Raw genomic sequence first — 57,671 nt, forward strand, 5'->3', positions numbered from 1 at the left:
CTTATTTTTATGTCGGAAGTTTGGTTGAACATGGGAAAACAAATGATATTTTCACCAATCCTGAAAACGAGTTGACTCAAGAATACATCATGGGTCGCTTTGGATAAGCTGTGCAGTTTGGCGACTTGTTATATATATGAAACATAAAAAAACATCTTACTAATCTAGTATTGGTAAGATGTTTTTTTATGTTAGTTTAGTAAACTCTTACATTTGTATATAATAAAATATATTGATTATTTGGCTATATTTTCATATAATACATGTGTTTAATAGTTCTCGTAATACCACAATCCAATTAAAGGAGAGGTTTGCAATGAGGTTTAACGTTAAAAAATCTGTCAAATGGATTGCTTTTTCTGGAATGGCTATTACCCTAACAACTGGACTTGTTAGCCCTTCATGGGCAGCAGCTGAGCAGAATTTGACTGATGCAGGTGCGAGTGTTACCCAGGCCGTGTACAATGATGCAAACGTTTACAAAAATGCTGTTGTTCCATTGGCTAGTGTGAATGTGAGTAGTTTGCTGGACAAGTATCGTGATTTTAGTAAATTTTCTACAGGGAATACATCCAAGGACACTACGCTTGCCTTGAATATTGTATCGTGGCAATTGCCGCATGGCGGATTCTTCAAAGCGATGGAAAAAAATTATAAATCCAAATGGGATGGCAAGGCAGCTCGCTCTACATGGAAGAGCAAGGATGGTGTTGAACTCGGAACGTTTGATAACGAGGCCACGACAACCGAGATCCGCTTTTTAGCGGATGTATACAAAAAAAACAAAAACAAAGACATTAAGAACAGTGTACAAAAAGCAATTGATTTTGTATTAACCTCTCAATATTCCTCCGGTGCTTGGCCGCAGGTATATCCTAAACGTGGTAATTATTCTGATGCCGCAACCTACAACGATGATGCAATGGTTAGAGTGATGGTACTGGCAGATGACATTGTAAACAAAAGGCAGCCGTTTGATAGCGATATTCTTGACAATACATATCGCTCCAGACTTCAGCAGGCTCTGAATAAAGGCGTACAGTACACAATTAAAGCTCAAATTGTAAACAATGGCACACCGACAATCTGGGGAGCACAGCATGATCCGGTTACTTATGAATCTGTACCTGCGCGAGCATTCGAGCTTGCTTCCAAAACAACTACGGAATCGGTAGGCATTACGGCCTTCTTGATGTCTCAACCGCAGACGGCTGAGGTGAAAAAGGCTGCTCAGAGTGCCTTGAAATGGTTTGACACGAATCGGATCGACGGTATGAAATACAACCGTCAAGGTCCGGAGTTTTTCCAAAAGGATGCATCAAGCGTGATGTGGTATCGTTTCTACAATGTGGAGGACAATAAGTATTTCTTCTCAGACCGAGATGGCAAAAAGTATACGGACATCATGAAAATTAGTGAAGAAAGACGACTCGGTTACGCCTGGGCGGGAAGTCAAGCGAAGAGCTTACTGAAACTGGCTTCGGAAAGTGGATATTATAAACTGTCCAAGCCGTTGCCACAATAATAAAGCCATCATTGTAAATGCTTTGAGAGGGGGGGCCGTATGGTTCGGCCCTCTTTTTGTTCCCAGGCGGTAAATATGGTTTAATGGAGAGAGGGCAAAATAGAGATAAAGATGCACAAAGATAGGAGAGCTTGTATGACTCAAGAGGAGAAACAAACGCAACTACGATGGTATGGCGCACCTCTACGTGTCCGTTATCAGGAAAGCGACCAGATGGGGGTCGTGTATCATGCGAATTATTTAAACTGGTTTGAGATCGGGCGTACGGAAATGATCCGGCAGGCAGGCTTTAACTACCGGAGTATGGAAGATCGGGGAGTTTTGCTGCCAGTTATTGAAATCAATGCGAAATATGCGAGTCCTGCTCGATATGATGATTTAGTTACTATTTATACCGCTATTACGGACTTCTCCAGACTACGTTTGAACTATACTTATGAGGTTCGACGGGTAACGGAGGAGGAGCACCAAAAGAATGTGGGAAAGGTATGGACAGAGGCTGACACGCTGCCGGGAGAACTGCTGGTCACGGGAACGACACGACATGTGTGGCTGAATACCGACTGGAAGCCCGTTCGGCTTGATCAGGCACTACCTGAGTTGTACACTGCGTTAAGGTCTGCTATTGCAGGCGGGGAGGGACAGAAGTCATGATGATGCGTAAACGTCTGTGGCTGTTGCTGCTGCTCATTCCTTTGGCGGAGCTGTACGGGTTTATATGGGTAAGTCACTGGATTGGAGCGGGGAAAACTATTCTGCTCATTATTCTGACGACCTTGATTGGCGCTGCCATGATGCAATTTGAAGGCCGAAAGGTGATTGCCGATGCCAAAAATGAAATGAATCGGGGCCAAATGCCCGGCCGTAAAATGCTAGATGGATTATGTGTGTTTTTCGGTGGGAGCTTGCTGCTCATCCCTGGATTTATAACGGATATTATTGGTTTTACGTTGGTATTTCCTTTAACACGAGTATTGTACCGACGTTTTTTATTAAAGTGGCTGGAGAAAAAAATGAAAAACGGCAGTATTACATTTCGGCGCTTTTGACTGAGCTGCCGTTATCCCCTATCCATGACTAACGGACTCTTCCAGCAAGAATATAGTTGCGCAAGTCCTGAATGACATTCGCGCGATTTAGTGCATCAAGGACGATAAGTGATACAGGTCCGATAATGAGTCCTAAAACGCCAAACAGCTTGAGCCCGATGAACATACCGATGAGGGTGGGAAGCGGGTTCAATCCCACGCTGCTGGCCAGCACCTTAGGTTCCACGATCTGCCGTCCAATCAACAGGATGGCATATAGGATCGACAATCCAACCCCTAGTGCCAAATTCCCTGACATATACGCATACAGTATCCACGGAATCATCACAATGCCAACCCCTAAATAAGGTAACAAATCCACCAGCCCGATCATCAAACCGATGGTAAAGGCCGATTCTACACGTAAGATGAACAGCCCAATGATAACCGTTAATGCCGTAATGGAAATGATAATAAACTGTGCACGCAAATATCCGTACAATGCTTTACGCAGATCGTGCCAAATATCTGACAATGGTTTGCGGATCGTGTCTGGAACCGTATTCGAAAGTATCCGATAATGTCGATCCCAATCCTTACTAATAAAAAAGGCGGATAATACAATAACCATAAGCACAGCTCCCATATTAGGCAGAGAGGTTAGCAAATTCAAAACCCCATTAAAAAATTGACCAACTAGCGTAGTAACAGCCGAACTGACGGTTTGAGTCGTTTTATCAATATTGCTGTTGATGGTGTGTTGGTAATCGGGATTATCCCGAATAAAATGGTTGATTTCAATAATTATATTTTGGATCAAATCGCTTTGAGTCCAATCAATAAACAGGCTTTTAAAACGCTCGATATGCCCGTCAAAAGTCATGGCCAGCTTAATCACTTCTCGAACCATGCGGGTGATTGCAGCAGACAGGATGATTGCGATTCCGCCTAAATATACAAATAATGAGACCGTGACAGCTGCCCAACGCGGCATACGAGCCTTGTTATGCAAAAAAACGACCAGTGGGTTCATAGCATAGGCCACAAGCCAGGCGAATAGGAAAGGATAAACGAGAGGGAACAGCACATATATGCCCAGCAACAGAGCTACAATCACGATTACGACCCATAGAGCACGTAATATGCGATTCAGGATTAACCGACTCAAGCGCTCACGACTCCTTTCTTTTCGATGGTGTCCCTTAAAATCAGTGCTCTACTATACTTATGCGGGGAGAGGGTAAGACAAGACCTATGTAAAAAAGTGCAAATGAGCTCATATTTTTTGTAAGGGGTTTCAAAAATTTCTTTATAGAAGCGATAAAACATTTGAATGTGTTGGAATAGCCCTCAATGTTCACATAAACGACAAAATCCAGTATAGTAAAAGAAGGTTTAAATATTGACATATGGCGTTAACATTACTCAGCTATTTAAAAGACATATCTTACTTTTGAAAATGTTTACATTGCAAGTCCGTTCACAATGTTTTTACAAAGGAGAGATGTAACGATGACGGCGACCAAAGGTCTGGAAGGGATCGTAGCGACCACTTCCTCCATAAGCTCTATCGTAGATGGCGTTCTCACGTACCGGGGTTATAACATTGATGATTTGGCTGTTAACGCCGATTTTGAAGAGGTAGCTTATTTGTTGTGGTTTGGAAAATTACCTGACCAAGAACAATTGCAAGAGCTTCGCAGCCAGTTAAGCGACTATGCTGCTATTCCGGATGAAATTATTACTCAATTAAAGTTATACCCGAAAGAATTGAGCACGATGGCTGCCTTGAGGTCAGCTGTATCGTCTCTTGCTTTGTATGACCCAGAGGCGGATGATATGTCAAGAGAGTCCAATGTGACTAAAACCGTCAAGCTTCAGGCGCAATTGCCCACAATTGTGGCAGCCATAGCACGTATACGCGAAGGCTTGGAACCAATTGCGCCTAAAAAAGGTGTTTCTATTGCTGAAAACTTTTTGTATCAGCTGACTGGCAGGGATCCGGAGGAGACGGCTATTAAAGCGTTCAATCAGGCTCTCGTGCTGCATGCCGATCATGAATTGAATGCTTCGACCTTTGCTGCGCGTGTAACGGTAGCCACTTTATCAGATATTTATTCCGGGATCACGTCTGCCATCGGGGCCTTAAAAGGACCGTTGCATGGTGGAGCCAATGAGGCTGTTGCCAAAACGTTGGAGGAGATTGGCGGTCTGGATCAGGTGGACTCCTATATTCAGGCCAAACTGGATAACCGCGAAAAAATTATGGGCTTCGGACATCGTGTCTATAAAAACGGTGATCCGCGTGCCAAGCATTTGCACAAAATGTCCCGCGAACTGGGAGAAATGAACGGCGACACTACGTTGTTTGATATGTCAGTTCGAATTGAAAGTATTGTAACAGGGCAAAAAGGCTTGAAACCGAATGTGGATTTTTATTCTGCTTCCGTATATACCCAGCTGGGTATTAAGAGGGATTTGTTTACTCCTATCTTTGCTATGAGCCGTGTATCGGGGTGGACTGCACATATTTTAGAGCAGTATGAAAATAACCGTTTGATTCGTCCTCGTGCCGAATACACAGGCCCAATGGATCAAAAATATGTGTCACCAGAGTTGCGCTAACCTTTGGAGGAAGATTGAGGTTGTATACCCTGAATTTAAAAAATAAGGTACAATAGAAGGGTCGGCGAGAGATGTAATTTTTTGTCTATGATAAAGATCATGTCTTTCGTCCTGTACCCATTCATATCTGAGGAGGAAAAGGAACTTATGGCGAAATTTGAAAAGTTTGAGCTCCCAACTGAAGGCGAAAAAATTACGATTGATAACGGTCAACTGCAGGTTCCAAACCATCCGGTCATTCCGTTTATCGAAGGTGACGGCACAGGTCGCGACATCTGGAAAGCTTCCAAGCGCGTACTGGACGCAGCTGTAGAAAAGGCATATAACGGCACGAAAAAGATTGCCTGGTATGAAGTATTCGCTGGTGAGAAAGCTTTCAATACATACGGTGAGTGGCTCCCTAACGATACGTTGGAAGCCATCCGTGAGTATATTGTAGCCATTAAAGGTCCACTTACGACACCTATTGGCGGTGGTATCCGTTCATTGAATGTGGCATTGCGCCAAGAACTGGATTTATACGTATGTCTGCGTCCTGTTCGTTACTTTAACGGTGTGCCGTCTCCAGTAAAACGTCCTGAGTTGGTGGACATGGTCATTTTCCGTGAGAACACAGAAGATATCTACGCAGGGATCGAATATGCCGAAGGGTCCGAAGACGTGAAAAAGGTGATTCAGTTCCTTCAGCAAGAGCTGGGCGTGAATAAAATCCGTTTCCCTGAAACTTCAGGAATTGGGATCAAGCCAGTGTCTTCCGAGGGGTCAAAGCGTCTGGTACGGGCAGCTATTCAGTATGCTGTTGACCACGGACGCAAGAGTGTAACGCTCGTACACAAAGGTAACATTATGAAATTTACCGAAGGTGCCTTCAAGAACTGGGGCTATGAAGTAGCCGAGCAAGAATTTGCAGATAAAGTATTTACTTGGGCCCAGTATGATGTCATCAAGGAAAAAGAAGGTGAGGATGCGGCAAATGCAGCTCAAAAAGCAGCTGAAGATGCAGGCAAAATCATTATCAAGGATGCGATTGCTGATATTGCACTTCAGCAGGTGCTGACTCGTCCTTCTGAATTTGATGTCATTGCTACGCTGAACCTGAACGGGGACTATCTGTCCGATGCTCTTGCTGCTCAAGTTGGTGGAATTGGTATCGCGCCAGGTGCAAACATTAACTATGTAACCGGGCATGCTATCTTTGAAGCTACACATGGTACAGCTCCAAAATATGCTGACAAAGACGTAGTGAACCCTGGTTCCGTAATTCTGTCCGGCGTCATGCTGCTTGAACACTTGGGTTGGAAAGAAGCAGCTGACCTGATTTACAAAGGACTGGAGACGTCCATTAATAAGAAGATTGTAACTTATGATTTTGCCCGTCTGATGGATGGTGCTACACAGGTGAAATGCTCCGAGTTCGCGGATACCATTATCAGTAACCTGTAAGGAAGGGGAATACTACTTGACCATTCAACGCAAAAAAATATCCATTGTTGGCGCCGGTTTTACCGGTGCCACTACCGCATTGCTGCTGGCTCAAAAGGAGTTAGGTGATATCGTACTCATCGATATTCCGCAACTAGAGAATCCGACTAAAGGCAAAGCGCTTGATATTTTGGAAGCTGGTCCAGTGCAGGGATTTGACACCCAGATCATGGGCACTTCTAATTACGAGGATGCAGCTAACTCGGATATCGTCATTATTACAGCCGGGATCGCGCGCAAGCCGGGTATGAGCCGTGATGATTTGGTCAACACGAACGCAGGAATTGTAAAATCCGTATGTGAGAATGTGAAGAAGTATGCGCCCGATTCTATCGTCATTATTCTGAGTAATCCGGTCGATGCTATGACCTATACTGCATACCAAACGCTTGATTTCCCGAAAAATCGGGTTATTGGTCAATCAGGTGTGCTGGATACAGCCCGGTATTGTACCTTTATTGCACAGGAACTGAACGTTTCGGTTGAAGACGTGCGCGGCTTCGTTATGGGTGGTCACGGTGATGATATGGTGCCGCTCGTACGCTATTCCAGCGTGGGAGGTATACCTATCGAAAACCTGATTTCTCAGGAACGTATCAAGGCGATCGTACAACGTACACGAGTGGGCGGCGGAGAGATCGTTAACCTATTGGGTAATGGCAGCGCATATTATGCTCCGGCAGCTTCGCTTGCGCAAATGACAGAAGCGATTGTAAAAGATAAAAAACGGATTATTCCAGTCATTGCTTACCTGGAAGGAGAGTATGGCTATCAGGACTTGTTCCTCGGTGTGCCTACACTTCTTGGCGGTAATGGCATCGAAAAAGTGTTCGAGTTGGAATTGACAGCCGAAGAAAAAGCAGCGCTCGATGAATCCGCTGAAGCGGTTCGCAATGTGACTAAAATAGTCAACGTATAGATCCGATTTTCTACTAAAACAGTATACTTTTACTTGAAGAGGTGTCCCCTAGCCATCGTTATGGCTGCTGGCCACCTCTTTTATTTTTTAATAGTCTATTCGTTTTCTTCCTTTTTATTTAATATTGAAAATTTCAGTTTGGATTTGTACCCTCCCCCCAAGCTGAAACTTTCCCCGTCCTATTCCTTTGCTTTGATCCACTTCCCCGGTATAATAGAGTTCATATGCACTAATAGTTACATAGAAAAGCATGTCCCAAAACATTGTAAAGATGCTAGTCATTCGTTGGAATATGATCGTTCTATGGAAAAAAAGTTTGTAAGAAAACAAAGAACTGGGAGGTTGTAAAGAATGTCTTTTATTCACATTATTGGATCACTGGCAATGGGCTTTTATTTATTGCTCCCCTTCGTCGTGGGCAAAATCGACAAATTGGCTCCAAGCGCGCAGGAAGGGACGATATCGGCTGTGCAGCTATTGAATCGTTTGGCTCAATTCGCACTGATTCTCGTGCTTATTAGCGGTATCTATATGATTTTTGCCTGGGGTCCATATTCCGTAGCTTGGATCGTGGTCGTGTTGGTATTGTTTCTTGCTATTTCCGGTATCGCTGGGGCTATGGGTAAGCCGTTACGGTTGTCGCTGGAAGCGATTCGCAACCAACAGCCGATTACGCAATACGCTAGCAAAATTCGGATGTTCAGTACGCTGCTGGCTGTCTTCATGATCTTAATTACGTTTTTAATGATATATAGCGATATTATTTAATGAACCATTTTAATCGGCCAATTAAATAATGACGAAGGCTAACGTTGAATAAAGCGGTCTGTGCAGAATAAGCACAGGCCGTTTTTTTGTGTGCTCATATAGCTAGTTTTTTCTTTTTTCGTTTAACCGATAAGTTTGTGTGGTAAATCAGGAGTAGAGTGGATGCAAATGTTGCATCCTAAAAAATATCTGATTTTGAAGGGAGAATGTATAATGGCTAAAAGCAACCAACCTCAGCAAACCTTGCCCCCACAGCATCAGGACCAGCAACCGGGGATTGAATCCAAAATGACGCCTGCACCTCAATTCGAAAAACCAACTTACAAAGCGGCTGGCAAGCTCACAGGCAAAGTTGCACTGATTACTGGTGGAGACAGTGGAATTGGGCGGGCTGTAGCTGTCACGTATGCCAAAGAAGGTGCGGACGTAGCTATCGTCTACTTGAATGAGCATAAGGATGCGGAAGAAACCAAGCGTCAAGTCGAACAGGAAGGACGCAAATGCGTGTTGATTCCTGGCGATATCGGAGATGACCAATTTGCCAAAAAAGCGGTGCAACAGACGGTGAACGAACTGGGCAAGCTCGACATTGTCGTGAACAATGCGGCCGAGCAGCATCCACAGCAAAAGCTGGAGGATATCACCAAAGAACAGTTGGAGCGCACGTTCCGTACGAATATCTTCGGTATGTTCTTCCTGACACAAGCGGCATTGCCGCATTTGAAGAAAGGGAGCGCGATCGTCAACACAACGTCGATTACCGCGTATGCTGGGAATAAGACACTCATTGATTATTCCTCCACCAAAGGGGCAATCACATCATTCACTCGTTCCCTTTCGCTCAATTTGGCGGATCAAGGTATTCGGGTGAACGCTGTAGCCCCAGGACCGATCTGGACACCGTTAATCCCGTCTACCTTTGATGCAAAAACAGTGAGCGAATTTGGAGGAGCACAGCCTATGAAGCGCCCAGGTCAGCCGGAAGAATTAGCGCCAGCTTATGTGTACCTTGCCTCAGACGATTCGTCTTATGTAAGCGGGCAGGTTATTCATATCAATGGCGGTGAAGTTGTAAACGGATAAGAGGATAAAGAAAAGGTTGGGGCAGTCTTTTGCTCCGGCCTTTTTTTCTTTTCACAGTGGAACATAATGCAGGTAGCCTGTAGAATGAGATTAACTTACATAAAAGGATGGGCAAATTTCTATGAAATCGTTTCGTTTCAGGCTTACCCTGATCATGCTGATTTTGATTGGCGTATCTGTCCTTGCTGCTGGGATCACTATGGGGCAAATTTTCAAAAATTCGAATATGAAGGTGCTAGAGGAGAACATGGGTCGCGAGATCGATCTGCTTCGCGCTACTTTCCCATTTGTTAATGCTGATGCCCTATCCAGCACAGATTACGTCTCCTATTATTCTCAGAAGGCGAAGGAAATTGCCCATCTGACCGATTCGCGAGTGACCTTCATTCGTAAGGATGGAACGGTGGTGGGTGATTCGTTAAGCGATCCACGCAAGATGGAAAACCATGCATCGCGTGAAGAAATACGGCAAGCTACGTCGGAGGGAATCGGACGGACGATACGCTACAGTGAAACTTTGCAACGAAACATGCTATACGTCGCTGAGCCTGTTGTATCGGACAAGGGCTTTGACGGATATATCCGTTTGTCCATGAGTCTGAAAGCGGTGGAAGAGGGAATGCAGCGAGGCTGGACGGCCATCGGGATCGGTCTTGTGTTGCTGTTTATTGCTGCTGGACTGATGAGCTATCGTATTGCTCGCAGCCTCACCTCGCCCATTGAACATATTACAGGGGTAGCCAACCGCATTTCAGGACTAGATTATGACGCTAGGGTCGGTGTACAGCGCCGGGATGAGGTAGGACAACTGGGTGAAGCTATTAATCGTATGGCCGACAGTCTCCAAAACCAAATGAAAACGATACGTGACAATGAGGATCTCCTCCAGAGTGTCATGAGTAATATGACAGGCGGGATTCTGATGATTGATGCTCGTGAATGCATAGCGCTTGTCAACCGTGAGTCTGAGCGTATGCTCGGTGTCGTGGGTAAGCGGGTGACAGACAAGCCGTATCATGAGCTTAAGAAGCACTATGAGCTCACAAAGCTAATTGAGGGCAGTATACAAAGCCGAGAAAGGCTGCATGGTGAGGTGCATTTGTACAATCCTGAAGAACGACTCGTTTTGCTGGATGGTGTCCCTATGTATGAGGATGAAGGGGGATACCGGGGGATGCTGTTCTTGTTGCAGGATATTACAGCTATTCGACGGTTGGAAAATATGCGAAGCGAATTTGTGGCAAACGTATCCCATGAGCTAAAAACACCGATTGCCGCAGTCAAGGGTTTTGCCGAGACATTGCTTGGTGGCGGGGTTAAAGATGAGGAAACGGCCCGTTCCTTTTTGCAAATTATATATGACGAAAGTGAACGACTGAATCGACTGATCGGCGATATTCTGGAGCTTTCCAAAATCGAGTCCAAACGGTCCCCTCTGGATTGCTCTCCGATTCATATCTCATCATTCATAGAATCATTGCTGGAGAAACTGAATAATGTAGCTGCCAAAAAAAGAATTACGCTGCACATGGATATCCCGGATGAACTGTTTATGGAGGCAGATGAAGATAAGCTTCAGCAGATTTTCCTGAACCTTTTGTCTAATGGCATTAACTATACCCTTGATGGCGGCAAGGTAAAGATCAAGGTTATAACGTTACAACGGGACAATGACACGGAAAAGGTCGTATTTACAGTCAGTGATACGGGTATTGGGATACCGAAGAAGGACCTGCCACGTATCTTTGAGCGCTTTTACCGGGTGGACAAAGGACGCTCGCGCAACTCGGGCGGAACGGGACTGGGATTGTCCATCGTCAAGCACTTGGTCGATCTACATCATGGTACACTCTCAGTGGAAAGCGAGCTTGGTTTGGGTACCACGTTTACCGTTGAATTACCGTTATTGCAACAGGAAGAATGAACTATAATATTTTTTACATTGTGTTAACAATGCCGTGATAAAATAAACGGGTGTCGCATGAGTATGGAAAAGATTTCAGGATTTTGACCAATGCGCCTTTAACAGGTAAACAGGAGATGAAGTTATTAATGGGACAACGTTTGCTGGTTATTGAGGATGAACCAACGCTTGCCAGATTGCTATCCTACAATTTGATACAAGAAGGTTTCGAAGTGGACACGGAGGATCATGGCAGTGCTGGGTTTGAAAGAGCCTCCAGAGAATCCTACGATTTGATCCTGCTGGATTTGATGCTGCCGGGGATGAATGGACTGGATATTCTCAGCAGACTTCGCCATCAGGGGCTAACGACACCTATCATTATTCTAACCGCTAAAAACGGGGAGGCTGAGGTGGTCCAAGGACTGAAGTCGGGTGCTGATGACTACATCACAAAGCCTTTTGGCGTTTCTGAGCTACTGGCCCGCGTAACGGCTGTACTGCGAAGAACATCCGGAGGGGATGAAGGAGTGTTGTCTGAACAGAAGGATGGCTCCAAAATTCAACTGGGCGAGCTGGAGATCTACCCTGAGAAATATGAAGTCATTCTTGGAGGTCAGTCCATCAGCTTAAGACCGAAGGAATTTGAGGTGCTCCTCTATTTGTCCCGCAAGCCGGGTGTGGTCCTGACTCGGGATGATCTAATGAATGCCGTGTGGGGCTTTGACTACATCGGCGGTCAACGGACAGTGGATGTACACGTCAGTTCCTTACGTAAAAAGCTGGAGCTTGATCCCGACTCGGTTCATATTGATTCAATCCGTGGAGTGGGGTACAAGCTGGTTGTAAATAAAAAAAGAAGCGCTTCTCATTTGTTATAAATGAGGAGCGTTTTTCTCTTTCCAGGCAGTAGCAGTGACTTTTATGTCCATTTTGTGATTTTACATTTAGTTAACAAAAATAGCCGTTAAAATCAACAAATGACCGATATGATGTTCCCGTCACTTCAAGTAGTTAAAAAAAGGGGACTTCAGAACGATGATAACGGAACCAAAGACCCAGACGAGTTCCACTGCCGTGATTGAACGTGAAACGTTCAAGCCGATTACTACCTATGTGCCATGCCGGGAGGTTCCGATCATTGGCACGGATATGTCTTGCAAAGAACTGTTAGCACTCATGAAAACACAGGAAGATATTCCCTGTGTCATCGTCGTGGATAAAAATGATCTTCCTTTGGGCATCATCATGAGAGATGCGTACAATCGTCATTTTACGGGCAGGTTTGCTGCGGCATTGTTCTATGACAAACCGGCTTCTATATTTGCCGATCCCAATACATTAATTGTGGATCTGAAAAGTCCAGCAGCAGAAATTGTAGAACAGGCGATGATGCGTGAAGATCAGTGTTTTTACGATTGTTTACTAATAAAGGAAGGGACAAGATTACTCGGTGTACTCACAATTCGTGATATCCTGTCTGTCGTTCAGCGAATGCAAAGAGAAGCAGACGAAGACCGGGGCGATGTGATTCGACATAGCTATGACGGAGTCCAGCGTATTCGGATGACTGTTCTGGATGCAGCGAAAGAGGCCGATGACAGTGTGCAGCTAACCCGCTCAATGAGTGAATTATCCCGCCGTGGCAAAGTGGAACTGGAGGATGTTCTGCTTTCTTATCATGCAGTGACGGAGCAAATGAAGCGCCAGCATGAGCAGATGACGGCGTTAACCCAATCGCTCAATGATATTGCGGGCATGGCTTCATCCATTCGTGCACTGGCAGATCACAGCGGATTACTGGCGATCAATGCGTCCATTGAAGCGGCTCATGCTGGTGAACACGGGCGTGGTTTTCAGATTGTGTCTCAAGAGGTTCGAAATATGTCACTCCAGACCAAAGCTTTTTCTGTACAGATTACAGGCTTACTCACTCATATCGAGCAAATGCTGCGTGATACCGCTGAACTGACGGATACGAGTATGCAGCAGATTCATACAGGGTCTAAATTTATATCTGCCGGAACCCAAACGTTTGCCAAATTATTGCAGGCAGTCGATGAAATAGAGGCTAAAAACAGCGAAATGTCCCGTTCCGCAGAAGAAGCGGCCTTGAATGCAGCCGGAATTGCACAGGAGCTTGAACTCATGCTGAGTTCTTGATCATTTTACATACCGTTAACAAATCCACCACACTGAATTTACACACAGCTTATATAATCTTCATATTGTGCAAATCAGGTGCAATGCTTGAGGACCATAACTGCAACACGAAGGAGATCATAAATCCATGAATGATTCCGTAATCCGGATTGATAAGCTGAATTTGTATTATGAAAAATTCCACGCGTTGAAACATATAAACCTGGATATTCCTGAAAAAACGGTAACAGCCTTCATCGGCCCATCCGGCTGCGGCAAATCAACCTTGCTACGTACGCTGAACCGGATGAATGACATGATACCGGGAACACGTATTGAAGGCACCGTGAGCATCGCAGGTCAGGATATATACGGCGATACCATGGAAGTAGAAATGCTGCGTAAACAGGTGGGAATGGTTTTTCAACAGCCTAACCCGTTTCCCAAATCCATTTATGATAACGTGGCCTATGGCCCGCGTTTGCATGGAATTCGGCAAAAGGACAAGTTAGATGAACTGGTGGAGCAAAGTCTGCGGCAGGCAGCACTTTGGGAAGAGGTTAAAAATTTTCTGAAGCGTTCTGCTCTGAGCTTGTCCGGTGGACAACAACAACGGCTATGCATTGCCCGGGCGCTTGCTGTACAGCCAGATATTTTACTCATGGACGAGGCTACATCTGCGCTGGATCCGATCTCGACAATGAAAATTGAAGAACTGGTTCAAGAATTAAGAGACACGTATACTATCGTCATGGTGACGCATAACATGCATCAGGCAGCGCGTGTGTCTGGTCGAACTGCGTTCTTTTTGAATGGGGTTGTAGTGGAGGCAGCGGATACTGAGACGATGTTTTCCACGCCACAGGATTCACGTACGGAAGATTATATTTCCGGGCGTTTTGGCTAAAGCCAAATTGATGATTATGCGAGAAGGGGTGACTTCGAAATGATACGTAGAAAAGGTTTTGATGAAGGATTAGAAGAACTGAGAGCCGTACTGCGCGAAATGGGTGCACACGTTTCGAAGGCGCTCGATCAGGCTATTGAATGTTTGCAGACCAAAAATACAGAAATGGCCCAGCAGGTAGTCAAAAATGATGCATCCCTCAATACAATGGAAGAAAATATTCTGGATATGGGCTCCAAGCTCATAATTACCCAGCAGCCGGTAGCGAAGGATTTACGCCGGATCATTGTTGCATTTAAAATTTCCAGTGATTTGGAACGTATGGGCGATTTGGCACTTGATATTGCTAAGGTCACACTTCGCTTGGAAGGGCAACAGGCGATGAAGCCGTTGGTAGATATCCCACACATGGCTTCCATTGTTAAAGAAATGATCGACAATGCGATCAAATCCTATTTGGATGAAAATACAGATCTGGCCTACAAAATGGCTAAAGAGGATGATCGGGTAGATTCCTTGTACAGCCACATGATCAGCGATCTATACGCTTTTATGGTAGAAAAGCCAGCAGAGGCTTCACAAGCCATGTTGCAATTGCTTGTAGGACGGTACATTGAACGTATTGGTGACCATGCCACGAATATCGGTGAAAGCACTGTATATCTCGTGACAGGGGAGAGACCAGATTTGAACCAGTAGAGCGATTGGTATATAGCGGCTGTTTCCAACCCAGACTTGTCTTTGAGCAAAAGGCAAATTTGGCTAGGAAACAGCCGTTTTTTTCTGAAAAAGAGTCTTGTATGTTAAGATAGGAAGAGGAATGCGTAAAACGTAAGAACGTTACGAATGCATTGATGAACTTGTGAGGTGCGAAATGGATAAACTCATGCTTATAGATGGTAACAGTATCATATACCGGGCGTTTTTTGCTATGCCGCCGTTGACGAATTCAAGCGGACAGCAGACGAACGCGGTGTATGGATTTACGACAATGTTATTGCGGCTTTTGGAGGAGCACAAACCAACACATATCTTGGTCGCTTTTGATGCTGGTAAAATTACGTTTCGCCATAAAGGGTACGAGGATTACAAAGGTGGACGGGAGAAAACGCCGCCGGAGCTGTCCCAGCAATTTCCGCTGCTGAAAGAGCTATTGACCGCCTTTGGCATTGCCCAATTTGAACTGGATGGCTATGAGGCAGACGATATTATAGGCACCCTGTCCAGAACAGCGGACGAAGCGGGTTTCAATGTGCTGGTTGTGACTGGCGACAAGGACATGCTTCAATTGGCTTCAGACCATGTCACGGTCGGCTTAACCCGCAAAGGGGTTACCGAGGTGGAAACGTACGGACCTGAGCAGATTCAGGAACGTTACGGCTTGAAGCCGCTCCAAATCATAGACCTTAAGGGTCTGATGGGCGATACGTCGGATAATATTCCTGGCATTCCGGGCGTGGGTGAGAAAACAGCGCTCAAGCTGCTGCATCAATATGGTTCAGTCGAAGAGGTGCTGGCGCACACGGATGAGCTGAAGGGCAAAATGAAAGAACGCGTGGAGACACATGCTGACGATGCACGAATGAGCAAGGAATTGGCGACTATTTATCGGGATGTAACGTTGGACAAACAGCTGGAAGATGTAGTTTTCAGCGGGCTGCAGGCTGAGACGGCTGGACCAGCTCTAGCGAAGCTGGAGTTCAAATCCCTGCTGGAGCGTTTATCCTTATCGGGCGAGGTTGGCAGTGCTGGAGTTGGCGTAGAGGAAGCCGCGGCAGACGTGACTGTGCTGGATGAAGAGCGTATCAGCGAATTGGTAGAAGTGCTGAATAACATAGATGTGCTGCATGTGGAGACGCATGGTGATAATCCGCATCATGCTGAAATTGTAGGCTTAATATTTGCCGCAACGGGGCGGCAGTTCTTTATGACACTGAATGTTCTACAAAGTGATGCAGCTACCCCTATTCGCGAATGGCTTGCCGATCCTGAACGCAAAAAACGCGGTCATGATTTGCACCGTACAGACTTGGCTTTACACTGGCATGGAATTGAGTTTGCCGGAGCCGAATTTGATGTGCAACTGGCCGGATACTTGCTAGACCCGACAGACGCGAATCAGACGTTGAGTGGACTGGCAGCCAAGTATGGCTTGTCATCGATTCGTCCAGATGACGAAGTGTTTGGTAAAGGAGCTAAATATAAAGTTCCTGACGTGGATGTACTATCCGATCATGTGGCACGTAAGGCAGCAGTGATCGAAGCATTGGTACCTGTGCAGCAGGCGGAACTGGAAAAGACGGAAATGCACAAGCTGTTCCATGAGCTGGAGATGCCGTTATCACGCATTCTGGCGGATATGGAGAAGCAGGGGATTTTGGTGAATGTAGAGGAACTGCGCGCTTTGGGTAAAGAATTTGAAGCCCAGATTGCAACGTTGGTGGGTGAGATCTACAGCATTGCAGGGGTAGAGTTCAATCTTAATTCGCCCAAGCAGTTGGGTGAGATTTTGTTTGATAAACTGGGTCTGCCAGTTATTAAAAAGACAAAAACCGGGTACTCGACCGATGCAGAGGTACTGGAAAAGCTTGCTCCATATCATGATATTGTGCAAAATATTTTGCAATATCGCACCATTGCCAAACTCCAATCGACGTATGTCGAAGGATTGCTTAAAGAAATTTCGGAGAAGACAGGTAAAGTGCATACGTATTTCCGGCAGACGGTTGCGGCAACCGGACGCTTGAGCAGTCAATTTCCGAATTTGCAGAATATCCCGATCCGTCTCGAAGAAGGACGCAAAATCCGCAAAGTATTTGTTCCCTCGGAGCCGGGCTGGTCGATTTTGGCGGCAGACTATTCACAAATCGAGCTGCGGGTGCTGGCTGATATTTCGGATGATGAGCGTTTGAAAGAGGCTTTTGTCCACGATATGGACATCCATACCAAGACCGCATCCGATGTGTTCGGTGTACCAGCAGAAGCTGTAGATTCCGATATGCGTCGTTCCGCAAAGGCGGTCAACTTTGGGATCGTTTACGGGATTAGCGACTATGGTCTGTCGCAAAATTTGAATATTACCCGGAAGGAAGCGGCTCGCTTTATCGACCAGTATTTTGACGTGTTCCAAGGTGTTCGCCGTTACATGGATGATATTGTGAAGGATGCGAAGAGGGATGGATACGTAAAAACGCTACTGGAACGCAGACGATATTTGCCTGAGATTAACGCCAGCAATTTCAACCAGCGTTCGTTCGCTGAGCGTACAGCGATGAATACGCCGATTCAAGGTACCGCAGCCGATATTATCAAGCTGGCGATGGTGCAGATGGACGCAGCGCTGCGTGAACGCAATCTTCGCAGCCGCATGCTGCTACAAGTACATGATGAGCTTGTATTCGAGGTTCCGCCTGAGGAAATGGAGACGATGAAAGAGCTTGTCCCGGCTACCATGGAAGCTGCATTAAAATTGGCTGTACCGCTTAAAGCGGAAGTCAGCTATGGCAGCAATTGGTATGAGGCCAAGTAAGATATTTCAATGAGCAGATAGTCCCAATTTGACGTTGCTTCCGTTATAATATAGGGTGAGGTGAAGACATCATGCCGGAATTACCGGAAGTAGAAACCATTAAACGAACACTAAACGAGCTTATCGTTGATAAACATATAGATCATGTAACCGTAAATTTGCCTCGTATTATCCAACGTCCCGATGATATCCACGCATTTGCGATGGAATTGGCCGGCCACCGGATTACAGGAGTGGAGAGACGCGGTAAGTTTCTTCGGATTTTGCTGGACGGGCTGGTGCTTGTCTCCCATCTTCGAATGGAAGGACGCTATGGATTGTATTCACAAGATGATCCTGTGGAAAAGCATACCCATGTCATCTTTCATTTTAAAGATGGTACGGAGCTGCGTTATCAGGATGTGCGCCAGTTCGGCACGATGCACTTATTTCCGGCAGGACAGGATTTGCTGGAAAAGCCGCTAAACAAACTCGGTTTGGAACCGATGGACGAGGCTTTTACACCTGAAATGCTGCGTGCCGCTGTTGGAACTCGTTCGACTTCGATCAAGGCAGCGCTGTTAAACCAGTCATATGTAGTAGGCATCGGGAATATTTATGTAGATGAATCGTTATTTAAGGCAGGGATTCATCCGGCACAGCCAGCCAAAAGCTTAACGGATAGTCAATTTCGCATACTGCATGAAGCTATTGTCTCCACGCTGGGCGCGTCGATTCAGGTTGGTGGCTCGTCCATCAAATCATTCGTCAACGGACAGGGCAAAACGGGCGATTTCCAGCATCAGTTGCAAATTTATGGACGTAACGCGAAGCCTTGCATGAACTGTGGTACATTGATCGAAAAATCCGTCGTAGCCGGACGTGGCACACATCATTGCCCGGTCTGCCAGCCTTTGCGCTAAACAGGCACAGTCACCCCAAGCCCATCCCTCTCATATATTGTTCCAAGTACCAATACTGCGAAGGAAGTAGGTTGCTGTAAGGCCCAGCCTTCGCAATGGGAGGGAATTTGGAGTGGCAAATCATTGGGGAGCCCTGCTGTTACTGGCATTTGCACTAAGTTTGGACAGTTTCGGAGTCGGTGTTACATATGGTCTGCGCAAAATGAAAATTCCACTGTTGTCGATTGCGATCATCTCAGTATGTTCAGGTTTAGTGATCGGCATATCCATGCAGCTCGGCGCATTACTATCTCGTGTTCTGTCTCCTGTATATACGACGGTTTTCGGTGCTGTCATTCTGATCTGTATCGGCTGCTACTCTTTGATTCAGGCTCTGCACCGCAAGGAAGATTTGACGGAGGAAGCAGCGGAAGTCCCGGGGAATCTTCGCCTTACGGAACAGGTTGATTCAGAGAATATATCAGCACTTGCGGAGAAAAAAAGTGCAGAGGATGCCAATACAGAGTCTCTAAGCAGCTCAGGAAAAGGCCTACCGACAGAAACCTCTTTGGAGCTACAGCAAGAGGAGCGAACGTTATTTTCGCTGGAGTTCCGCAAATGGGGGCTTGTTATTCGGATTCTTCGAAGCCCATCTGCTGCGGATATGGACCGTTCCGGCAGTATATCTGCTACCGAAGCGGTTTGGTTAGGTATTGCATTATCGGTCGATGCGTTCGGAGCGGGATTAGGTGCAGCCATGCTTGGTTTTCAGCCCCTGTCTACTGCGCTGGCTATTACGTTATTCAGTGGTGTATTTTTAATTGCTGGTATGAAGGCAGGGTTCTTCCTGTCAGCATTTCGATTTATGAAGGCGCTCGGTGTATTGCCGGCATTATTACTCATTATGATGGGCATATTGAAGCTGTTATGAGGTGAAGAGCATGAATATCGGATTAACCGGAGGGATCGCTACCGGAAAAAGCACCGTGTCGGCTCTTTTGGTCGCCAAGGGTGCGCTGCTGATCGACGCAGATGCCATTGCCCGGGAAGTCATGCTTCCGGGGCATCCGGTGCTGGCGGCGGTCATACAGCATTTTGGACAAGCTATAGTGAACAGTGACGGTACCCTGCACCGCAAAAGACTGGGAGAGATTGTATTCGGAGACCCTGTTCAGCGACAGGCACTTAACGATATTACGCATCCTGCTATTCGTGAGGAAATGCGTCTGCGCATGGAAGCTTATGAACGGGAGCAGCCGGACAAGCTTGTTTTGGCAGATATCCCGTTAATGTATGAGTCTGGGCTGGAGAGCCTGTACGAGGAAATTATGGTTGTATATGTACCACGTGATATTCAGCTCCGACGTCTGATGCTTAGAGACGGTCTGACAGAAGAGCAAGCCGAGCTTCGCCTGTCCGCACAAATGGATATCGAGCAGAAAAAAAGTTTGGCTGATATTGTTATTGATAATAGCGGAACACAGACTGAGACGAAGCGGCAAATTGATCAGTTTTGGCAGCGAAAGGGACTTGCATGAACATTTTACGTAAAAAAAGAGTCCTGCTCATTTTGTTTGTCGGATTTGTCCTGATTCTGTTCCTCAATTCCAATTGGATGTCATGGTTTTACCCGATTCAATATAAGGATGAAATTCGGCAATATTCTCAGACGTATGAAGTGGACCCATTTTTGGTGGCGTCTATTATCCGTGTGGAAACAAACTTTAAAACCAGCAAGCAGTCACACAAGGGTGCACTGGGGCTTATGCAGATTATGCCGAATACCGCCAATTGGATTATGGACAGTGCCCAGATTCAGAAGGTCCCGCTGGACAGTGTAAAGCACGAGCCCGGCACCAACATTGAGCTGGGAACCTGGTATCTGCATAACCTGTCTATGAAGTTTCAGGATAATCCTGTGGTCATCGTAGCGGCATACAATGCTGGTCCAGGTAAAGTTAAGGAGTGGCTGGATCAAGGGGTGTGGGATGGCAAAGAAGAGTCCATTAAGCAAATCCCTTTTGGTGAGACACGGCATTATGTACAGCGAGTCATCTACTATTACAGGCAATATACAAAAATTTATAATGAGTTTTAAGTGACAGGTTAATGACAATATGAGCCTTTTCGCTTTAAAATGAAAAAAGCGCAGGACAGGCTGTTTTTAGCAGCCTATCCCTACACTTTTTCGTATTACTTCTTGATTATTACCGAGATTATTGGTATTGACCTGCCAATTGTTGTTCGGCGATCGTTACGAGGCGTTTTGTGATGTAGCCCCCGATCGAACCGTTCTCATAGGAAGTCATGTTACCTTGGTATCCATCTTGAGGAATGCTGATACCTAGCTCTTGAGCGATTTCATATTTCATTTGCTCCAGAGCACCGGAGGATCTGCTGACTACCAGGTTGTTGGAGTTGCCATTGTTTCCTTGTGCCATTGTTGTTCACCTCCTCGCGACGTGGTAAACATATTATGATCCGTTTCGACAAAATTATTACTAAAAAGCTTCGGGAATTTATTGGAAAAAGGAAGTGATGAGATTATGAAGTGCCCGTATTGTGCCTACAATGGCACGAAAGTGTTGGATTCGCGACCAGCGAATGATAATAAGTCCATCCGCCGCCGTCGCGAATGCGAGCAGTGTGCCAGGCGTTTTACCACCTTTGAAATGGTAGAAGAGACCCCATTGATGGTCATCAAAAAAGATGGCAGCCGTGAAGAGTTTAGCCGTGATAAAATGCTGCGCGGTCTCATTCGAGCCTGTGAAAAGCGTCCAGTATCAGTCGAGCAACTCGATCTGATCGTATCTCAGGTGGAAAACGCTATACGCAACACAGCAGCCACAGAGGTGGATAGCCAGCAGATTGGTGAGCTAGTCATGGAACAGCTCTATCCGGTGGATGAAGTCGCCTACGTACGCTTTGCGTCCGTCTATCGGCAGTTCAAAGACATCAATATGTTTATGAAGGAACTGAAAACACTGTTATCCAAAGATACAGACAGCGACTGATCGCTGACTGTATCTTTTTAGGGCCGTTGTGGAAAGAGGATTATATTTTTTTTATAAAAGTATTGACACAGGGTCGAATATTTTATATGATATAGAAGTCGCTTGAAACGTTAATTCATTTACATGTGACGGGGCCTTAGCTCAGCTGGGAGAGCGCATCGCTGGCAGCGATGAGGTCAGGGGTTCGATCCCCCTAGGCTCCACCATAATTTTATATGGACTCTTAGCTCAGTTGGTAGAGCAGTTGACTCTTAATCAATTGGTCCAGGGTTCGAGTCCCTGAGAGTCCATTCTTTAGAAAAAACGGCAGAAATGCCGTTTTTTTTTGTTGTTCATAGATCTGTTTCCAGCCTAACCAAGGGCAGGTAAGGGTTGAATGAGCGCTTATCGAGTTTGATTATAAATAGCAACCCATTGTTTGTGAGTGTAACTTTGATCGTTGTTTCAACGCAGTTCGTATTTTACAAATGAGTTGAGTTCCTTCAAATGAATTTCTAAATGAAATAATAGATTATGCTGAAATGAATTGAAATTAACTTTACATGGTGAGAATGTAGCTACTTAGATATAATCGTAAACGAGGATGGAGAGCAACTGAAGGAGCTTTTGAAAAAAGAGGGTACATCTTGCAGGATGGGAAAGAAACGACGTCCTATATGAATGTACCGCATGATGTAAAGCTGGAATTACCAAACGGGTTTAGAATTTCGGATGCGAATGAAGTTGCTTCTTTCACTACTCTCTGGTACGACGAGCTAAATAAAATAGGAATACTGGAGCCTGTAGGTACGATACCGAAGTATAGAAAAATGGGGCTTGGAAAAGCCGTTATTTATGAAGCCATAAAAAGAGTCAAGGACAAAGGTGTAGAAAGAATCTTTGTGGGTTCTGATCAGTCCTTTTATTTTTCGATGGGGTTTTCATTAGCCTATTCCAAAGAAATATGGAAAAAAAGAATATCATTGTTTAATGCTGACTGACATAATCGGCAAGAATCTTCAGGTACTCACTATTCACCAATTGTCTCGGGGCAAATATGGCTGTTAAGAAGGTTAGGGACTTGGAATGCGCGATTTGTTCATTCATCATGGAATGGTCAACTTCAGGCAAATGAATGACAGACAGCAGCTCTGGAGATATCTTTTGGCGATATACTCGCTCGGTGTCTTTTACATCTACGTTCATATCTTTTCCAGCCAGAACCAAGAGTACTGGGGATTTTAAGTAGCTTAATTCTTCCGTAGAATCAGAACGAAAATTTTTGCCTATAAAGCTCCATCTTTCTTTGGGAATTATATTCTCAGGATCGGCCATGCTTAGGTACTCTTCATAGGGAGCATGTTTTTTCAGTAGTTGTAGAATCTTTTGGTCGTAGTCCAGTCTCTTTTTAATTTGCTGCGGGCTAGCTCCTTCTTGTTCCAACTCTTTCCTGGTGTTAAATTGCCCTTGTGTAATCCAATTCACGGCCGGCGATACAAGGATGCTGAATGCAATATCATGCTCCTCTTTAACGATTTTCGGAATGACCCAGCCTGCTTGACTGGCCCCCCATAGGCCGATCTTGTGCTTATCAATCATCGGTAAGGTTTTGGCCCAGTCAACTGCATATCGAATCTCCTGTGCCCGATCCTCCATGCTCTGCTCCAGCCAATTGCCTGGAGCGCCGTTAATACCGGGCTTATTCAGGGATAAGGAAGCATAGCCCTTAGAAGCGAACCTTTCCCACAGTGGTTTGTATCCATCATCATAGGTGTCATTGATTGGACCATCTCCATGGACAAAAACAACCAGTCCAATCTTTCCCGAGTAGTTCTTAGGCAAAGCCAGTGTACCTGTTAATACTCCTTTGGGAGTCGCAATTTGTATTTTTTCTTCCGTCATCTTGTAGGAATTTTGATATAAAACAATCAATATCAAGGCAACAACCAGACCTGCCACAATACCAAGGGTAAGCCTATATGTTTTTTTCAATGCTGTTCTCTCCACGATTGCAGTTTCGTTCTTTCCAGCTCATTAGATGCCATACAGGCTCCTTGAACCAAAAATGCCGCCAATAATTATATTGGGACTGCTCTATTTCAAACGCTAGATTGTGGTACAAACGAATAGCCTGCTGGTTCTTATGTGCTACATGAAGTGTCAACGCATGGAAACCGGAATCAACCGTAAACTGCTGTGCGAAAGCTAGAAAACGTCGCCCGATCCCCTGATTGCGATGACTTGAGCGAATCGCCAAATGATCTATGTAACACTCATCTATGGCAGGCTTATATTCCAGCGCATGCATGCCTGTCAAAAATTTAAATACATTGAAGCAGCCAAACTGTTTTATAAGCGGAGCCAAAGAAATGAGATTGGCTATAGGAAGTGAAGAGGAGGGAGCCTTCCATTTGAGCGAAAGGACACCAACAACATCTTCGTTCTCTTTGGCCACAAATTGTTTCATAGATATACAATTAGCATTTTGAACCCAAACCTGCATTAATAAACGCTGTATATCTTGATCCTCCAGTGCAACAAGAGCTTGAAATTTTGCTTTAAACGATTCCACTAAGAGCTTACATACAGCTTCATGGTCTTGCTCTTGATAAGCAACAATGTCATAGGATTGTGGACTCATGTAACGCCTCCTGCACATCCGAAATTTGTACTTGAATCTCATATTGCAGCTCGTTGCTGTCAAATATGGATAGATAGGATTTTTCCACCACAATGATTTTGCTTAAGCATTCATAGTGGTGCTGGGTCGCATAATGCTCCAGTTGTTGGACTTGGTGTTCTATCTCAGCGTCTTCAGTGGCGGAGAAGTGCTTGTAGAGATAGGTACCTTCTTCCAGAATGTAGTCAGCTGTTCCTGATGTCGTTTCATAATATAGCTTCACCTCTCCAGAATCAGATAGATAATGTAGATCATTTTCAAATAATTGTGGCGGGGCAGGCCGCTGCTCAAATAGATTCCTGGCCGTGAGTTCTTGATCACTCTCCAATGCAAACCACAGCTTTAAATGTCGAGTGCCCTGCAGCTTGAGTCGATACTCATTGTTCTGCTGGGTAAGGGTATGATGTTCTTTTAGCACTTTGTGAATAAACTGTTCGAGCAACTTTAAGTTAGCGATTTCATCCTGTACCTTCTGTAACGAATGTTCTAAAAGCTGGTTGTAATCATCGGCAGTGTAGGAAGTCATACATTCTTCAATTTGACCGACAGGGATGTTTAGTTTACGTAGCATTAAAATATGGGAAAGTTGATAAATTTCATGAAGTCCGTACATTCGATATTGATTTTCATCTGTGTATAACGGATAAAGGATCCCCTTTTCCTCAAAATACCGCAGCTGATGTACAGATACATTCATGAGCTGAGCAAGCTGGCTGATCGTTATGTGTTTTTTCAATGATAGGTCTCCTTACTCATAATTGATAATTGAATAACTTCACTATAAACCTTAGGTCAGACCTAAGGTCAATAGAAAATATCCGCAGAGTTTACCTCTCGTTCATAACCCGTTATAATCATAAGATTAGTGAGCATAAACCAAATGTTCAGGATGAAGGTTAGAATGGGGAAATCATGTTGAAGACTTTTAAGAAGGTATACATTGAGATCACAAGCATTTGCAATCTTGCATGCAGTTTTTGCCCTCAGACACAACGTGTCAAAAAATTTATTGATCCGGAAGTTTTTCGGAATGTGCTTGATCAGGTCAAGCCGCATACGGATTACATTTATCTGCATGTAAAAGGAGAGCCTTTGCTCCATCCCAAAATTGATCTTTTGCTGGAGAGTGCGCATGAGAAAGGCTTAAAGGTCAACATTACCACCAATGGTACCTTGCTGCCGAAGACCGGACATAAGCTGCTTGGTCAGCCAGCCTTACGGCAGATGAATTTTTCTCTTCATAGTTTCGACGGGCATGAAGGTTCTGTGGATCGAGAAGGTTATTTGGGTCATATTTTCACGTTTGTCAGAGAAGCTGTGAAGCACAATATCATTATTTCCTTCCGTCTCTGGAATCTGACTCAAGATAATTTGACTAATGTGCAGCGTCAGCGCAACCGGGAGACACTGGAGCAATTGGAGCAAGAGTTTGGACTGGATTATCGGATTGAGGAAAAAGTAATACCGGGCAGTGGGGTCAAAATCGCTCCTAATGTATATTTGAATCAGGACTACGAATTTGAATGGCCTAGCCTGAGTGCTCCGGAAGATGACGGAAAAGGCTTTTGTCACGCGCTTCGCAGTCAGGCGGCGGTTTTGGTGGATGGAACAGTGGTCCCTTGCTGTCTTGATGGAGAAGGTGTCATTAACTTAGGAAATGTGCATGAGCAAACTTTTTCCGAGATCGTGGAAGGTGAGCGTGCAAACCGTCTGTACTTTGGATTCTCCAGAAGAGAAGCAGTAGAAGAGTTGTGCCGAAAGTGCGGGTATCGCAAACGATTTGGAACCTAATCATAGAGGTGGAACTTTAAGCGACAATAGAATGGATCACAAGAAAGAGAGCCCTTTTACAGGGCTTTTTCTTATATTTGCATAGGGGGATAATCAGCGGCTTTGACGATCTAGAGGAAGTTAGACGTAATGATTGCTTGTGAGAATGATTATCAATTATAATAAATTTATTCTAATAAATTGGGCGGGATAAGCAATACATCGGTTTGGATAGGGGCTGAGTGGTAGTAATGAAGTTGAACGATCACATTGTATTGTGGAATCATGTGTTTATACAGGTGATGGATGTTCGCCATAAGAAAATGGATAAAGGGGAAGAATTGAGGAGCTATAGACTTCCGTCAGTGCGTTTTTATATACGGTGCGCGGAAGTGCACGAGTATGGCTGGATGACAGTGTTCATAGGGTGGATCGTTTCCATGTCCTGCATGGGGGGAAAGGAATGTGCTTGAGCGTCCTGACAGAGGATGTGCTTGAATATTATATCATTCTGTACAAGGCAACTTTGGCCCTGCCCAGTCGTAAGGAGCTTGTACAATTGCTGGAAAGGGAAAATCCTTTTCAGAATCAGTATGCTTTCGCACCTCACTACCCGCTGCCCCTGTATGATAAAGTGAAGCTGTTGGAGCAAGAATGGCATAAGGGATCGGGACTTGGTAAACTGCATGTCAAAGCTTTGTTTCATCATTTTGTATTCGAGTTGTTACACCAACTGGATCGACAAGGTATTCAGCCCCTTAAGCCTGACTTGGTAGCGCAAGCTGTAACCTATATTCGTGAGCATTTTAGTCGGCCTATAACACTAGAATCTATTGCGGAGGACCTAGAGTGCAGTACCGGACATTTATCAAGGCTGTTCAAAAGTAAAATGCATACCAGTCCAATTCATTACTTGGGTCAGATACGGGCGAATCGGGCGGCAGAGCTGCTAATGCAGACGGATGCCACTTTGCAGGAGATCGCAGAGCGTGTGGGATATCCAGATGCGCATTCATTAAGTCGCAGCTTCAAGAAATATAAGGGACTATCTCCTATACGATTCAAAAAAGAACAGCAGCAGCATATCCAGGGACAAGATCAGGTATGCCCCAAACGAAGCTTAAATATGCCCTTCAGCGGACAGCCTTCACACGTTATACTGATATTGATTATCAATATCGGTATCATGCGGAAGGGGATTTTTTCATGCACGGTAGAGGCAAAATGACGGCTATGATGATCATGTTGTGCTTATCATTGATGCTGGGGGCCTGCTCAGCTTCGACGAATACACATGGAAGCTCGCAGACGAAGGCTAATCATACAGTGGCAACATCTAACAGCGATGGACAAGCGGCAGTACAAACGCAGACAAGAACGGTTAAGACACTAAAAGGCGATGTAGAAGTACCTGCAAACCCGAAACGAGTGGCATCGGATCAGTATATGGGTCATCTTTTAAAACTGGGGATTATTCCAGTAGGGGTCAGAAGCTATATGCTTAATGAGGCTTGGATTGATCCATCGGGATATCCCAAGGAGAAGTTAGCCGGAATCAAAGATCTCGGGGATTTTCCTATGGATTTGGAGGAACTGACCGTTCTGCAACCCGATTTAATTATCGGCTCAATTGAAAAGAACATCGACAGCTACCAAAAGATAGGAACGACTGTGTTCCTGCCGTATTGGGAGGGTGAATCTACAGCGGGACCACTGGATAAATTCCGCAGAATCAGTGAAATTTTTGGCAAACAGAAAGAATCCGAGCAGTGGATCGCTGAATATGAGAAGAAAGTTGCAGAGGCCAGAACCAAAATTGACGGTATCATTAAAGATGGAGAGACGGTTTCGATCGTACAAGTCGCCAATAAATCCATATATGTTTTGGCGGCGAAAGGCGGCAACTACGGAAGCCCAACCATATATCAAATGCTAAAGCTGCCACCCACAAAGAAAGCATTGAATATGAAAGAGGGATTTGAAAATATTTCACTTGAGGTTTTACCCGAGTATATGGGAGATCATATTTTTGTATATGGCTCAAAAGATGAGGGGGCCAATCAGATCCTGCATAGTGAGCTATGGAAAGGTCTTCCGGCTGTAAAAAAAGGACAGGTGTACATGTACGGTTCATTCAGCAATAAAGGGGATGAGTTTGTGATGGAAGACCCCTATTCGCTGGAGCTTCAACTGGATACCATAGTTAATCTCTTATTAGCCCACAAAAAATAAAGGAAATACAAGTAACATCTTTGTATACTAATTGGGAGAAGCTTTAAGACTTCAATCTGCGAAAGTCATATAGAAAAATCCGCTTCACACAAGATTCCTAAGTGTTTGGCGGATTTTGTTATGTCTATATTTCTTCTTCTCTATATGTTTTGGTATATCTTTGAAATTCAGATTTTTGATCATCGTAATAATCTGCTCTTGTCCAGAAAATAATTTGAGAGAACGAATCGGTATGCTCCAAATAAGTGATTAAATATACAACTTTCACTTTATCGCTCTCTGTCCATACTTCGTATTGCAAACCTTGATTCCCGTTAATATTGACCTTTATTGGTCCCGTCAATATTATCCCTTTTCCAGACCTTTTAAGTACTAATTGAGCTGAAAACTCAGCGTATTCTTTTAATGTGATCATTGAGGATTTCTCATAAGGCAGTTCAGATTTCCAATCCTTGATGACCGCCATGTACGCATCGTTTTTTTCATACCAGGCTTGAATTAATGCATCTGGATTAAGAATTAAACCAGACTTCCATACATAAGGGAGACGGATTCGTTGCTGGGCATCTTCGCTTTTAAAAGTTTTTAAAATAGTTGTTGAACGAAGATCAGGCTCAACTTGTGAATCGCTTAATATTTTCAAGGAGCTGGCTATTGTCGCAAATTCGTGATGTTTTTCTATAGCTGAGCCTCCCCTTGAATAGATCAATACTTGAAGATAATGCTGTTTGCTCTCAAACATGGCACTGAAGTAATAGACCTGTTGGCCCTTGAAATTCCCACTATAATCGGCTGTTCTGGCGGTTGTGGAATCAATCTGGATTGGGTTAGTATCCACAGCCTTAAAGTTTTCTAGGCCCAGTGCGGAGATTTCTTCACGTTGCTGTACGAATTCGTCGAGCGTCATATTATTTGCAAAAGCAGACTTGGGGACACGGAAAACCAGACCTACGTTCTTTTTTTCTTTGTCACAAACACTAAGCACCGAATCCAGTTGTCCTTGTTTAAATTTACGCCAGCCAGCGGGAATGGTGAGAGCCACAAGATCCTTATCCGAGGTAACGGTATGAGCCGACGACTCTGTAACGTGTGGGACAGGCTGACTTTCTTTGTCCACAACGGCTGTATTATGAGTCGTATTGTCTACATTAGAATTCGTGTGGACTGTAGTTACAGCATTTTTGGAATTGCAACTGGTAAGAATGAATAGTGCTATAAGTGTAACAATATAAAATCGAAAATAGGCAAAACTGAATTGCATGGAAATAACTCCCTCTGTTTCATATTTATAAAGGGAATTTTACCCTTTTATAAAATCATAAAAAAGAGGCGTTTGTCCTGTTTTACGTAGCTCAGTCGTTTATTGTGGTCGTCACTGTGACGTTGTTGACAGAAGTTGAGGAAGCGCTGGTGTTAAAATTGATCACCTCAACAACTACGGTAGCGCCAACTAATAAGCCAGTATATATGATTAGATTAGTAGGAGAAAGTGTCGTTAACCCGTCTCGCTGCAACGTTCCCAGATACAACACTGTCAGCTTCCAGATAGATTCGGATAATAGACATAGGAATTCCTCCACTCCTAATATTCCAGATGTATCTCATAGTCTATGTGAATATTTTAGATATGGATTGGATGGGGAGGAGTCTTCGATTTATTTCATTTTGTTCAAGCTTCTTTGGGCCCGAGTTACTATTCGCTTCGTTTCCTTTGTATCAGAAGTCATCAGCCATGTATCACAAACCTGAGTTACCCATTCCGGGTTAGTTTTGCTGGCATCATTCAGCCAATTGCCCACCGAGTCTTGAACATATTTGACTGGGTCGGATTGAACCGCTTCCAAAAGTGGAAGGGCCAGCTCGGGATGTTCTTTTAGTTCAGGGATATGCTTGGCCCAAACGCCTTGTGGCCGGGTTAATTCAATAGCAAAACGACGTATGTTAGCATCCTCATTTCGCACCCAGCTGTTTAACAGCGCAAGCGCCTCATCTAGTTGCAAGAATATAGGTTCTCTCATTGCCATCCAGGCTATTTCACGTACTCCGAAATGGGAATCCGCTGCAAATGGTCGAATGCCAGCTAATTTTTCTTCTAGACTTAAACGGGAATCAATCCCGATGATGTAGGCAGCCCAGCAGCGAATGCTGTCTGAAAGATGGGAGGCCATCGCCTCAAAGAGTCGAGTACGTTCTTCTAGCGCTTGTTGCTCAAACACATGAAGCCACGCCTGTGCTATTGCGGGTATCATTTTCATGATCTTTTTTTCCTTCAGATGATCCAATTCAGTCAAGAAGACATTGAATGATCGCTGCAATCCAAACTCATCCAGAGCGTTCCGCAGAAGAACAATATGATCCACAGCCAGCCATTCGGTAAGATTCACGGTCTCAAGCTGTCCCTGCTGTAGCAGTTGAAGTACATCAGTAGGGATATCTGTTCCTTTGCGAGCTCCTTTGCGGTGTAATATCGAATCTGGCATTAGGATCGGACTTTTAGAGTCCATATACTTCCTCCTTTTTGTGTCTTTATGTATTCATGATGATTTTAGAGAGCGTAGAATCTGTAACACCTCTGCAGGCTCCATTCGTTTTTTGTAGTCAGCATCAGCAACTCTTGCACGAATCATACCTTCTGAATCAATGACATATGTAGCGGGTACAGGAAGCTCCCAAGTGCTGTCACCATTAAATGTATCCAGGGATATGTCTAATGATTTGTAAATTTCATGTGCGTATTCAGGAAGTCTAAAATTGAGGTTGTATTTTTCTGCTGTTTGATTATGCATATCACTTAGTACATGAAAGCTCAATTCATTTTTTTGCTGCATGTTCATTGAATGTTCGGACGTCTGCGGGCTTATGGCAATCAGTTGGGCATTTAGCGACGTTATCTCATCCATGTATCGTTGGTAGGCTTTGAGCTGCAAATTGCAGAACGGACACCAATGTCCCCTGTAAAAAATAAGAACCACTGGCCCCTTTGTTGTTTCCTCAGAAAGGGTTATAATGCGGCCTGTATAATCGGGTAAGCTAAAATCAGGTGCTTGGGTTCCGAGACTGAGTCCACTAGCGATATTCGAATCACTAATTTCTCGAATCGTTTTCTCAAATGTATCGAGTATCTCTTGGGGGAGCATTTTTTCCATATCAATTCTGGCTGAATCCAGTTCATTTTGCAATCTTGAATTGTTCATCTCATTCACTCCATATCGTATATTTTGGGGTAGGTATACGATACTTCTTTTCTTCGGAATATAGATGTAATGTAGTTTACAATTGCTGTGTTTGCTTTATAGGTCCCATACATTTCTAGTAGCAGATAATAGTTTTTCACGATGAATGTAAATGGTCTTAAAGCCGGTTCTAATGACCTTTTCATTGGCAAGCTCCTGAAGAGCAGTTGTTACGGCTTCACGGGTGGCCCCGACCAGATTGGCAATTTCTTGATGGGTGAGGGGAAAATTGATTTTGTAATACTCATCATGACTTTGAAGGGCAAATTGATCACATAATTTTAAAAGAACATACATAATTTTATCCTGTAAATTCCCCAAAGCCAGATGCTGGGCTAAACTGCTCATTCCTGAGATCCGGTCACTTAGTACCTGAATCATGTTCATCATAAACCGGGGATGCTGGATTAAAAAATGTTCAAATCGCTCTGTGTCCATCAAGCAGATATCGCATTCTTCTATCGTTTCTATGTACATGTCCCGTGTCCCCAGCGAAATCATGTCCATTTCACCGAATACATTTCCCTCACTGAGAATATCCAAAGTGAACTGCTTCCCATCGGCATTCAGCTTGTAGAGACGTACCTTTCCCCTTTTTACAAAATAAAGCCCCTTGGAGAAGGTATCCGGGGTTTGAATAAATGTGTTTTTTTGTATAGTCGTAATAGAGGTCATTTGATCCATTTCAATCAAATCTTCTCGTGAGAGACTATGTAGCAAATTGAATTGGGATAAGTATTGAATGCTATTCATATGTTCTCCTTTTCGTTGCATCGAGTATACAGAATCATAATACTATACAATTATAGCTTCTGTAAGGTACTTTCACCTATACTACTCGCTTGTTTGCATTAAAAGTGAGCAAATAAACTGGGAAGTCAGGCGGATTTATGTAAAGGGGAGATTGGTATAAAATAGATTTACATGATAATAGATACATAAAGAGTGAGGGTATACAATGATCCAATTAAAAGATATTGGCAAATTTGACGTTCTTCCCGAAATCGCAATGCATATTGTAGAAGGCAATATATCGGCATTACGCCAAGCGCTGACCGAAGGCTGGGATATAGAACAAGAAATTAAACTCAGCAAACATACGACGTTAAGTCCATTAGACCTTGCGCTTATTTCTCAGCGAATGGACGTGTTAAAGCTGTTGGTGGAGCAGGGAGTTCAACTCAATGCAAAAGATCGCCCTGCATTTTTAACAGCTGTTCGCTACTGCTCAGAAGAGATTGTCCGCTATGTGGTGGCCCATGGTGCCAAGCTAGACGGAAAAAACCAAGTCAAATCTGGTGCCTATGAGCAAGCCTATTATGGCAATAAAAAGAATATCCCGCTGATTCACGAACTTGGCCTCGATATAAAGCAGCATGGGGGAGCAACGCTGCGCAACGCAGTTAGTAACCATGACCTGAACAATGTAGCACTACTGTTGGAGCATGGTGCAGATATTAATTACAATGCCTCTGATATGGTGTATCCCTATAAAGCGACTCCTTTAACTGTAGCAGCACGAAATAATGATTTTGCGATGGTAAAGTACCTGGTAGAGCATGGGGCTGACGTGACACTGGCAGAAAAAGGTGGAGATCGGGCATATACGATTGCTGTTAGCAATAAGAACGTGGAAATGGCCGAATATCTAAAGTCTGTGGAACCGCCAGCGTTTCATAATCTGGAGAATAAACAATATGCTTTAAAAAGCTACAAGCTTCCTAAGGATCTTACAGCCTTTCTAATGGGAGACCAGCGCCGTGTAGACCTGCCAGAAAATGATTTGGGTATCCAATTTGTTGAGTTCTTCTCTTTCATAGATACGGTTGAGATGAAAGTAGGTCGACAAAAGCTGTTGCGTTTGTCTCTAGAAGTAGATAACTATTCGGATATCCTTTTGGTGTGGAATCCCAAGCACAAGTGTCTGGGCTATTACGATGAAGAGCATCAGGAATATGCGGATGTATGCAGCTTTGCTGAGTTTCTTGCGCAGCCGGGAGAATACCTGGAGAAGATGATTGAGGGTGAATATTTATCATAACAAGGTGAGCCATGAATGCGGTATGCACGCAGTCATGGCTCTTGTTATTAAAAGAAGGCGCAAGTGTACACAGGTATCCCATGCTTATCAAGAATGATTGCGAATAAGCTGGATGAAATTCTGGGTAGCCGCTGATAGTGGCTCATTTTTGCGAGTACAAATAGCGATTGAATTGAGAAGCTGGACACCCTCCACATATACCCGGCATAGCTCACCGCGTTCTACATATTCACGCACGACTAGTGAGGACACAAAGTTTGCACCATAACCGGCAATCACTGCGGTAATCGCCTCATGCAGCCCTGTGAAGTTAAGTGTGACTTTGGGAGCAGGGGCATTGTAGGTTCGACATAAGGAAAACAATCTCTCTCGTGTCGAGCTTCCCTTCTCACGCATAACAAAGGGCTCCTGCATCATTTGCAATAATGAAACCTGCTGATTCGCATACCGATGATCCGGCGCTACTACAAACCATAGCTCATCACGAAATAATTCTTCGGTCTGAATCGTATCGGAGTACTGCTCAGGCAGTCCTCCATAGATCGCCAAATCTACTTCGATATTCAATAGCTGCTGCAAGGCATCATTGGAGTTCGTGGTATGAATCGTCATTTCAACTTGTTCATATTGCTGTTTGAATTTTGCGATCCAGGCCGGAATGAGGAAATGAGCCGGTAAATAAGTAGCAGCCAGCCGAATATGACCATGGGCTCCGTCACGATAATCCTGTGAAAATTGTTCGATTTGCTGCTCGACAGCAAAAAGCCGTTTGGCGAGAACAGCAAGCTTTTCACCAGCATCGGTTAAGGTAATCCCTCTTCCCATGGGCACGAGCAGTGTGAGGGATATTTCTTTTTCGAATTTTTTAATCTGGGCTGTTATCGCAGGTTGGCTAATATTTAATAGTTCAGAGGCACGTGTTACACTCCTTGTAGAGGCGACCACGTGAAATAAACGTAATGCATGCAGGTTCAAGACCGGACTCCTTTCTGATTAACTCATACATTTAAATTATGAATAGAGTAAAAACATATATTATTTTTATAATAGTAATTCATTTACAATCAAATTGTAAGTTAAAGCCAAAGGAGAGTGGAGCAAATGCATTCAACGAATACGTGGGAACAAGTAGATCATTATATCTCGGAGCGTCTTATTCCGCATGATGCTGTCTTGGAAAAGGTATTGGCTACTAACCAACAGGCAGGATTACCTCCGCATGATGTGTCGCCTAATCAGGGAAAGCTATTAAATATCTTAGCTCAAATGCAAGGTGCACGACGTGTGTTGGAGATTGGTACCTTGGGAGGCTACAGTACAATCTGGCTGGGTAGGGCGTTGCCGACAGATGGAAAAATAGTTACGCTGGAAGCCCATCCGGTTCATGCTAAAATCGCTCGGTCGAATATATCGTTGGCTCAGTTGGATGGAATGGTGGAACTTCGAGAGGGAGACGCATTGGAGCAGTTGACACAAATGAAGGATGAGAGCGTTGCACCTTTTGATCTCATTTTTATTGATGCGGATAAACCCAATAATCCATTATATCTAGAGTGGGCACTTCGTTTTTCACGTTCTGGCACCGTTATTATCGGGGACAATGTTGTCCGTGAAGGGGAGATCATTCAAGCTTACAGCACAGACCCTCGTGTGCAGGGCGTAAGAAAGTTTTATGATTTGCTGGCTGAGGAATCGAGAATTACAGCTACAGCCATTCAGACCGTGGGGAGCAAGGGATATGATGGTTTCGTTATTGGAATCGTTAAGGAGTGAGTGTCAGGGACGTTAAGCGTCCAAAGAGCTAAATACTGAGGACGAAGTCCTGGTGATTAGCTCTTTTCTGACTAAATAAGGTTGGGACGAATGGTACGTAGAATGGTAAAATAGTACTAATTGAAGTGTCAGAACGTTTTTGAACGTTTACTGCTGAATTTCCATGTAAGAAGAATGAATTTACATAAAAGCAGATGAAATTTCTTTAAAATGTAAACGCAATCATGCTGATTAGAGTAGGAATTCACCATTTTGTAAAAAAATGAAGTTGGAATGAATTTTTTTGAATCTTTTTGAAGAAAAATGATTGTTTTTTGCTAGGTTTGTGGTACGATAAGAACAGTTGGGGGAATGAAGATGCTGACGGAAGAAAGATACAAGTTAATAATACAGCGCTTACAAGAGCGTGGTGTTGTAAAGTTGCAGGAATTGGCTGATCTCTTGGGAGCTTCTGAGTCAACGATTCGGCGTGATTTGATAGATCTTGAAGGCCGTCAGTTGTTAAAGCGGATTCATGGAGGGGCAACCTTGCTGAATCAGAAAAGTCAGGAACCCGGCATGGAAGAAAAAACGTTCAAAAACGTTCAACAAAAAAACGCAGTCGCCCGTATGGCAGCTAAAGAAATTTTGGATGGTGAATGTATCTATCTGGATGCGGGAACAACAACGATGGCGATGATTCCTTACATTGAAGCTAAAGACGTGACGGTCGTGACGAATGGTCTCTCCCACGTAGAAGCACTGGTAAGCAAACGAATTAGAAGCTATCTACTGGGAGGGATGATGAAAATTCATACCAAAGCCGTAATCGGGAGTATTGCCCTACAGAATCTGGACAATTTTCGATTCGACAAGTGCTTTCTGGGAACGAACGGGGTAGATGTTGAGATGGGGTATACAACTCCTGATCCTGAAGAGGCGCTGATCAAGCGGCGCGCCCATCAGCTGTCCGGCAAAACATATGTGTTGGCCGATTCCAGCAAAATTGGAGAAGTAACGTTCGCCAAATTGTTCGATCTCAAGGAAGCTATCCTTATTACTGAATCGGTGCCAGAACGTTCACGCCGATCCATAGCTCAGAAAACTAAGATAATCGAGGGATAACAATGATATATACAGTAACACTAAACCCTTCCATTGATTACATCGTGGAAGTTGACGATTTGAAGCTCGGTGATTTGAACCGGATGAAACGTGATCTAAAACTGCCAGGGGGCAAGGGAATTAATGTATCACGTATTTTGAACCAGCTGGGAGCAGACAGCACGGCGATTGGTTTTCTCGGAGGGTTCACAGGCAGGTTTATCGACGATACATTGCGGGAAGAATCCATTAAAACTGATTTTGTAATGATCGAAGATGATACACGGATCAATATTAAGCTCAAGCATGGTGATGAAACAGAAATTAACGGTTTGGGACCTGTGATTCGTGAGCAAGAGGCCGATGCATTGGTACAAAAGCTGGCGGGTCTCCAGAAAAATGACATTGTCGTCTTGTCGGGAAGTATCCCGCCATCTCTTGGAGGAGACTTCTATGAGCGATTGATTCGCGTGTGTCAGGACACCGGGGCTGAATTCGTCATCGACACCACAGGTGAAGCGCTGATGAAGGCTTTGGTTCATAAGCCGCTGCTCATTAAGCCCAATCATCATGAGCTGGCTGAGTTGTTTGGCGTAACTATTCATTCAGAGGAGGAGATTGTCACTTACGGTCGTAAACTGCTGGAAGCAGGTGCAAAAAATGTACTCATTTCCATGGCAGGAGAAGGGGCTTTGTTCATTACGGCAGATGAAGTGTATCACGCAAATGTACCAGCAGGAACGGTGAAAAATTCTGTAGGCGCAGGTGATTCTATGATTGCTGGATTCGTGGGTACGCTGGCTCTTCAAGGCGATCCGATCGAAGCCTTCCGTGCAGGAGTGGCATCCGGAAGCGCAACTGCGTTCTCCGATGATCTGGCTACAAGAGAGAAAATTGAACAATTACGGCCGCAAGTCACGATTTCAAAACGGTAATCCGGCTGCATCATGAGCTTATTATGCGTGTGTCTACGCGCTGATCGAACTTAGGAGAGTGTGAACAATGAGAATAACAGACCTGATGATTAAAGAAACGATGATCATGGACCTGCAGGCGACGACAAAGGACGGGGCGATTGAGGAACTCATCGCCAGTCTCGAAGCAAGTGGACGTATTAATGACCGTGCCTTGTTTAAAGAAATGATTTACAAACGCGAAGCCGAATCCAGCACTGGAATCGGTGGCGGCATTGCGATGCCGCATGCGAAGACGAAAGCCGTGAATGAAGCGACCGTTGTTTTTGCCAAAAGCAGTAAAGGCGTAGAATTCGAATCGCTGGACGGTGAGCCAGCGAAGGTATTCTTTATGATTGCAGCTCCGGAGGGAGCAGCAAATACGCATCTTCGCACACTGGCTGCTCTTTCGCGGTTGCTCATTGATACTGATTTCATCGACAAGCTGATGAATACACAAACACCGGATGAAGTAACAGAGTTGTTTGATACCAAGCAGGCGGAAGAAGAAGCTGCCAAAAAAGCAAAAGAGGCCAAGAAAGAGGCAGCCAAAGCACAGCAAACACCGGAGGTAATCGTTGGCAACCCGGATTCTGACGAGTTTGTCGTTGCGGTGACCGCTTGTCCTACAGGCATTGCGCACACGTTTATGGCTGAAGACGCTCTCATTAAGAAAGCGAAAGAGATGGGTGTCAATATCCGGGTAGAAACGAACGGCTCGGAAGGCGCACAAAACGTACTGACAGCGGATGAAATTCGTCGTGCCAAAGGTGTCATTGTTGCGGCTGACAAGAAGGTCGAAATGGCCAGATTTGACGGTAAGCCTGTATTGCAAAGACCGGTAAGTGACGGTATCCGTAAATCCGAAGAATTGATTCGCAAAGCGCTAAACGGCGATGCGCCAATTTACCGTAGTGAAGGTAAAGGCAGCGCTGAAGAGTCAAAAGCCGAGAAGACCAGCGTGGGCAGTAAAATTTACAAGGATTTAATGAACGGTATTTCTCATATGTTGCCATTCGTTGTCGGCGGGGGGATCTTGTTAGCGATTTCCTTCTTGATCGAACAAGTGGCCGGAGAAGATAATGTACTTTTCCAACTGCTGCAAACGATTGGCGGGGGAACAGGTGCGTTCCACTTCCTGATTCCGATACTGGCCGGATTTATCGCAATGAGCATTGGAGACCGCCCGGCACTGATGCCAGGTATGGTCGGTGGTCTGATGGCTGTAAACTCCAATGCAGGGTTCCTTGGCGGTCTGGCAGCTGGTTTCATGGCCGGTTATGTAGTTATCTTCCTGCGTAAAGCTTTGGCAGGTCTGCCGAAAGCTCTGGATGGTTTAAAACCAATCTTGTTATACCCTGTATTTGGACTCCTAATTTCAGGCGCGATTATGTTCTACCTGTTCGATCCGATTTTCGGTGGTATTAATACGTGGCTTGTCAATGTTCTGAACAATTTGGGAACAGGTAATGCGGTTATTTTGGGTCTGATTCTGGGCGGAATGATGTCGATCGACATGGGTGGACCTTTCAACAAAGCAGCTTACGCATTTTCGATTGGTGTCTTCACTTCCAGCGGTAACACAAACGGGGCTATGATGGCAGCTGTTATGGCAGGCGGTATGGTACCTCCACTGGCGATTGCACTAGCTTCGACGTTCTTCAAAAATAAGTTTACCGAGCAAGAGCGCAAATCTGGCTTGACGAACTATGTACTTGGATTGTCCTTCATTACGGAAGGAGCCATTCCATTCGCAGCTGCTGATCCTCTGCGTGTCCTGACCTCTTGTATTGTAGGTTCAGCGATTGCTGGTGGTCTGACGCAATTCTGGCAAATCAATCTTCCAGCTCCACATGGCGGGATTTTTGTAGCAGCTCTTGCCAACCATGCTTTGCTGTTCTTGCTTGCAGTGGCGATTGGCTCCGTGATTTCCGCGCTCATTCTGGGACTGTGGAAAAAACCAGTTGAAACGAAATAACGAGTATCACCAGAGTATAAAATAAAAGAGGAACCGAACTCCTCTTGGCCTTATCATAGCAAAACCGCTAAACACTCGTATAACGATGTGTTTAGCGGTTTTTTTATAGGATTTCAATATTTTCAGCTCCAACGGGTGTCATTCCCCATTGCTCTTTAACCAACTGCATAAACAGCCTTCGGGCCGAAGTCAGGTATTGTGGATGCTGATTGTTTTGTAACAGTCCAATGGGGATATTCGGGTCTGTTAACTGGAAAGGGATGGTGACCAGTTCCTCCGGCAAAGGCATTGACGACAGAACCACTCCAACCGAAGGGATCGTACTTACGAATGAGGGGATAGACGAGATTTGACTGACGGTATAAAAAAATGGCATCGACCGGAAGCGAGAAAGCTCTTTCTCCAGCCGTATATGGTACAAGCAGTTCTTCCCTCCGACGATAAGCGGGTACTCATACAGATCTTCGAGCTGAAGCCCATTTTTTGCCGCGAAGGGATGACTGCGGGACACGATAAAAGCAATTTGTTCGTGATATAAAGGTTCAAAATGTAAGGATGGTACCGAGTGAGGTTCCCCGGAAATTGCAAAATCCAGTGTGCCGTCTACCAAAGCTTTTGAGAGCGTATCCGTGTTTCCCACTGTAAAATGGCACGTAATATTCGGTTTATGCTTCCGAAATTGTCGTAGAATCAAAGGCAGTACGGTAGTAGCCACAGTTTCAATCACACCGATATGGAGCGTGCCAATCTCTTCTTTTTTCAGCGACTTCGCCTGGTCCATTACAAAATTCCAATGCTGAATAAGTTCGTCAATCTCTTCGGCATATATTTTTCCTGAGGCGGTTAATTCTGCATCCCAGCCTCTTTTAAAAAGCTGAAATCCCAGCTCTTTCTCCAGCCTTTGGATTTGGTTCGTGACTGTAGACTGCGCGTAGTTTAATTTGGCGGCAGCTTTCGAGAAGGTTCCTTCTTCAATAATAGTACGAAACGTAGTTAACTCTTTCAGATCCATACAAACTCATCTCCATCGATAAAGTTGAATATATTTATTATTATTTTCAATTATACAGATGAAGATAAGGAGAGTACAATCATCTTATCCCAACGGATAGGAGAGAATGAATATGCCCTTTGTACGAGTAGGCTATACGGAGCAACAATACACAGAGCAGGAGCTGCCTGGCATTAGCCGCTGTATCATGAATGCTTTGATTGAACATTTTCAGGTCCCGCCCAAAGATTATTTTCAGGTTTTTCATGTTCATAAGCAGAGCGAGTTTTATTATAGTCCCGATTATTTGAATGTACCCAGAACAGACAAGCTGCTGTACATCCAAATTACAATGGGATCGGGTAGAACTACGGAACAAAAAAAGAGTTTTTACCAAACGTTAGCCGAACTCCTATCTATTGAATGCAAGATTAGATCAGAGGATGTATTTGTGACGCTGGTAGAGACTGAATTAGAGGATTGGTCCTTTGGCAACGGACTTGCCCAAATGATCTTATGAAGCATAAATTAATCAGATCGAGTGTTCGGGAAACGATAGGTGATTTTGCACCCGCTTTTGTAAGCTATACGGAGGATGTTCTTTTTGGAGATGTATGGAGAAGAAGTGAGTTGTCTCTTAGGGAACGGAGTTTTATTACAGTTGCCGCTCTGGTAGCGGGTGAGCATGTGAATCAACTTCCTTATCATCTGAATCTGGCCAAGGAGAACGGGATTTCGGAGGAAGAATTGATTGAGGTCATTACACAGCTAGCCTTTTACGTAGGTTGGCCGCGGGCGGCCTCAGCAGTTCAGGTTGCCAAAGACGTATTTTGCAAAGAAAAAGAACGTTAAGCATGAACTTAAATTACCGCTGATCACAAGGATTTCGAGTGTTTGGCGGTTTTTTGGTATGATTGTATTGTTATTCTGCTTTGAAAGCGGTATAGTAAGAGTAATTAAATGAGGGGTGAAGTGCCCTTCGGGATTGTTACTGGTAAGCAGGCGATACCCAAATAATGACTAATGGACTTAGTCGTTATTTGGTTTTTTTTGTTATTACAAACTTTGTCATTACATCAATGAGGTGAGCAGCTAGATGATCATCCGGCAAATATTTAACAACAATGTCATTCGGGCCGAAAATCAGGTAGGTCATGAGTTTGTTGTCATAGGGAACGGTCTGGGTTTTAAAAAGAAAAATGGTCAAAGGGTCGATGAAGAAAAAATAGAAAAAACCTTTGTATTAAAGTCCGATAAAATTCCGCAAAAATTAATTGATCTCATTGGAGAAACATCTGTAGACTATCTAAAAGTGGCGGATGAAATTGTAGGGAGCGCCAAAAAAGAAATGGGAGATATTTTTAGTGATAATATCTATATTTCGTTGATTGACCATATTCAATTTGCCATCTCTCGATACAGAAAATCCGTGGGGCTTAAAAATTCACTGTTATGGCAGATCAAAAAATTTTACAAAAAAGAATTTATGATAGGTATGAATGCATTGGACATCATTCATGCTCAATTTGGCATTCAAATGGATGAGCATGAAGCAAGCTTTATTGCCATGCATTTTGTCAATGCAAGACAAGACGGTCAGGGCATGAAACAAACGGTTGAGATTACGGAGGTCATTGATGACATTTTCAATATTGTAACCGATTACTATCAGATTACACTGGATGAAACCTCATTTAATTATTCGCGGTTTATTACTCATTTGCAGTACTTTGCCCAACGCTTGTTGAGTAATGAACAAGAGCAATTAGCCTCAGGGGATAACTTCTTGTATGACCAAGTCAAAGATAAATACGAGAGGGCTTTTCAGTGTACCCAATTAATTAATCAGTACTTGGAATTAAAGCATGAAAGTGCGATGTCGATTGATGAAAAAGTGTATTTGACGATTCATATACAGCGTGTAACCTCCAGAAACGATATGGCTGATTCTTAGAAAAAAAGCTTGCAAACGATTACGGAGTGATTTATAGTAGGCTCACAACTTAAATTTAAGGATTGTTACTGATAAGCAGGCGATACCTAAATGAATGGCAGTGATCATTTTCTTTGATCATGTAGGCCTTTCGTTTAGGTATTTTTTTGTATTCAGGCAATCTGCCCAAGAGGAGAATGAACATGGACCATAAGAAAATGGGCGAGGATATCGTACGTCTCGTTGGAGGAGAAGAAAATATCAATGGGCTTGTCCATTGTGCTACACGGCTCCGATTTGGCCTGAAGGATTCACGAAAAGCCGAAAGAGAAGCGCTTGAGAAGCACGAGGGAGTCATTACTGTTGTTGAAAGCGGAGGACAATTTCAAGTCGTGATTGGCAGCCATGTTGCCTATGTATACACAGAGATTATGAAAAACAGGGATTTTGGGTCAGACACCTCTACGGCCAAAGAATCCAGCGGAAAGAAGACATCGGTCATATCCACAATCTTCGAAGTCATTTCCGGCAGTTTCTCCCCATTGATTCCGGCGATGGCAGGCTCGGGGATGCTGAAAGCCCTCTTGACAGTTTTGACCTTGCTCGGCTGGATGTCTGAAACAAGTGATACCTATCTGATCCTGTCTGCTGCCGGGAATGCTGTCTTTTACTTCTTGCCGATTTTACTGGGGATTACGCTCGGTATAAAGCTGAAAGCGAATCCTTATGTAGCTGGTGTGATCGGTGCGGCTCTTCTGGAACCCAACTTTACGGGGTTGATGGACAAAGGCTCTGATGTATCGTTTTTAGGAATACCGGTGGTCATGATGAACTACTCAGCGAGTGTTTTCCCGATTTTCATATCTATCAGCATCTATGCGTTGGTCGACAAGTTTTTGAAGAAGATCATTCTTAAGGATTTGCAGCTGTTTTTAGTTCCGATGCTGGCTTTAATGATTATGGTTCCGCTATCTGCCATCGCATTTGGACCGTTCGGTACAACGGTGGGAGAGTGGATTTCTTCGGGTGTGACATGGTTAATCGGTGTAAGCGGCATCTTGTCAGGGATTGTGCTTGGCGGTTTTATGACCTTTATGGTTGTCTTTGGACTTCACTGGGGCTTTACCCCGATCACGATTCAAAATATCGGTGTTGGCGGTGATCCGATTGAGGCGATGGCGGCTGCGGCTGTATTTGCTCAAATTGGTGTCGCATTCGGTATCTTCTTGAAGGCGAAAAAAGATAAAACACTTAGAACCCTTGCGGGTTCCACGAGTATTACAGGCTTGCTGGCGGGTGTAACAGAGCCGATTGTGTATGGTCTGGTACTTCGCTTTAAACGAGTCATTCCGATTGTCATTATCGCAGGGGCGATAGGCGGTGCCATCAATGGACACTTTGGAGTGAAAATGACAGCTTATGTGTTTCACAACATTTTTGCGATTCCGGTATATACGCCTACCTTGGTTTACGTGATTGCCATTGCATGTTCGTTCACAGCAGCTACGGTGCTGACTCTTATTTTTGGCTATGAAAGTAAGGTGAAGGGGGAGAGTGCGGCAACAGTTGAGTCTGTTAAGACGGAAGAACCCCAGCACGTTGCTACAGCAACCAAGGCTGTTGACATCAAGAAAGAAATGATATACAGCCCGATCACAGGCAAGACTACACCACTGAGCCAAGTGAATGATTCGGCATTTTCTACAGGGGCAATGGGAAAAGGCTTAGCCATTGAACCGTCTGTCGGTGAGGTCGTAGCGCCCATAGATGGAGTTGTAACGTCGCTGTTCCCTACAGGACATGCCATCGGCTTGACTTCCAAGGCGGGTACGGAGATATTAATTCATATTGGAATTAACACCGTCGCGCTGAAAGGGAAGCATTTTAATCCGGTCGTTCAAGAGGGAGATATCGTAAAACAAGGGGACTTGTTAATCCAATTTGACAGAGAGCAGATTATAAAAGCAGGGTACGAAATCGTAACCCCTGTCATCGTCACCCTGACGAAACATAAAGTGGACGTATTTGAGACCAATCAGGAGCAGGTTCAGAAAAATGAAGTATTGCTAACTTTGGTTGTGTGATACAGGAAAGTCTACCACCACATTCATGAATTGCAAAATCACAAGGATATAACGATAACTGGAGGGACTATAGCATGAAACATAATCAATTGAAGGCATTTCCTGAAAATTTTTTCTGGGGAGGTTCAACTTCCGCTTATCAAGTAGAGGGTGCATGGGACGAAGATGGAAAAGGCCCCTCTGTCATTGACATGGCTAACCACGTTGAAGGAGTTACTGATTTTAAGGTAACCAGTGATCATTACCATATGTTCAAAGAGGACGTAGCTCTGATGGCTGAAATGGGCTTTAAGGCGTATCGCTTCTCGATCGCTTGGACACGCATCTATCCACAAGGCGCCGGCGAAGTCAATCCGAAGGGAATTGCATTTTACAGCTCATTGATTGACGAATTAATTAAATATGGTATTGAACCGATCGTTACCATGTATCATTTTGATCTGCCCTATGCGCTTGAACAACAAGGCGGATGGTCCAAGAGGGAAACGATTGATGCCTTCGAGCAGTACGCCAAAACATTGTTTGAGAACTTTGGGGACAGAGTGAAATACTGGCTAACTATTAACGAGCAGAACATGCTGATTCTCCATCCCGGTTCTATTGGCACATTAGATACAAGTTTGGAAAATCCGCAAAAGGTACTGTATCAACAAAATCACCATATGTTAGTTGCGCAGGCGAAGGCGATGGTATTGTGCCACGAGATGCTGCCTGACGCGAAAATTGGACCAGCACCGAATATTGGGGTCATTTATCCAGCCAGTTCCAAACCGGAAGATACGCTGGCGGCTGACAACTATGCAGCTATTCGCAACTGGCTTTACCTGGATATGGCTGTATTTGGTCGCTACAACCACATTGCCTGGAGCTATTTGGTCGAGAAGGGTTATGAGCCTGTTATTGAAGAAGGGGATATGGATATATTAGCGAAAGGAAATCCAGATTTTATCGCCTTTAACTATTACACCTCCCAAACCGTAGGGGAAAGTTTGGATGATGGAAATGATTTTTCACATACAGGCGATCAGCACGAAATTGTGGGTGAACCTGGAGCATATCGAGGTTCTGTGAACCCCAACCTGCAAAAGACAGAGTTTGGTTGGGAGATTGATCCGGTTGGTTTTAGAAGTACATTACGTCAAATATATTCTCGCTACCACTTGCCTTTGATCGTGACAGAGAACGGCCTGGGCGCTTTTGACAAGCTCGAAGAAGGGGATGTAGTGAATGACCCTTATCGTATTGACTTTTTCAAGAAGCATATCGAGCAGATTCAATTGGCTATTACAGACGGCGTAGACGTATTCGGCTTCTGTCCGTGGTCTGCGATTGACCTTGTGAGTACCCATCAGGGCTCCAGTAAGCGTTACGGATTCATCTATGTGGATCGTGAGGAATTTGATCTCAAAGATCTGCGCCGCATTCGTAAACAAAGCTTCTACTGGTATCAAAAGCTGATCGCTACAAACGGTGAAATTCGTTAATTAATGTAGCAGTGAAAAGCACCTCCTTGAAATGGATGTTACCATTTTGAGGAGGTGTTTCTATTCCCTTTTCCAGGAGGGTGATCATGTATTATATAATAGAAGAAACAATAAACGGAAAGGACATCATGCATTGACCTTACAACAATTAAAATATGTCATCGAGGTTGCCAATCGTGGCTCCATGAATGAGGCGGCGAAGCGGTTGTTCATCTCCCAGCCCAGTCTGTCTAACGCGATTCGCGATCTGGAGGAAGAAATTCATATCACCATTTTTGAGCGTACTAATAAAGGAATTTCTTTATCCAAGGAAGGCGTGGAATTTCTAGGTTATGCGCGTCAGGTCGTTGAGCAGGCGGAGCTGCTGGAAAGTCGCTATTTGGATGCCAAGCCTTCACCACAGCATTTTGCTGTGTCTACGCAGCATTATGCTTTTGCAGTGAATGCATTTGTAAATCTGGTGAATCAATATGGACAGGATGAATATGAGCTTGCTTTGCGGGAGACCAAAACCCATGAAATCATACAGGATGTCAAAAGCCTACGCAGTGAGATCGGAATCCTGTATTTGAACGAATTTAACGCCAAGGTCATCAACAAGCTGCTAAAGGATGCAAATCTGCAATTCAACAGCCTGTTTACGGCTAAGCCGCATATATTTATCAGTGCCAATAACCCGCTATCCCGGCAGTCTATCGTGACCATTGACCAACTTCATCTTTACCCATATCTGTCCTTTGAACAAGGGGAGTACAATTCCTTTCACTTTTCCGAGGAGATTCTGAGTACATTGTCGCACCCCAAAAGCATTCGCGTCAATGACCGGGCCACCCTTTTTAATCTGCTCATTGGCTTGAACGGCTATACCATTTCTACCGGAGTGATTAGTGCGGATCTGAACGGTAACGAAATTATTTCCGTCCCCCTGGAGTGTGATGAGTCTATTAATGTGGGATGGATTTGCCATAAAAACGTCGCGCTCTCCAAGCTGGCCACAGTTTATGTAGAAGCGTTGCATGAGGCAATAGGGGAATAAAAAAGTTTGATATAGCCTTAGGCTATAACTAGCTATAGTTTATTGGAGTTACCTTATAGCTGAAAATGTATGTTATCTTTCTTACAACAACTTCACTACTGAAGCGAAAAAGGAGATAACCCTAATGAGCAGCATCCTTGACAATGCATCCCAACGTAAAGTGACCCCTTTTAGACATGATATGGTTGGCAGCTTTTTGCGCCCGCAAGCGATTAAAGATGCCCGAATTCAATTTCAAAATAATGAAATCTCTGCGGACGAGCTGAGAAAGATTGAAGATGAAGAAATTATCAAACTGGTGGAAAAGCAAAAATCCGTAGGCCTTCAAGCCGTGACGGATGGGGAATTCAGACGTTCCTGGTGGCATCTTGATTTTATGTGGGGACTGGACGGCGTGGAAAAGGTACAGCTTGCAAACGGCTACCAATTCCAAGGTGTGGAAACAAGAGCGGAAACCGCACGTTTGTCCGGTAAAATTGGACATTCCCGTCATCCTTTCATTGAAGATTTTAAATTCCTGAAACAAGTCGCAGGAGAGGATGCTATCGCTCGCCAAACGATTCCGGCACCTGCGCAGTTCCTGGCTGAGCTGTTGCGTGGAGAAAATAAAGAATCAACCGATACGTATTACAGCAATCTGGACGAACTGGTGACGGACATTGCCAAAGCCTACAAATCCGTGATCCAAGCGCTCTATAATGAAGGCTGCCGCAGCCTGCAACTGGATGATTGCACATGGGGCATGCTCTGTGATAAAAACTACTGGGAAGCTAGACAGCATGCGGGTGAAAATGTGGAAGATACTAAAAAGCTGTTCGCTCGCGTGAATCAGGAAACTGTGAAGGATCTTCCAGCCGATTTGGTCGTTACAACCCACGTATGCCGTGGTAACTATCATTCCACCTGGGCATCTTCTGGCGGCTATGAACCTGTAGCCGAAACCCTGTTCGGCATCGATAACATCGACGGCTACTATCTCGAATTCGATACCGACCGTGCGGGTGATTTCACCCCGCTTAAGCATCTGAAAGATGAAAAACAAGTCGTGCTGGGCCTCGTTTCCTCCAAAACGGGTGAGCTGGAAGACAAGCAAACGGTCATCAACCGTATTAAGGAAGCAACTCAATTCGTGGACATCAACCACATCTGCCTCAGCCCGCAATGCGGCTTTGCTTCCACAGAAGAGGGCAATATTCTGACCGAAGAGCAGCAATGGAAAAAGCTAGCTTTCATTAAAGAGATTGCGGACGAGATTTGGAAGTAAGGGCTTAGGGGAATTGAATTGAAGAGACTCGTCATATTAAAACACGCCACTTGGGGGCGTGTTTTTGCATTTGAAAACCTACCTCCAGCACCTATAAAAAATGCACTCTTCTCTAGTAGTCTAAACGTCTTATTCACCACCATTTTGCTATAATTAATAAAAGTCTTAAACCGTTTGCACAATATCTATGATATTGCCTCATTGAGGAAACCGTATAGGCGATTAAGTGTATGATTCTCCTACTTCTAAAAGAACAGTAATTCTTGTGGGAACCGAGACGACTTATGTGAAACTCATCCTAAGCGTCTCCATTAAGGAGCAAAATATGATAATCATTTTATTTATAGTAGCTATGATTTTAATATTTGTTTTCATATTTATCATATTTTTTTTAATTGCGAAGCATCAGAATACACAGAAAACAGAAATAGATGTTCTTAACTTTTTAATAGAAAATCCGAAAAAAGCTTCTTTATACATGATCAAAAATGGTATGGAGAAAATCAGCTACAATTCAGAAATTAAAATGCCGCTTGCCAGCACTGCAAAAGTGATCATTGCTATTGAGTTTGCTCGCCAAGTAGCGGCAAAATTAGTAGACGAACATGAACTTGTGGCTTTAGAGGAACTAAATAAATTTTATATTCCTGGTTCGGATGGTAACGCTCATAATAACTGGATCAAATGGATTAAGTCAAACCATAAAGAGGTTCAAGGGAAAATTACGTTATTTGAAATTGCTAGCGGTATGTTAGCGTATAGTTCCAATGCCAATACAGAATTTTTGATAGCGAGAATGGGATTAAGTGAGATAAATGATAATATAATAAAACTCTCGCTTTCCTCACATGATAAAATCTTTCCCTTTTCATCTGCGGGTTTAATGTCCTCCTATATACAAGAAACAGAAAAAATGTGCTTTAAAGAATCAATACAAAAAATAAGTGAAATGACCTACGAGGAATACATGAAAAAATCCATCGAAATACACCAAATATTAAATAGCGATGAGAGAATAGGATGTATTCAGAAATGGAACACCAAGCAGAATTATGCACGAAGGCTTCAAGTTCTAGAATCGCGAAGGCTTCCTCGTTCTACAACTAAGGAATATGCTCATATAATGAAGCTTATACACAAGGAGGAGCTAGTTCCTTCTTCTATAAATCCATATTTAAAACTGTTAGTTCAGCGACAAGTGGATAACACCAAGCTAATAGAGTTTGGAAATAAAGGTGGATCTACCATTTCTGTTTTAACAGAGGCTTTATATTGCACAGATCGAGAAGGAAATGAATTTCAAATAGCCATGTTTATTCAAGATGAATCTGGGGTGGATCATATTTGGCTCAAGCAGAAGCTTGATTTGTTTTTTTACAAATTATTGACGGATACTGAATTTCAAGAAGAGGTAAGCAGCAAATTAACATATGATAAGGGAAGAAGTGATTGTTTTATTCAGTAAATCAGTAATATATTTGGTCTCTCATCATATTGGAGTGTGGAGACAACCGTAGTTGTAGAACCCACCTGTATTTAAGAAACAGGTGGGATTATACGGTTTTTATAATTTAGGAGATTACCAGCGAAGTTGACACCATCCGCAAAGTAGATATTATCAAATGGGAAATCTATTAATTACCTCATTGTATTCCTCCTGATCATTAGTGATTGCAGTTTAATAGACTTCTAATGACTTACGGCTTTCATGATCTGAATCCGGTTGTATGAGTTCATCATCAGTGCCTTACTTTTATAGCCAGGTTAAGAGAAAATGTCGCAGCTTTTGTGGAGACAGATTTTGAGTCATGCTGGCAGCTTCCGAAGATTTGGTTAGGATTTTGCAGACTCCCCAATCGGTGTGTTTCTTCTTTTTGGAATCAGCATGCGCGGCCAACATTTCCTTGAACGAATAAGGGAATGGTACAATACGATCCTTCTTCCCCTTGCCACTATTAATGCGGTCTGACAGTAACGGAAATCAACATCGACTAACTTGATATTAATCAGTTCACTGACCCGAACGGCCGTATACAAAAGTGTCTTAACGATCATCATGACTTGATAATTCTTCACTTGCCAGACAACATCATAATATCGCTTTAACTCCTCCTCTGTGGGTACATAGGGGAGGTTCTTGCTGCTTTGGGCACCTCGACTTACAACTCTGCACGAAGGTGCTGGAAAAAGCTCTTCAGATAAGCATAGTTTGGGCGTTTTGATGTAAACCAAGCATTTCTGTTGCAAATTCGGATAAGCATCGGTCATGCCTGGTTACGGTCTAATAGCACAGGGGCGTTTTCCAATCAGCAATATATAGATCGAAACGTTTTAGTTTTTCTATATATTGTAACTATGAGTGTTGGAAATCGAATTATGCAAATGCTGAAATAATAAAAATGGCGTTACCTTAATTATGAAATCATTGCAAAGCATCTAAATAGGTATAGTGAGTAAATTTTGATATGTATATGATTTTATTCTAAAAAATGGTATGATAAATTGCGGAAAGACCTATCCGATTCATCTGATTGCAGTAGTTCTCGTTTCATGAGTTGATTTTCTATATGTTCCTGATAAGGGGTGGTTATTTTTGTACAATACACCTACAGTTTCGGCAAAGTTTGATTATTATCTAAAACAAAATGATATGACACTGGCTCAATTTGCGAATATTCAGTTGTCCATCAAAGAACACTTAGTAATTGGATTATTCGCATCGTTCTGTTTCCGTGCAGCAGCTTGATCGAATCACTGTGGCTATTGGTTTACCGGAAGGTCACTTTTACGATCTATACATAGAACTACATCATTGACCTCTCCCAAAACATGAGACGAATTGAACCATTGTTATATCTTTGTACGGAGCTGAATAGGCTGGAAGCGATCCGTCGAATGATTGGACTTATGTACTTTCCCAGACTATATCAAATTGCAGAGACATTATTTTCACAGCGACAACATGCTGCTGCACGGATGCTCTATTAGAATGTGGCAGAAGTGGAAAAATACCAGCACTCCGAGCGCTTGGCAGTCTATCAGTATCGTATTTTCACAATTCAGATTGGAGACAATCAAAGCGGAAATCCAATATTTTATGAAACATCAACAAGAAAGTCGAGGGCGTGATGATTCCGCCAAGAAGCTAAGTTGTCCCATGTTTGTATACATCACCTATACTGATCTATTGTGTGCTAGTGTCTGTGAAGCCCAAGGCGATTATCAACAAGCTCTACAATATACATATGACTACGCTGATTTAAGTTGGGTCTTAGAGACTGATGAGGATACCCCACACTGGATTGGTTTGTTTCAACAATGGGCGGAAGGTAATACTTACGCATATAGGCTTTTATCAGGAGATATAAATGAACTACATGATTATGTTGAATATATCGCTGCAACATGAGGTAGTTCCAGCGTAGCTGATACCACCTTTAGTAGATGAACGTATTTTTATGGGTAACATCTCTGGTGTTGTTCATTGTTGCATTTTTCAAGGAGGCCCATACGATTAAGAAAACGTTGTCTAGTACCAAAAATCACAAAATGAAAAGGAGGTACTTGCTGCGCTGAAAAGTATACCTTTAGGTATGAGATTTGGGAATACTGCGTGGCTATTGCAAATTATGGGGGATATCGGTGTGTTACATGTGGAGACTGATTCGGTATGGCGTGATTTAATCTGCGAATATGTGAAGCAGCAGCCAGATATGAAATATATCGCAGGTATAGCAACGGAGAAGGAAGCCATTCATTTTTCAGAACAGTATAAAGTCGATGTTATCGTGATGGATGTAACATTGACCTCTTCCCAGTACGATGGGTTGGATGCAGTGAGAGAGATTTTGATGAGAAAACATGTTAGCATTATTATTTTATCTTCAGAAGATAATTTGGAAGTGATTGCAGACTCCTTTTGCGTTGGAGCCGTCAATTATATTAAGAAGAAGAACTACACGGATATTGCTGCAGCTATTCGTGATGCGTATCATAATCGCGTAGCAATTCATCCTGACGCTGCTAGGGTGCTGCGCGATGAGTTCCGCAAACTAAGATTGGAAGAGCTTAAACGCACTCTTACGCAGACCGAGCGACAAGTAATCGCGTATCTGCACGAAGGATACTCTAAACCCAAAATAAGCGAGGTTCTGCATGTCGAACTAGAAACAATAAAAACACATGTGAAACATATACTCAGAAAGCTAGATGTGAATAGTTGCAAAGACGCAGTCAAAGTAGCAAGACGGCGAGGATTATTTGACAGCAATTACGTTATGCGATAAGGGGGAGAAAAATGTAACCCTAGTAAAAAAATGAAATCTATAATATATTTTGTAATAGGGGAGTTGGATCGCGCTATCTGTATTGGCGCCGGTATAGATTGCTATCACTGCTTCTCTAATTAGGAATTTGTCTTGTTTGGTGAAATACCAAGAGACAATGAAAATCTTAGGAGGTAGTTATTATGTCTAATAATCAATTTGATCTTGATATACAAGTAAGCAAAAATGTTGGCAAAATCCAGCCTCAATATACCAGTTGGTCTTATTGCACTACAGGATGCATTACTGGACCGAATTGTAATTCTAGTGAATGCGCAACTGTGCCTTGTAAAACAACAACAAATAAATGTTTATAAAAAGCCAAGTATGATCATATGTAGTCAGTAACGTTAACGGTTCTGCAGGCTTCTGTCTAGTTGTTAGTCGTGTGGGCTAATGCAAGACAGAGGTCTGCACTTTTTTGTAGTGAAATGAAGAGAGTAACCAAAATAGCATACAGAGGTGTGAACTGATGACCGAGCTGATTGTGGAAGTGGATCGTGTGACGAAGCGAATAGGTAATAAGACTCTTATTCAAGAGACGTCCTTTAAATTGGAAAAAGGTAGAATCTACGGATTTATAGGTCCTAATGGTGCGGGAAAAACAACATTAATGCGATTAATGACAGGGCTTATCCAGCCAACAAGCGGAGCGATCCGCATTGGGACATACGATGTGCAAAAACAGAGAAAACAGGCAATAGCTAATGTAGGGGCGATTATAGAATCCCCTATCTTTTTTGAGTATATGACTGGAAGACAGGTGCTTCGAAATCTATCACGATTGCACTCGGAAATTCGCTCAACAGAACGAGAAAAGCACATTGAGCAGTTGCTCCAGATTGTAGAATTGCAGTCCCGAGCAGATGATAAAGTGAAGACTTATTCGTTAGGGATGAAGCAACGATTAGGTATTGCGCAAGCTATGTTAGGGTCCCCCGACCTGTTGCTTCTGGATGAGCCATCCAATGGACTCGATCCGCTAGGTATGCGGGAACTTCGTAATCTGATCCTCCAACTGAGGGAATCACGAGGTTTATCATTCTTCGTATCCAGCCACCTTCTAGATGAGCTGCAACTCATGTGTGACCAACTCATTGTTATTCGAGCAGGGGTGGTCATATGGACGGGGAATGTGAATGATTTGATTGTGGATGGTCAGAGGCTAGAAGACGCATTCTTGGAGTTGATGTTGTCATGAAAGTGTTAGTCAGGATTGAATTCGAGAAGTTGATCCATCAGAAATGGGCATGGTTCATGTTAGTTTCTTGCATTCCGTTTGCTTATGCATTGATAACATATTTTATATGGGTTGATCAGCGACATTTACCGGACAGTCCATTCTATGTAGCTGCGAGCATGTCGGCATCGAGAGGGATGAAAGAAAGTATATATTTATTTGGGAATTTAATGGTCGCGCTGTTGGCCGGTCTCTTATACACAGAAGAGTTTCAGGGTGGTAAATTGCGAATGTTTTTTTTGAGAAGTTATTCTCGGAGTCAAATCTTTGTTAGCAAATGGATGATAATGAATTTATTCATCCTGTTAATGATGGTCATTTTAGGCGTATCGTTTACGATCTTTGGCGTAATGAAACTTCCATCTCCCTCAGAGGTAATGATATCAGGGAACAGGATTCCTTCCACAAATGCTGCAATACTATTCTATACTTTGAAACAATATGCACTTGATTTCGCTACCTTGATCGGGGGGGGCGGTTTGTTTATTTGGATTGCTATGTGCTGTAGGACTGCGGCTCGTACAGTTGGTATTGCGATGATCTATATCATTATATCAATGTTTGCTACAATCATTTTCGATCCGGGAAGTCCTTTAATAACGGAAAATGCATTCTTGCTTGCCTTGATTTATGCGGGGTTGATTCCAGGTATGCAGGTTGTTGGTGTCGAGAGGGCATTGTCGGGCGATGAATATGCACAAATTTCCATAGCAGTGGGTTTAGTTATTTACTTTTTCGTATGTATTGTAGCTGCTCGTAGAAAATTTACGAGAGCAGATTATTTAAATTAGGAGTGTTGGCGTGTGAGCACTGGCTTGTGGATCAGTGAACTGGAACGGATATGGAAGGGGAAGCGGATTCGAACGTTTGGATGTGCTTATCTGCTCGCTCTATTGATCGATATTGGATTCTTACGTCTAACAGGCGGTATTCAAATTGACCTAAGCCCGTGGTTTTCGGTTGATGCACTAAATCTGCCCATATTTATTATGAAGGATATGTCGTTCTTGTTGCAATTGTTTGTGTTGCCAGGCTTATTTGTAGAGTCGCTTTCTGATGAGATACATTCGGGAGCGTATCGCATATATATGTTACGTTCGTTCGATCGCTATCAGCACTGGCTAGTAAAATTACTTACACAGATCGTTTTGATTGTCTCGCTTATCTTTGGAACAACGCTGGTCTCGCTAGCGTGTGGATGGTTGTTCTTTTCTCATCCGCAATCGACAGAGGTGTACTTAGTGCCAGAATCGATTGGATATGCCAATGTATTGTGGCTGACGATCCAATACGATTTCCTTCTTGTACTGACTAGCATTGCGGTGCTTGTGATATGCAGTGTTTTTTCTATCCTTATCACACGAGTTTCAATTGTGTATGCATGTACCATTTTAGGGTTGCTTGGCAGTTATGTCATCGTCTCTGAACTTCGTTTTCTACATGATCCGTTTGTCAGTATTTTGAGAGTACTTTGCGGACAAGGAAGTATGATCTTCTGGGTGTATTTAACCGGGATTGTTGTGATATGTCCAACCATCAGTTTCTGGATTTGGAGTAAGAGAGGAATGTAAAAGCACGCATATGAAACCATTAAATGAAAAGAAGAAGCCCCCACGAAAGGAAGACAGAAAAAAGATAATCCGCTGTTTGTTTTAGGGTGTAGTAAAGGTGGATGAATAGATTGGACACATAGAATTGAGAAGATTACACCGTGGGACGGTACACATGTTCAAATTGGCTGGGCGTTAAGTAAAGGATGGCAGAATGAATTCGTTTGCCATTTTCGTTTACCATTATAGAAGCAGGTAATTATTCGAATATGCTCTTCATGGCTTGTACACGCGTTATCGTAGCAATTGCCATTGCGGCTTATGTTGCTTTTCATCCCGTATTTCTTCAATCGTGTTTGGTATTCCAGAAAGGCATACTGGCTACCACGATCTGAATGGTGGAGAACTTTGTAACGCGGTCCAGCACGTTTTCATGTACGGGTAAGTTACGCTTAGAGTTCGTAGTTGCTTTATACTTCTTGATGTTACGCGATTTCAAGCCCAGTTCTTTCATGATGCGTCCTCAACGGTTTTTCCCGTCACATAAACGCCTTGCTGCTCTAGCGCTTCCTTGATTTATCGGCTACCGTAAAGGTGACGCGAATCCAAAAAGATTCGGCGTATGCGTTGCTCGAGCTCAGACATTTTTGGGTATTTACCCATTTTATTATAGGTAACATTGATCCTCCTTCTATTTGAGTCCCGCTGTTACGTGCTTTCAAAATTTAGGATTATAAAAGATTTCGGGTATGTGTCGAATGTAAAGAAGTCTGAAAGTATTTAGACTCTATAACTACTCCCTAAATCTCTTATTTTCAGTCCACTATAACTAGGAGGAAAAATGACAAAAGAACCCAATATATATCGCGCACTGGATTTTTTTATGGTTCGCACGCCTGTTTTGCCGTTCAATTTGTTTATACAGTGTTTTCCTTCCGATTGGAAAGACCAAGAAGAGCTTAAGCGTTTTTCGCTAAATAAACTTGTCGAATTATCCAATGACTCGATTATTCGCGAAGCGATTGCGGTAGCGAGCCCGAGCTTGCTTGAGTCACTTTCTCATCTTGGCAATGACCAGAATGCACGAAAGAAAGCGCAGGCTATCAAAGGTTTTATGCGCTATCTGCTCCGCATGATGACGCGTCCCACACCATTTGGCCTGTTTTCCGGTGTGACTTATGGGCAATTCGCCGAACAGTCGCAGATGAACATAGAAGGCATCGCAACGTATCGCAAACGCGTGCGACCAGATATGGAATGGTTGTTAAAGATTGTTGATAAAATCGAGAAGCAACGTGAAGTTGTAGTTCAGCTTCGTATTCAGCGCAACTCTCTTATCTACCGGCAAGGCGAACGAGCAAAAATTCCTTACGTAGCCAGGTATGGCGATCTCGGCGTCGGAGAAAGTGATAGCGTATCTGTACGAGCCTCTGCAGTATTCGATCTGGTGATGGAAGCTAGTATAAATCCAATTCCGTACCTAGAACTCGTATTCCGGATTAAGAGTGCTTTCATGGAGGCAGAATTAGATACGATTCATCACTACATTTGGCAGCTTTTTGAACAAGAATTCTTAATTTCAGAATTGCGACCTCCGACGACTAGTATAGAGCCCTTCGATCATATCCTGTCTGTGTTGGATGGGGTAGAGGGTATAGATGAATGGAAGGCTGCTCTCAATGAAATTCGTCGGAATATTCGCTCGTATAATAACCGATTAATTGGGCAGGGCGAGGAGCAATTACTTCAGTTGCGACAGATGATGAATGCTTTGGCTGAGGTGAAGACGACGGTACAGGTTGACTTGTCCTTGGAAGATCGATCCGTGACCTTGCCCTATCAGGTTCGTGAGGATGTTGAGAAAGTTGCACAATTGTTTAGTCGAATTTCTACACGTAAGTACCGACACCTGGAGGAATACTGCAATGAATTCATAGAGAAATACGGCTCGTATCAAGAGATACCAATTTTGGAGTTGCTGGATGAGGAGATTGGGCTAGGGCCACCGGCCACCTATCAAAATCCGAGTAGCGTTCATAGGCAGTTAAAGAATCCGAGTGTGCCATTCAGTACGAAGTGTGAACAATTACTCTTCAAATGGTTCGTCTCGTGTATGCATCAGGGTGAACAAGAGATCGTTCTCACGAACGAAAGGATTCAACAGATCTTGGAGGATGAATCTGATAAAACCACCAGTGAGTTAATTCCTACTCCGTCAATGGAACTCTACTTTTTA

At 43.8% G+C, this 57,671-nt stretch carries 54 protein-coding genes, 2 tRNA genes and 2 pseudogenes (2 of these 58 cut by a window edge); 46 read left to right on the forward strand and 12 right to left on the reverse strand.

Features of this window, described 5'->3' with window-relative positions; translation table 11 throughout:
* The 4 genes from pstB (EGM68_RS08520) to EGM68_RS08535 all read left to right on the forward strand — a co-directional run.
* Positions 1-107, forward strand: the final stretch of a protein-coding gene (gene pstB / locus EGM68_RS08520) for a phosphate ABC transporter ATP-binding protein PstB (protein ID WP_016819624.1). Its footprint begins 736 nt before the window's first position; only the last 107 of its 843 coding nucleotides appear in the window; its start codon lies beyond the left edge, outside the window; the stop codon is at positions 105-107.
* 209 nt (positions 108-316) lie between these two features.
* A complete protein-coding gene (pelA, locus tag EGM68_RS08525) occupies positions 317-1,525 on the forward strand; it encodes a pectate lyase (protein ID WP_129549001.1) in 1,209 nt (402 codons plus the stop codon).
* 135 nt (positions 1,526-1,660) lie between these two features.
* The gene (locus tag EGM68_RS08530) at positions 1,661-2,179 is read left to right on the forward strand and encodes an acyl-CoA thioesterase (RefSeq protein WP_129549002.1); all 519 of its coding nucleotides are present in this window, start codon (positions 1,661-1,663) and stop codon (positions 2,177-2,179) included.
* Complete coding sequence (locus EGM68_RS08535) at positions 2,176-2,574, forward strand: FxsA family protein (protein ID WP_013370347.1); 399 nt, start codon at positions 2,176-2,178, stop codon at positions 2,572-2,574. Before EGM68_RS08530 ends, EGM68_RS08535 begins: the two co-directional genes overlap by 4 nt.
* A gap of 28 nt (positions 2,575-2,602) precedes the next feature.
* On the opposite strand, the gene ytvI is transcribed toward EGM68_RS08535, so the two are convergent.
* Entirely contained in the window at positions 2,603-3,721 is a 1,119-nt protein-coding gene (ytvI, locus tag EGM68_RS08540) for a sporulation integral membrane protein YtvI (protein ID WP_129549003.1), read from the reverse strand.
* 344 nt (positions 3,722-4,065) lie between these two features.
* On the opposite strand from ytvI, the gene citZ reads away from it, so the two are divergent.
* The 15 genes from citZ (at position 4,066) to EGM68_RS08615 (ending at position 20,890) form a co-directional block, all read left to right on the forward strand.
* Positions 4,066-5,178 carry a citrate synthase gene (citZ, locus tag EGM68_RS08545; RefSeq protein WP_013370349.1) on the forward strand — a complete coding sequence of 371 codons (1,113 nt, stop codon included), beginning with the start codon at positions 4,066-4,068 and terminating at the stop codon, positions 5,176-5,178.
* Between the two features lie 147 nt (positions 5,179-5,325).
* Positions 5,326-6,621, forward strand: a complete 1,296-nt coding sequence (icd, locus tag EGM68_RS08550) for an NADP-dependent isocitrate dehydrogenase (protein ID WP_016819629.1) — start codon at positions 5,326-5,328, stop codon at positions 6,619-6,621.
* A 16-nt stretch (positions 6,622-6,637) separates the two neighbouring features.
* Positions 6,638-7,579 (forward strand): malate dehydrogenase, encoded by a 942-nt coding sequence (gene mdh / locus EGM68_RS08555; protein ID WP_025676256.1) that lies wholly within the window; start codon positions 6,638-6,640, stop codon positions 7,577-7,579.
* Between the two features lie 351 nt (positions 7,580-7,930).
* Positions 7,931-8,347, forward strand: a complete 417-nt coding sequence (locus tag EGM68_RS08560; RefSeq protein WP_129549004.1) for a hypothetical protein — start codon at positions 7,931-7,933, stop codon at positions 8,345-8,347.
* 213 nt (positions 8,348-8,560) lie between these two features.
* Positions 8,561-9,430, forward strand: coding sequence for an SDR family oxidoreductase (locus EGM68_RS08565; RefSeq protein ID WP_025676257.1), 870 nt, complete (start codon positions 8,561-8,563; stop codon positions 9,428-9,430).
* A 121-nt stretch (positions 9,431-9,551) separates the two neighbouring features.
* Positions 9,552-11,354 (forward strand): two-component system histidine kinase PnpS, encoded by a 1,803-nt coding sequence (gene pnpS / locus EGM68_RS08570; RefSeq protein ID WP_013370355.1) that lies wholly within the window; start codon positions 9,552-9,554, stop codon positions 11,352-11,354.
* A gap of 128 nt (positions 11,355-11,482) precedes the next feature.
* Entirely contained in the window at positions 11,483-12,214 is a 732-nt protein-coding gene (locus EGM68_RS08575; RefSeq protein ID WP_013370356.1) for a response regulator transcription factor, read from the forward strand.
* Between the two features lie 157 nt (positions 12,215-12,371).
* The gene (locus EGM68_RS08580) at positions 12,372-13,496 is read left to right on the forward strand and encodes a methyl-accepting chemotaxis protein (protein WP_058711467.1); all 1,125 of its coding nucleotides are present in this window, start codon (positions 12,372-12,374) and stop codon (positions 13,494-13,496) included.
* 127 nt (positions 13,497-13,623) lie between these two features.
* A complete protein-coding gene (gene pstB / locus EGM68_RS08585) occupies positions 13,624-14,382 on the forward strand; it encodes a phosphate ABC transporter ATP-binding protein PstB (RefSeq protein WP_013370358.1) in 759 nt (252 codons plus the stop codon).
* A 39-nt stretch (positions 14,383-14,421) separates the two neighbouring features.
* Positions 14,422-15,081, forward strand: coding sequence for a phosphate signaling complex protein PhoU (gene phoU / locus EGM68_RS08590; RefSeq protein WP_016819636.1), 660 nt, complete (start codon positions 14,422-14,424; stop codon positions 15,079-15,081).
* A 175-nt stretch (positions 15,082-15,256) separates the two neighbouring features.
* On the forward strand, positions 15,257-17,911 hold the full coding sequence (gene polA, locus EGM68_RS08595) for a DNA polymerase I (RefSeq protein ID WP_129549005.1): 2,655 nt from the start codon (positions 15,257-15,259) through the stop codon (positions 17,909-17,911).
* Positions 17,912-17,982: 71 nt separating this feature from the next.
* Positions 17,983-18,813, forward strand: coding sequence for a DNA-formamidopyrimidine glycosylase (gene mutM, locus EGM68_RS08600; protein ID WP_040101712.1), 831 nt, complete (start codon positions 17,983-17,985; stop codon positions 18,811-18,813).
* A 112-nt stretch (positions 18,814-18,925) separates the two neighbouring features.
* Entirely contained in the window at positions 18,926-19,723 is a 798-nt protein-coding gene (locus EGM68_RS08605; RefSeq protein ID WP_129549006.1) for an MntP/YtaF family protein, read from the forward strand.
* Between the two features lie 10 nt (positions 19,724-19,733).
* A complete protein-coding gene (coaE, locus tag EGM68_RS08610; RefSeq protein ID WP_013370364.1) occupies positions 19,734-20,330 on the forward strand; it encodes a dephospho-CoA kinase in 597 nt (198 codons plus the stop codon).
* Positions 20,327-20,890 carry a lytic transglycosylase domain-containing protein gene (locus EGM68_RS08615; RefSeq protein WP_013370365.1) on the forward strand — a complete coding sequence of 188 codons (564 nt, stop codon included), beginning with the start codon at positions 20,327-20,329 and terminating at the stop codon, positions 20,888-20,890. The genes coaE and EGM68_RS08615 overlap by 4 nt, the downstream gene beginning before the upstream one ends.
* 118 nt (positions 20,891-21,008) lie before the next feature.
* Here the strand turns inward: EGM68_RS08615 and EGM68_RS08620 are convergent, their stop codons facing one another.
* Positions 21,009-21,233: an alpha/beta-type small acid-soluble spore protein gene (locus tag EGM68_RS08620; RefSeq protein ID WP_013309613.1), complete on the reverse strand. Its 225-nt coding sequence runs from the start codon at positions 21,231-21,233 to the stop codon at positions 21,009-21,011.
* 105 nt (positions 21,234-21,338) lie between these two features.
* Here EGM68_RS08620 and nrdR point away from each other — a divergent pair, with 105 nt between their 5' ends.
* From nrdR to EGM68_RS08640, 4 genes are all read left to right on the forward strand, one after another.
* Complete coding sequence (nrdR, locus tag EGM68_RS08625) at positions 21,339-21,806, forward strand: transcriptional regulator NrdR (protein WP_013370366.1); 468 nt, start codon at positions 21,339-21,341, stop codon at positions 21,804-21,806.
* 130 nt (positions 21,807-21,936) lie between these two features.
* Positions 21,937-22,012: transfer RNA gene (locus EGM68_RS08630), tRNA-Ala, on the forward strand.
* Between the two features lie 11 nt (positions 22,013-22,023).
* A tRNA-Lys gene (locus EGM68_RS08635) sits at positions 22,024-22,096 on the forward strand.
* A 336-nt stretch (positions 22,097-22,432) separates the two neighbouring features.
* Complete coding sequence (locus EGM68_RS08640; RefSeq protein WP_129549007.1) at positions 22,433-22,786, forward strand: GNAT family N-acetyltransferase; 354 nt, start codon at positions 22,433-22,435, stop codon at positions 22,784-22,786.
* Here EGM68_RS08640 and EGM68_RS08645 read toward each other — a convergent pair.
* The 3 genes from EGM68_RS08645 to EGM68_RS08655 are packed head-to-tail and all read right to left on the reverse strand — an operon-like array spanning position 22,773 to position 25,201.
* Positions 22,773-23,777 carry an alpha/beta hydrolase family protein gene (locus EGM68_RS08645; protein ID WP_129549008.1) on the reverse strand — a complete coding sequence of 335 codons (1,005 nt, stop codon included), beginning with the start codon at positions 23,775-23,777 and terminating at the stop codon, positions 22,773-22,775. The two genes, EGM68_RS08640 and EGM68_RS08645, sit on opposite strands and share 14 nt — an antisense overlap.
* Positions 23,761-24,426, reverse strand: coding sequence for a GNAT family N-acetyltransferase (locus EGM68_RS08650; protein WP_129549009.1), 666 nt, complete (start codon positions 24,424-24,426; stop codon positions 23,761-23,763). Before EGM68_RS08650 ends, EGM68_RS08645 begins: the two co-directional genes overlap by 17 nt.
* On the reverse strand, positions 24,407-25,201 hold the full coding sequence (locus tag EGM68_RS08655) for a helix-turn-helix domain-containing protein (protein ID WP_129549010.1): 795 nt from the start codon (positions 25,199-25,201) through the stop codon (positions 24,407-24,409). Before EGM68_RS08655 ends, EGM68_RS08650 begins: the two co-directional genes overlap by 20 nt.
* A 176-nt stretch (positions 25,202-25,377) precedes the next feature.
* Between EGM68_RS08655 and EGM68_RS08660 the strand changes: the two genes are divergently transcribed.
* The 3 genes from EGM68_RS08660 to EGM68_RS26015 all read left to right on the forward strand — a co-directional run bounded on the left by EGM68_RS08660 (position 25,378) and on the right by EGM68_RS26015 (position 28,467).
* Positions 25,378-26,256, forward strand: coding sequence for a radical SAM/SPASM domain-containing protein (locus EGM68_RS08660; RefSeq protein ID WP_013370372.1), 879 nt, complete (start codon positions 25,378-25,380; stop codon positions 26,254-26,256).
* Positions 26,257-26,698: 442 nt separating this feature from the next.
* Entirely contained in the window at positions 26,699-27,463 is a 765-nt protein-coding gene (locus tag EGM68_RS26010; RefSeq protein WP_240664142.1) for a helix-turn-helix domain-containing protein, read from the forward strand.
* Positions 27,442-28,467 (forward strand): ABC transporter substrate-binding protein, encoded by a 1,026-nt coding sequence (locus tag EGM68_RS26015; protein WP_240664143.1) that lies wholly within the window; start codon positions 27,442-27,444, stop codon positions 28,465-28,467. The genes EGM68_RS26010 and EGM68_RS26015 overlap by 22 nt, the downstream gene beginning before the upstream one ends.
* A gap of 124 nt (positions 28,468-28,591) precedes the next feature.
* Here EGM68_RS26015 and EGM68_RS08670 read toward each other — a convergent pair whose 3' ends face one another.
* From EGM68_RS08670 to EGM68_RS08695, 4 genes are all read right to left on the reverse strand, one after another.
* Positions 28,592-29,728 (reverse strand): hypothetical protein, encoded by a 1,137-nt coding sequence (locus tag EGM68_RS08670; RefSeq protein ID WP_129549011.1) that lies wholly within the window; start codon positions 29,726-29,728, stop codon positions 28,592-28,594.
* Positions 29,729-30,122: 394 nt separating this feature from the next.
* Entirely contained in the window at positions 30,123-30,935 is an 813-nt protein-coding gene (locus EGM68_RS08685; protein ID WP_129550310.1) for a DNA alkylation repair protein, read from the reverse strand.
* Between the two features lie 66 nt (positions 30,936-31,001).
* Positions 31,002-31,661: a peroxiredoxin-like family protein gene (locus EGM68_RS08690; protein ID WP_102163826.1), complete on the reverse strand. Its 660-nt coding sequence runs from the start codon at positions 31,659-31,661 to the stop codon at positions 31,002-31,004.
* A gap of 96 nt (positions 31,662-31,757) precedes the next feature.
* On the reverse strand, positions 31,758-32,453 hold the full coding sequence (locus tag EGM68_RS08695) for a Crp/Fnr family transcriptional regulator (protein WP_129549012.1): 696 nt from the start codon (positions 32,451-32,453) through the stop codon (positions 31,758-31,760).
* Between the two features lie 205 nt (positions 32,454-32,658).
* Here EGM68_RS08695 and EGM68_RS08700 point away from each other — a divergent pair, with 205 nt between their 5' ends.
* The gene (locus tag EGM68_RS08700) at positions 32,659-33,741 is read left to right on the forward strand and encodes an ankyrin repeat domain-containing protein (RefSeq protein WP_129549013.1); all 1,083 of its coding nucleotides are present in this window, start codon (positions 32,659-32,661) and stop codon (positions 33,739-33,741) included.
* Between the two features lie 87 nt (positions 33,742-33,828).
* On the opposite strand, the gene EGM68_RS08705 is transcribed toward EGM68_RS08700, so the two are convergent.
* Entirely contained in the window at positions 33,829-34,716 is an 888-nt protein-coding gene (locus EGM68_RS08705; RefSeq protein WP_058829354.1) for a LysR family transcriptional regulator, read from the reverse strand.
* 126 nt (positions 34,717-34,842) lie between these two features.
* On the opposite strand from EGM68_RS08705, the gene EGM68_RS08710 reads away from it, so the two are divergent.
* The 4 genes from EGM68_RS08710 (at position 34,843) to EGM68_RS08725 (ending at position 39,528) form a co-directional block, all read left to right on the forward strand.
* Positions 34,843-35,514 (forward strand): O-methyltransferase, encoded by a 672-nt coding sequence (locus tag EGM68_RS08710; RefSeq protein ID WP_040101701.1) that lies wholly within the window; start codon positions 34,843-34,845, stop codon positions 35,512-35,514.
* Between the two features lie 357 nt (positions 35,515-35,871).
* Positions 35,872-36,618 (forward strand): DeoR/GlpR family DNA-binding transcription regulator, encoded by a 747-nt coding sequence (locus EGM68_RS08715; protein WP_013370378.1) that lies wholly within the window; start codon positions 35,872-35,874, stop codon positions 36,616-36,618.
* A gap of 2 nt (positions 36,619-36,620) precedes the next feature.
* Entirely contained in the window at positions 36,621-37,532 is a 912-nt protein-coding gene (gene pfkB, locus EGM68_RS08720; RefSeq protein WP_040101700.1) for a 1-phosphofructokinase, read from the forward strand.
* Between the two features lie 67 nt (positions 37,533-37,599).
* A complete protein-coding gene (locus tag EGM68_RS08725; RefSeq protein ID WP_129549014.1) occupies positions 37,600-39,528 on the forward strand; it encodes a PTS fructose transporter subunit IIABC in 1,929 nt (642 codons plus the stop codon).
* A 103-nt stretch (positions 39,529-39,631) separates the two neighbouring features.
* On the opposite strand, the gene EGM68_RS08730 is transcribed toward EGM68_RS08725, so the two are convergent.
* Positions 39,632-40,540, reverse strand: a complete 909-nt coding sequence (locus tag EGM68_RS08730) for a LysR family transcriptional regulator (protein ID WP_129549015.1) — start codon at positions 40,538-40,540, stop codon at positions 39,632-39,634.
* A gap of 112 nt (positions 40,541-40,652) precedes the next feature.
* Between EGM68_RS08730 and EGM68_RS08735 the strand changes: the two genes are divergently transcribed.
* The 14 genes and pseudogenes from EGM68_RS08735 (at position 40,653) to EGM68_RS08805 (ending at position 55,456) form a co-directional block, all read left to right on the forward strand.
* The gene (locus tag EGM68_RS08735; protein ID WP_025676278.1) at positions 40,653-41,039 is read left to right on the forward strand and encodes a tautomerase family protein; all 387 of its coding nucleotides are present in this window, start codon (positions 40,653-40,655) and stop codon (positions 41,037-41,039) included.
* The gene (locus EGM68_RS08740) at positions 41,036-41,371 is read left to right on the forward strand and encodes a carboxymuconolactone decarboxylase family protein (RefSeq protein WP_025676279.1); all 336 of its coding nucleotides are present in this window, start codon (positions 41,036-41,038) and stop codon (positions 41,369-41,371) included. The genes EGM68_RS08735 and EGM68_RS08740 overlap by 4 nt, the downstream gene beginning before the upstream one ends.
* Before the next feature lie 244 nt (positions 41,372-41,615).
* A complete protein-coding gene (gene licT / locus EGM68_RS08745; RefSeq protein ID WP_129549016.1) occupies positions 41,616-42,473 on the forward strand; it encodes a BglG family transcription antiterminator LicT in 858 nt (285 codons plus the stop codon).
* Positions 42,474-42,655: 182 nt separating this feature from the next.
* Positions 42,656-44,536, forward strand: coding sequence for a beta-glucoside-specific PTS transporter subunit IIABC (locus tag EGM68_RS08750; RefSeq protein ID WP_129549017.1), 1,881 nt, complete (start codon positions 42,656-42,658; stop codon positions 44,534-44,536).
* A gap of 74 nt (positions 44,537-44,610) precedes the next feature.
* Positions 44,611-46,020 carry a glycoside hydrolase family 1 protein gene (locus tag EGM68_RS08755; protein WP_129549018.1) on the forward strand — a complete coding sequence of 470 codons (1,410 nt, stop codon included), beginning with the start codon at positions 44,611-44,613 and terminating at the stop codon, positions 46,018-46,020.
* Positions 46,021-46,153: 133 nt separating this feature from the next.
* Positions 46,154-47,056, forward strand: coding sequence for a LysR family transcriptional regulator (locus tag EGM68_RS08760; RefSeq protein WP_129549019.1), 903 nt, complete (start codon positions 46,154-46,156; stop codon positions 47,054-47,056).
* A 124-nt stretch (positions 47,057-47,180) separates the two neighbouring features.
* A complete protein-coding gene (locus EGM68_RS08765) occupies positions 47,181-48,320 on the forward strand; it encodes a 5-methyltetrahydropteroyltriglutamate--homocysteine S-methyltransferase (protein WP_013370388.1) in 1,140 nt (379 codons plus the stop codon).
* A 325-nt stretch (positions 48,321-48,645) separates the two neighbouring features.
* Positions 48,646-49,785, forward strand: a complete 1,140-nt coding sequence (locus EGM68_RS08770; RefSeq protein WP_058829362.1) for a serine hydrolase — start codon at positions 48,646-48,648, stop codon at positions 49,783-49,785.
* Between the two features lie 1,128 nt (positions 49,786-50,913).
* A pseudogene (locus tag EGM68_RS26020) lies at positions 50,914-51,726 on the forward strand (transcriptional regulator); the annotation flags it as partial.
* Between the two features lie 187 nt (positions 51,727-51,913).
* On the forward strand, positions 51,914-52,606 hold the full coding sequence (locus EGM68_RS08785; protein WP_129549020.1) for a response regulator transcription factor: 693 nt from the start codon (positions 51,914-51,916) through the stop codon (positions 52,604-52,606).
* A 182-nt stretch (positions 52,607-52,788) separates the two neighbouring features.
* Entirely contained in the window at positions 52,789-52,962 is a 174-nt protein-coding gene (locus EGM68_RS08790) for a gallidermin family lantibiotic (RefSeq protein ID WP_206099050.1), read from the forward strand.
* Positions 52,963-53,117: 155 nt separating this feature from the next.
* Positions 53,118-53,846, forward strand: coding sequence for an ABC transporter ATP-binding protein (locus tag EGM68_RS08795; RefSeq protein ID WP_129549022.1), 729 nt, complete (start codon positions 53,118-53,120; stop codon positions 53,844-53,846).
* Positions 53,843-54,676 carry a DUF2705 family protein gene (locus tag EGM68_RS08800; RefSeq protein WP_129549023.1) on the forward strand — a complete coding sequence of 278 codons (834 nt, stop codon included), beginning with the start codon at positions 53,843-53,845 and terminating at the stop codon, positions 54,674-54,676. The genes EGM68_RS08795 and EGM68_RS08800 overlap by 4 nt, the downstream gene beginning before the upstream one ends.
* Positions 54,677-54,688: 12 nt before the next feature.
* Entirely contained in the window at positions 54,689-55,456 is a 768-nt protein-coding gene (locus EGM68_RS08805) for a hypothetical protein (RefSeq protein ID WP_129549024.1), read from the forward strand.
* Positions 55,457-55,725: 269 nt separating this feature from the next.
* Here the strand turns inward: EGM68_RS08805 and EGM68_RS26515 are convergent.
* Positions 55,726-55,955, reverse strand: a pseudogene (locus tag EGM68_RS26515) (hypothetical protein); the annotation flags it as partial.
* Positions 55,956-56,276: 321 nt separating this feature from the next.
* On the opposite strand from EGM68_RS26515, the gene EGM68_RS08810 reads away from it, so the two are divergent.
* Positions 56,277-57,671 carry the 5' end (the start) of a lantibiotic dehydratase gene (locus EGM68_RS08810; protein WP_129549025.1) on the forward strand. 1,785 nt of this gene lie beyond the right edge of the window, so 1,395 of the gene's 3,180 nt are visible here — the first part of the coding sequence; it begins with the start codon at positions 56,277-56,279; the stop codon falls past the right edge of the window.

The sequence above is a fragment of the Paenibacillus sp. M-152 genome (assembly GCF_003856555.1).
Classification (GTDB): Bacteria; Bacillota; Bacilli; order Paenibacillales; family Paenibacillaceae; genus Paenibacillus; species Paenibacillus polymyxa_C.

Excerpts from the sequence above, each read along its gene's own strand:
- EGM68_RS08695 (WP_129549012.1), bottom strand. The coding sequence starts at position 32,453 with ATGAATAGCATTCAATACTTATCCCAATTCAATTTGCTACATAGTCTC.
- EGM68_RS08700 (WP_129549013.1), top strand. The coding sequence starts at position 32,659 with ATGATCCAATTAAAAGATATTGGCAAATTTGACGTTCTTCCCGAAATC.
- polA (WP_129549005.1), top strand. The coding sequence starts at position 15,257 with ATGGATAAACTCATGCTTATAGATGGTAACAGTATCATATACCGGGCG.
- EGM68_RS08730 (WP_129549015.1), bottom strand. The coding sequence starts at position 40,540 with ATGGATCTGAAAGAGTTAACTACGTTTCGTACTATTATTGAAGAAGGA.
- EGM68_RS08690 (WP_102163826.1), bottom strand. The coding sequence starts at position 31,661 with ATGAACAATTCAAGATTGCAAAATGAACTGGATTCAGCCAGAATTGAT.
- EGM68_RS08615 (WP_013370365.1), top strand. The coding sequence starts at position 20,327 with ATGAACATTTTACGTAAAAAAAGAGTCCTGCTCATTTTGTTTGTCGGA.
- EGM68_RS08715 (WP_013370378.1), top strand. The coding sequence starts at position 35,872 with ATGCTGACGGAAGAAAGATACAAGTTAATAATACAGCGCTTACAAGAG.
- EGM68_RS08535 (WP_013370347.1), top strand. The coding sequence starts at position 2,176 with ATGATGATGCGTAAACGTCTGTGGCTGTTGCTGCTGCTCATTCCTTTG.
- EGM68_RS08770 (WP_058829362.1), top strand. The coding sequence starts at position 48,646 with ATGATAATCATTTTATTTATAGTAGCTATGATTTTAATATTTGTTTTC.
- EGM68_RS26015 (WP_240664143.1), top strand. The coding sequence starts at position 27,442 with ATGCACGGTAGAGGCAAAATGACGGCTATGATGATCATGTTGTGCTTA.
- citZ (WP_013370349.1), top strand. The coding sequence starts at position 4,066 with ATGACGGCGACCAAAGGTCTGGAAGGGATCGTAGCGACCACTTCCTCC.
- EGM68_RS08660 (WP_013370372.1), top strand. The coding sequence starts at position 25,378 with ATGTTGAAGACTTTTAAGAAGGTATACATTGAGATCACAAGCATTTGC.
- EGM68_RS08565 (WP_025676257.1), top strand. The coding sequence starts at position 8,561 with ATGGCTAAAAGCAACCAACCTCAGCAAACCTTGCCCCCACAGCATCAG.
- EGM68_RS08650 (WP_129549009.1), bottom strand. The coding sequence starts at position 24,426 with ATGAGTCCACAATCCTATGACATTGTTGCTTATCAAGAGCAAGACCAT.
- nrdR (WP_013370366.1), top strand. The coding sequence starts at position 21,339 with ATGAAGTGCCCGTATTGTGCCTACAATGGCACGAAAGTGTTGGATTCG.
- EGM68_RS08620 (WP_013309613.1), bottom strand. The coding sequence starts at position 21,233 with ATGGCACAAGGAAACAATGGCAACTCCAACAACCTGGTAGTCAGCAGA.
- coaE (WP_013370364.1), top strand. The coding sequence starts at position 19,734 with ATGAATATCGGATTAACCGGAGGGATCGCTACCGGAAAAAGCACCGTG.
- EGM68_RS08575 (WP_013370356.1), top strand. The coding sequence starts at position 11,483 with ATGGGACAACGTTTGCTGGTTATTGAGGATGAACCAACGCTTGCCAGA.
- EGM68_RS08765 (WP_013370388.1), top strand. The coding sequence starts at position 47,181 with ATGAGCAGCATCCTTGACAATGCATCCCAACGTAAAGTGACCCCTTTT.
- licT (WP_129549016.1), top strand. The coding sequence starts at position 41,616 with ATGATCATCCGGCAAATATTTAACAACAATGTCATTCGGGCCGAAAAT.
- EGM68_RS08725 (WP_129549014.1), top strand. The coding sequence starts at position 37,600 with ATGAGAATAACAGACCTGATGATTAAAGAAACGATGATCATGGACCTG.
- pelA (WP_129549001.1), top strand. The coding sequence starts at position 317 with ATGAGGTTTAACGTTAAAAAATCTGTCAAATGGATTGCTTTTTCTGGA.
- pstB (WP_013370358.1), top strand. The coding sequence starts at position 13,624 with ATGAATGATTCCGTAATCCGGATTGATAAGCTGAATTTGTATTATGAA.
- EGM68_RS08670 (WP_129549011.1), bottom strand. The coding sequence starts at position 29,728 with ATGCAATTCAGTTTTGCCTATTTTCGATTTTATATTGTTACACTTATA.
- EGM68_RS08800 (WP_129549023.1), top strand. The coding sequence starts at position 53,843 with ATGAAAGTGTTAGTCAGGATTGAATTCGAGAAGTTGATCCATCAGAAA.
- EGM68_RS08710 (WP_040101701.1), top strand. The coding sequence starts at position 34,843 with ATGCATTCAACGAATACGTGGGAACAAGTAGATCATTATATCTCGGAG.
- pnpS (WP_013370355.1), top strand. The coding sequence starts at position 9,552 with ATGAAATCGTTTCGTTTCAGGCTTACCCTGATCATGCTGATTTTGATT.
- EGM68_RS08755 (WP_129549018.1), top strand. The coding sequence starts at position 44,611 with ATGAAACATAATCAATTGAAGGCATTTCCTGAAAATTTTTTCTGGGGA.
- EGM68_RS26010 (WP_240664142.1), top strand. The coding sequence starts at position 26,699 with ATGTGCTTGAGCGTCCTGACAGAGGATGTGCTTGAATATTATATCATT.
- EGM68_RS08785 (WP_129549020.1), top strand. The coding sequence starts at position 51,914 with ATGAGATTTGGGAATACTGCGTGGCTATTGCAAATTATGGGGGATATC.
- EGM68_RS08580 (WP_058711467.1), top strand. The coding sequence starts at position 12,372 with ATGATAACGGAACCAAAGACCCAGACGAGTTCCACTGCCGTGATTGAA.
- EGM68_RS08735 (WP_025676278.1), top strand. The coding sequence starts at position 40,653 with ATGCCCTTTGTACGAGTAGGCTATACGGAGCAACAATACACAGAGCAG.
- mutM (WP_040101712.1), top strand. The coding sequence starts at position 17,983 with ATGCCGGAATTACCGGAAGTAGAAACCATTAAACGAACACTAAACGAG.
- EGM68_RS08740 (WP_025676279.1), top strand. The coding sequence starts at position 41,036 with ATGAAGCATAAATTAATCAGATCGAGTGTTCGGGAAACGATAGGTGAT.
- EGM68_RS08790 (WP_206099050.1), top strand. The coding sequence starts at position 52,789 with ATGTCTAATAATCAATTTGATCTTGATATACAAGTAAGCAAAAATGTT.
- EGM68_RS08795 (WP_129549022.1), top strand. The coding sequence starts at position 53,118 with ATGACCGAGCTGATTGTGGAAGTGGATCGTGTGACGAAGCGAATAGGT.
- pfkB (WP_040101700.1), top strand. The coding sequence starts at position 36,621 with ATGATATATACAGTAACACTAAACCCTTCCATTGATTACATCGTGGAA.
- phoU (WP_016819636.1), top strand. The coding sequence starts at position 14,422 with ATGATACGTAGAAAAGGTTTTGATGAAGGATTAGAAGAACTGAGAGCC.
- icd (WP_016819629.1), top strand. The coding sequence starts at position 5,326 with ATGGCGAAATTTGAAAAGTTTGAGCTCCCAACTGAAGGCGAAAAAATT.
- EGM68_RS08530 (WP_129549002.1), top strand. The coding sequence starts at position 1,661 with ATGACTCAAGAGGAGAAACAAACGCAACTACGATGGTATGGCGCACCT.
- EGM68_RS08560 (WP_129549004.1), top strand. The coding sequence starts at position 7,931 with ATGTCTTTTATTCACATTATTGGATCACTGGCAATGGGCTTTTATTTA.
- EGM68_RS08750 (WP_129549017.1), top strand. The coding sequence starts at position 42,656 with ATGGACCATAAGAAAATGGGCGAGGATATCGTACGTCTCGTTGGAGGA.